Annotated in this window: 44 protein-coding genes, 1 tRNA gene and 4 pseudogenes; 44 read left to right on the top strand and 5 right to left on the bottom strand. The window is 44.7% G+C overall.

Features of this window, described 5'->3' with window-relative positions:
• The coding region (locus tag G614_RS34485) for a transposase zinc-binding domain-containing protein (RefSeq protein WP_207637848.1) at window positions 1–246 on the bottom strand (246 nt) is incomplete at its 3' end.
• A gap of 50 nt (window positions 247–296) precedes the next feature.
• Here G614_RS34485 and G614_RS27675 point away from each other — a divergent pair.
• The 10 genes and pseudogenes from G614_RS27675 (at window position 297) to G614_RS0115935 (ending at window position 12,597) form a co-directional block, all read left to right on the top strand.
• Window positions 297–1,409, top strand: a complete 1,113-nt coding sequence (locus G614_RS27675) for a UDP-glucose/GDP-mannose dehydrogenase family protein (RefSeq protein WP_330366928.1) — start codon at window positions 297–299, stop codon at window positions 1,407–1,409.
• Between the two features lie 12 nt (window positions 1,410–1,421).
• A complete protein-coding gene (locus G614_RS0115980) occupies window positions 1,422–2,519 on the top strand; it encodes an NAD-dependent epimerase/dehydratase family protein (protein ID WP_027642763.1) in 1,098 nt (365 codons plus the stop codon).
• Complete coding sequence (locus G614_RS0115975) at window positions 2,506–3,036, top strand: VanZ family protein (RefSeq protein WP_027642762.1); 531 nt, start codon at window positions 2,506–2,508, stop codon at window positions 3,034–3,036. Before G614_RS0115980 ends, G614_RS0115975 begins: the two co-directional genes overlap by 14 nt.
• Window positions 3,037–3,235: 199 nt before the next feature.
• Entirely contained in the window at window positions 3,236–4,282 is a 1,047-nt protein-coding gene (locus G614_RS0115965) for a polysaccharide biosynthesis protein (RefSeq protein ID WP_027642761.1), read from the top strand.
• Between the two features lie 25 nt (window positions 4,283–4,307).
• Window positions 4,308–5,474 (top strand): capsular polysaccharide biosynthesis protein CapF, encoded by a 1,167-nt coding sequence (locus G614_RS0115960; RefSeq protein ID WP_027642760.1) that lies wholly within the window; start codon window positions 4,308–4,310, stop codon window positions 5,472–5,474.
• Window positions 5,467–6,606, top strand: a complete 1,140-nt coding sequence (gene wecB, locus G614_RS0115955; protein ID WP_027642759.1) for a non-hydrolyzing UDP-N-acetylglucosamine 2-epimerase — start codon at window positions 5,467–5,469, stop codon at window positions 6,604–6,606. The genes G614_RS0115960 and wecB overlap by 8 nt, the downstream gene beginning before the upstream one ends.
• A 57-nt stretch (window positions 6,607–6,663) precedes the next feature.
• A pseudogene (glmM, locus tag G614_RS27670) lies at window positions 6,664–8,020 on the top strand (phosphoglucosamine mutase).
• Window position 8,021: 1 nt separating this feature from the next.
• Window positions 8,022–9,863, top strand: coding sequence for a glutamine--fructose-6-phosphate transaminase (isomerizing) (glmS, locus tag G614_RS0115945; RefSeq protein ID WP_027642758.1), 1,842 nt, complete (start codon window positions 8,022–8,024; stop codon window positions 9,861–9,863).
• A 15-nt stretch (window positions 9,864–9,878) separates the two neighbouring features.
• Window positions 9,879–10,319: an AfsR/SARP family transcriptional regulator gene (locus G614_RS0115940; protein ID WP_027642757.1), complete on the top strand. Its 441-nt coding sequence runs from the start codon at window positions 9,879–9,881 to the stop codon at window positions 10,317–10,319.
• Window positions 10,320–10,341: 22 nt separating this feature from the next.
• Window positions 10,342–12,597, top strand: coding sequence for a hypothetical protein (locus tag G614_RS0115935; protein WP_027642756.1), 2,256 nt, complete (start codon window positions 10,342–10,344; stop codon window positions 12,595–12,597).
• Between the two features lie 176 nt (window positions 12,598–12,773).
• Here G614_RS0115935 and G614_RS0115930 read toward each other — a convergent pair whose 3' ends face one another.
• Complete coding sequence (locus G614_RS0115930; RefSeq protein ID WP_027642755.1) at window positions 12,774–13,643, bottom strand: AraC family transcriptional regulator; 870 nt, start codon at window positions 13,641–13,643, stop codon at window positions 12,774–12,776.
• A 242-nt stretch (window positions 13,644–13,885) separates the two neighbouring features.
• On the opposite strand from G614_RS0115930, the gene G614_RS0115925 reads away from it, so the two are divergent.
• Entirely contained in the window at window positions 13,886–15,925 is a 2,040-nt protein-coding gene (locus tag G614_RS0115925; RefSeq protein ID WP_027642754.1) for a beta-galactosidase, read from the top strand.
• Window positions 15,926–16,014: 89 nt separating this feature from the next.
• Here the strand turns inward: G614_RS0115925 and G614_RS0115920 are convergent, their stop codons facing one another.
• Entirely contained in the window at window positions 16,015–16,353 is a 339-nt protein-coding gene (locus tag G614_RS0115920; RefSeq protein ID WP_027642753.1) for a helix-turn-helix domain-containing protein, read from the bottom strand.
• Between the two features lie 143 nt (window positions 16,354–16,496).
• Here G614_RS0115920 and G614_RS31345 point away from each other — a divergent pair, with 143 nt between their 5' ends.
• The 5 genes from G614_RS31345 to G614_RS0115895 all read left to right on the top strand — a co-directional run bounded on the left by G614_RS31345 (window position 16,497) and on the right by G614_RS0115895 (window position 22,875).
• Window positions 16,497–16,664 carry a hypothetical protein gene (locus G614_RS31345; protein WP_155245061.1) on the top strand — a complete coding sequence of 56 codons (168 nt, stop codon included), beginning with the start codon at window positions 16,497–16,499 and terminating at the stop codon, window positions 16,662–16,664.
• 113 nt (window positions 16,665–16,777) lie between these two features.
• On the top strand, window positions 16,778–19,828 hold the full coding sequence (locus G614_RS0115910; RefSeq protein ID WP_027642752.1) for a glycoside hydrolase family 2 TIM barrel-domain containing protein: 3,051 nt from the start codon (window positions 16,778–16,780) through the stop codon (window positions 19,826–19,828).
• Between the two features lie 19 nt (window positions 19,829–19,847).
• On the top strand, window positions 19,848–21,158 hold the full coding sequence (locus tag G614_RS0115905; RefSeq protein WP_027642751.1) for an ABC transporter substrate-binding protein: 1,311 nt from the start codon (window positions 19,848–19,850) through the stop codon (window positions 21,156–21,158).
• A gap of 24 nt (window positions 21,159–21,182) precedes the next feature.
• Entirely contained in the window at window positions 21,183–22,073 is an 891-nt protein-coding gene (locus G614_RS0115900) for a carbohydrate ABC transporter permease (RefSeq protein ID WP_027642750.1), read from the top strand.
• Between the two features lie 73 nt (window positions 22,074–22,146).
• Window positions 22,147–22,875, top strand: coding sequence for a carbohydrate ABC transporter permease (locus G614_RS0115895; RefSeq protein ID WP_080664521.1), 729 nt, complete (start codon window positions 22,147–22,149; stop codon window positions 22,873–22,875).
• A gap of 87 nt (window positions 22,876–22,962) precedes the next feature.
• On the opposite strand, the gene G614_RS0115890 is transcribed toward G614_RS0115895, so the two are convergent.
• Window positions 22,963–23,310, bottom strand: coding sequence for a helix-turn-helix domain-containing protein (locus G614_RS0115890; RefSeq protein ID WP_027642748.1), 348 nt, complete (start codon window positions 23,308–23,310; stop codon window positions 22,963–22,965).
• 201 nt (window positions 23,311–23,511) lie between these two features.
• On the opposite strand from G614_RS0115890, the gene G614_RS0115885 reads away from it, so the two are divergent.
• The 15 genes and pseudogenes from G614_RS0115885 (at window position 23,512) to feoB (ending at window position 42,184) form a co-directional block, all read left to right on the top strand.
• Window positions 23,512–24,309 carry a hypothetical protein gene (locus G614_RS0115885; protein ID WP_027642747.1) on the top strand — a complete coding sequence of 266 codons (798 nt, stop codon included), beginning with the start codon at window positions 23,512–23,514 and terminating at the stop codon, window positions 24,307–24,309.
• Between the two features lie 87 nt (window positions 24,310–24,396).
• A complete protein-coding gene (locus tag G614_RS0115880) occupies window positions 24,397–26,100 on the top strand; it encodes a hypothetical protein (RefSeq protein ID WP_242828107.1) in 1,704 nt (567 codons plus the stop codon).
• A 23-nt stretch (window positions 26,101–26,123) separates the two neighbouring features.
• Window positions 26,124–27,134 (top strand): glycosyltransferase family 2 protein, encoded by a 1,011-nt coding sequence (locus G614_RS0115875; protein ID WP_027642745.1) that lies wholly within the window; start codon window positions 26,124–26,126, stop codon window positions 27,132–27,134.
• Window positions 27,127–28,293 (top strand): glycosyltransferase family 4 protein, encoded by a 1,167-nt coding sequence (locus G614_RS0115870; RefSeq protein ID WP_044917981.1) that lies wholly within the window; start codon window positions 27,127–27,129, stop codon window positions 28,291–28,293. Before G614_RS0115875 ends, G614_RS0115870 begins: the two co-directional genes overlap by 8 nt.
• Window positions 28,281–29,255, top strand: coding sequence for an NAD-dependent epimerase/dehydratase family protein (locus G614_RS0115865; RefSeq protein WP_027642743.1), 975 nt, complete (start codon window positions 28,281–28,283; stop codon window positions 29,253–29,255). The genes G614_RS0115870 and G614_RS0115865 overlap by 13 nt, the downstream gene beginning before the upstream one ends.
• A gap of 12 nt (window positions 29,256–29,267) precedes the next feature.
• A complete protein-coding gene (locus G614_RS0115860; RefSeq protein WP_027642742.1) occupies window positions 29,268–30,047 on the top strand; it encodes a methyltransferase domain-containing protein in 780 nt (259 codons plus the stop codon).
• The gene (locus G614_RS0115855; RefSeq protein WP_027642741.1) at window positions 30,048–31,196 is read left to right on the top strand and encodes a radical SAM protein; all 1,149 of its coding nucleotides are present in this window, start codon (window positions 30,048–30,050) and stop codon (window positions 31,194–31,196) included. It abuts the gene before it with no gap.
• 15 nt (window positions 31,197–31,211) lie between these two features.
• Window positions 31,212–32,162 carry a hypothetical protein gene (locus tag G614_RS0115850; protein WP_027642740.1) on the top strand — a complete coding sequence of 317 codons (951 nt, stop codon included), beginning with the start codon at window positions 31,212–31,214 and terminating at the stop codon, window positions 32,160–32,162.
• 14 nt (window positions 32,163–32,176) lie between these two features.
• Window positions 32,177–34,057 carry a hypothetical protein gene (locus tag G614_RS27665; RefSeq protein ID WP_044917974.1) on the top strand — a complete coding sequence of 627 codons (1,881 nt, stop codon included), beginning with the start codon at window positions 32,177–32,179 and terminating at the stop codon, window positions 34,055–34,057.
• 67 nt (window positions 34,058–34,124) lie between these two features.
• Window positions 34,125–35,333: a nucleotide sugar dehydrogenase gene (locus G614_RS0115840; protein WP_027642739.1), complete on the top strand. Its 1,209-nt coding sequence runs from the start codon at window positions 34,125–34,127 to the stop codon at window positions 35,331–35,333.
• A gap of 654 nt (window positions 35,334–35,987) precedes the next feature.
• A pseudogene (locus G614_RS35055) lies at window positions 35,988–36,086 on the top strand (excinuclease ABC subunit B); the annotation flags it as partial.
• 279 nt (window positions 36,087–36,365) lie between these two features.
• Window positions 36,366–38,348 carry an excinuclease ABC subunit UvrB gene (uvrB, locus tag G614_RS0115820; protein WP_027642738.1) on the top strand — a complete coding sequence of 661 codons (1,983 nt, stop codon included), beginning with the start codon at window positions 36,366–36,368 and terminating at the stop codon, window positions 38,346–38,348.
• Between the two features lie 144 nt (window positions 38,349–38,492).
• Entirely contained in the window at window positions 38,493–39,677 is a 1,185-nt protein-coding gene (locus G614_RS0115815) for an N-acetylmuramoyl-L-alanine amidase family protein (protein WP_027642737.1), read from the top strand.
• A gap of 174 nt (window positions 39,678–39,851) precedes the next feature.
• A complete protein-coding gene (locus G614_RS0115810) occupies window positions 39,852–40,088 on the top strand; it encodes a FeoA family protein (protein WP_002566972.1) in 237 nt (78 codons plus the stop codon).
• Window positions 40,085–42,184, top strand: a complete 2,100-nt coding sequence (gene feoB, locus G614_RS0115805) for a ferrous iron transport protein B (RefSeq protein WP_027642736.1) — start codon at window positions 40,085–40,087, stop codon at window positions 42,182–42,184. The genes G614_RS0115810 and feoB overlap by 4 nt, the downstream gene beginning before the upstream one ends.
• Before the next feature lie 43 nt (window positions 42,185–42,227).
• Here the strand turns inward: feoB and G614_RS0115800 are convergent, their stop codons facing one another.
• Window positions 42,228–43,157: a DUF5688 family protein gene (locus G614_RS0115800; RefSeq protein WP_027642735.1), complete on the bottom strand. Its 930-nt coding sequence runs from the start codon at window positions 43,155–43,157 to the stop codon at window positions 42,228–42,230.
• A 413-nt stretch (window positions 43,158–43,570) separates the two neighbouring features.
• On the opposite strand from G614_RS0115800, the gene G614_RS0115795 reads away from it, so the two are divergent.
• The 13 genes and pseudogenes from G614_RS0115795 to G614_RS27650 form a co-directional block, all read left to right on the top strand.
• The gene (locus G614_RS0115795) at window positions 43,571–44,368 is read left to right on the top strand and encodes a threonine/serine exporter family protein (protein ID WP_027642734.1); all 798 of its coding nucleotides are present in this window, start codon (window positions 43,571–43,573) and stop codon (window positions 44,366–44,368) included.
• Window positions 44,362–44,802 (top strand): threonine/serine exporter family protein, encoded by a 441-nt coding sequence (locus G614_RS0115790; protein ID WP_027642733.1) that lies wholly within the window; start codon window positions 44,362–44,364, stop codon window positions 44,800–44,802. Before G614_RS0115795 ends, G614_RS0115790 begins: the two co-directional genes overlap by 7 nt.
• Window positions 44,803–44,849: 47 nt before the next feature.
• A tRNA-Arg gene (locus G614_RS0115785) sits at window positions 44,850–44,921 on the top strand.
• A 190-nt stretch (window positions 44,922–45,111) separates the two neighbouring features.
• Complete coding sequence (locus G614_RS0115780; protein WP_027642732.1) at window positions 45,112–46,224, top strand: hypothetical protein; 1,113 nt, start codon at window positions 45,112–45,114, stop codon at window positions 46,222–46,224.
• 21 nt (window positions 46,225–46,245) lie between these two features.
• Entirely contained in the window at window positions 46,246–47,295 is a 1,050-nt protein-coding gene (gene queA, locus G614_RS0115775) for a tRNA preQ1(34) S-adenosylmethionine ribosyltransferase-isomerase QueA (protein WP_027642731.1), read from the top strand.
• Window positions 47,296–47,329: 34 nt separating this feature from the next.
• Window positions 47,330–48,085, top strand: a complete 756-nt coding sequence (locus tag G614_RS0115770; RefSeq protein ID WP_027642730.1) for a pseudouridine synthase — start codon at window positions 47,330–47,332, stop codon at window positions 48,083–48,085.
• 13 nt (window positions 48,086–48,098) lie between these two features.
• A complete protein-coding gene (ligA, locus tag G614_RS0115765) occupies window positions 48,099–50,054 on the top strand; it encodes an NAD-dependent DNA ligase LigA (RefSeq protein WP_027642729.1) in 1,956 nt (651 codons plus the stop codon).
• Window positions 50,055–50,133: 79 nt separating this feature from the next.
• The gene (gene metA / locus G614_RS0115760; RefSeq protein WP_027642728.1) at window positions 50,134–51,051 is read left to right on the top strand and encodes a homoserine O-acetyltransferase MetA; all 918 of its coding nucleotides are present in this window, start codon (window positions 50,134–50,136) and stop codon (window positions 51,049–51,051) included.
• 254 nt (window positions 51,052–51,305) lie between these two features.
• Window positions 51,306–51,575, top strand: a pseudogene (locus tag G614_RS27655) (class II fructose-bisphosphate aldolase); the annotation flags it as partial.
• A pseudogene (locus G614_RS32825) lies at window positions 51,542–51,730 on the top strand (hypothetical protein); the annotation flags it as partial. The pseudogenes G614_RS27655 and G614_RS32825, both read left to right, overlap by 34 nt.
• Window positions 51,731–51,884: 154 nt before the next feature.
• Complete coding sequence (locus G614_RS0115750; protein ID WP_027642726.1) at window positions 51,885–52,733, top strand: helix-turn-helix domain-containing protein; 849 nt, start codon at window positions 51,885–51,887, stop codon at window positions 52,731–52,733.
• Entirely contained in the window at window positions 52,726–54,846 is a 2,121-nt protein-coding gene (locus G614_RS0115745) for a HelD family protein (RefSeq protein ID WP_027642725.1), read from the top strand. The genes G614_RS0115750 and G614_RS0115745 overlap by 8 nt, the downstream gene beginning before the upstream one ends.
• Before the next feature lie 127 nt (window positions 54,847–54,973).
• On the top strand, window positions 54,974–55,163 hold a 190-nt coding region (locus G614_RS27650; protein WP_044917970.1), incomplete at its 3' end, for a hypothetical protein.

Here is a 55,163-nt window from a genome sequence, read left to right as displayed (position 1 = left end):
AAAAGACATAGCGGTAGACCTGTCATTGGAATACTTAGCGCCGCAGGAGGGGCAAAACTTGGAGTGGCAGCGAAAAGGAACGAACTTGAGGTTACCGCAATGGGGACAACCATACATGGCGCCACCATAAGAAGGATCCCCGCAGTTAATGACCTTATCAATGTTTTCCATGACGACAGGTCTGGGTTTTATATCGTATTCAATGATTTCGTAATAGTCTCTGAGCATCTTCTGAATCACATTCATGAGATTATTATGGAATAAAATGACGCAAAAAACAAGCCCTAATTCCCCTCATGAATGAGGGGCTAGGGGAGTTGAGGTGCCGAAGGCACTTTCTTGTAGGTGTGGGAACCCCGGAACTGCCTAACGGTTCAGCAAATCTTTCTTATATAGCGACCGTATCAAGGCAGATAGCTGAAACTGTAGAGAAGGATTGCCTGGTAGTAGTAAAATCAACAGTGCCGATTGGAACAAATGATAAAGTTGAGCAGTTTATAAGAGATTTCCTGGTCCACGATGTGAAGGTGGAGGTGGCATCCAATCCAGAATTTCTGGCGCAGGGAACAGCTGTAAGGGATACATTAAAAGCATCGCGTATTGTTATTGGAACAGAAACACCGTGGGCGGAAGAACGGTTAAGAGAAATCTACAGGGATTTCGATATACCGATTGTATCAGTAAAGCGCCGGTCAGCGGAAATGATAAAATATGCATCCAATGACTTTCTCGCTTTAAAAATATCTTATATGAATGATATAGCTAATTTATGCGAATTGGTTGGGGCGGATATTGAGGAGGTTGCCAAGGGTATGTCCTATGACAAACGGATTGGGAAACTTTTTCTCAATGCCGGAATTGGCTATGGAGGTTCCTGTTTCCCTAAAGATACGAAAGCATTAAAATACCTGGCTGCCCAAAATGGATATCGTTTGCGGACAGTTGAAGCAGCTGTGGCTGTCAATGAAGAACAAAAAACAAAGCTGATTAGAAAGGCATCGGACCGTTTGATTACCTTTAGTGGATTGAAAGTAGCTGTTTTAGGGCTTACATTCAAACCAGGAACAGATGATTTAAGGGAGGCCCCATCGTTGGACAATGTTCCTCTGCTTTTAGAGGCGGGGGCAAATATTGTTGCCTATGATCCTGTGGGAGAGATGAACTTTAGGAGACTTTACCCGGAAGGAAGTATAATGAATGGGACAATCAGATATGTACGGTCGCCGGAAGATGCACTGAAAGGAGCGAATATCTGCTTTCTGTTTACTGAATGGCCGGAAATAAAAAGGTTGACAGCTCAATGCTTTAAGAATTTAATGCATACTCCTCTTATATATGATGGCCGAAATCTCTTTAAGACAAATGAGATGAAATTATCCGGCGTAGAATATTACAGTATCGGAAGGTAGAAGGTGGCAACGATGATTGATAAAAATGTAAGTCTGGAACATAAAAAAGTGCTGATTACAGGAGCCGCTGGGTTTATTGGGGCTAATCTGGCTGTCAGCTTATTGAGGACTGCGGATTACATACAGATTATTGGCATTGATAACCTGAATGATTATTATGATGTATCATTAAAGGAATATCGGTTAAAGCAAATCATATCAGAAGCAGGAAAATCGTCAGGAACATTTACATTCATAAAAGGAGATATCGCGGAGAAAGAAACTGTGTTTTGTTTATTTCAGCAATACTGTCCGGATATTGTTGTGAATTTAGCGGCACAGGCAGGGGTACGCTATAGTATTATAAATCCTGATGCATATATCAAGTCAAATTTGATTGGTTTCTATCATATACTGGAAGCCTGTAGACATAGCCAAGATAAACAAAAGGGCGGTGTAGAGCATCTGGTTTATGCAAGTTCTTCATCGGTATATGGAAGTAATAAAAAGATTCCATATTCCGTAAATGATAAGACTGATTATCCGGTTTCTTTGTATGCAGCCACTAAAAAATCAAATGAACTTTTGGCATATACATATGCAGCACTGTACGGGCTTCCTTCTACTGGATTGCGTTTCTTTACTGTATATGGGCCGGCTGGCCGGCCGGATATGGCCTATTTTGATTTTACAAATAAAATGATGAAAGGCGAAACAATAAAGATTTTTAACCATGGAAACTGCAAACGGGATTTTACATATATTGACGATATAGTCAATGGAGTAGAGGAGGTGTTACAGCGCATCCCTAAACTAAGTGAAAATGGGGTGCCATGTAAAATATATAATATCGGAAATAATTCTCCAGAGAATCTTTTGGAATTCGTCCATATTTTAGAACATGCCTTAAAGTGCGAGCAGCTCCTTCCTGCGGACTATGATTTGGAGGCGCATATGGAGTTAGTAGGAATGCAGCCAGGGGATGTGGAAGTAACCTACGCAGATATAACAGAGATAAAAAGGGATTTTAATTTCCAGCCTAAGACAGATCTTAGGGATGGGATGAAAAAATTTGCAAAATGGTATAAGAACTTCTATGTTAAGGGAATACAGGAAAATGATTTGGAGTGATTGGAATCCATTCCGCAATGTTTCACTTACGATTATGATAATGGCATTTGCTATCTGTTTGTTGATACCAAATATTATGAATCATAAAAAGTTGATTTTAATGAAATATGAAAGATGGTGGTTAAGCGGCACTTTATTTTGGATATTTATCATTTTAAGTGCGACCTTAATAGGGAGGCAGGTTCAAGCAGAACCAAGAAAAAAACTGGAGTTTTTCTGGTGCCTGCGTCTTGCATTGCAGACAGGAAAGTTCAGATATTGGGGAGATATCATTGGTAATATTTTGTTATTTATTCCTTTAGGTCTGCTGATACCGTTGGCCTTTCCGCAATTATCAAAATGGTATATAGTACTTTTTTGCGGAATGATACTCTCTGTTTCAATCGAACTTATACAATATTTTGCAAGACTAGGGATACTGGAATTAGATGATATTTTCCACAATACGTGTGGAACCGTATTAGGATATCTGATGCATAGAGGGATATGGCTGATAAGGAATAATCCGGACAATTAGAGGGGAAAATGAGATATCGGTATTGTCCTATTTTTCATAAGCAGGGAAATTCGTGCGATGCAGTCATTTTCATTTATTGCAGGGGTAATGTTTGCTGCGCATGACTGGAAGGAAAAGATTATGGAAAAATGGTATGGTTCTCCTATTGATTGCAATTGGTTTTTTGGCATGTAAAAAAAGATAGAAGGGATTAGCAAATATGGATTTATTTTATGATAGAACGCTTTTAATAACAGGTGGTACGGGTTCTTTTGGGAATGCTGTGTTAAAGCGTTTCCTAAAATCAACCATTAAGGAAATACGTATATTTTCCCGGGATGAATTAAAGCAGGACAATATGCGGCATTTTTACCAAAAGGAATTTCCTGAATACAGTGACAAGATAAAGTTTTACATAGGCGATGTGAGAGATATCCAAAGTATTCGAAATGCCATGCATGGGGTGGATTTTACATTCCATGCGGCAGCTCTAAAACAGGTTCCGTCATGTGAATTTTTCCCTATAGAGGCTGTAAAAACAAATGTCATGGGAACTGAAAATGTGCTGACTGCAGCGATTGAATCTGGCGTGAAGAAAGTTATCTGTCTATCCACTGATAAGGCAGCTTATCCTGTGAATGCAATGGGAACATCAAAGGCTATGATGGAAAAGGTAATCGTTGCAAAGTCAAGAACCATATCCTCGGATTGGACAAGTATCTGCTGCACACGATATGGCAATGTAATGTGTTCCCGAGGCTCCGTTATTCCTTTGTTCATTAGCCAAATAAAGGATGGAAAAGATTTGACTGTTACAGAACCTTCCATGACCCGGTTTATTATGAGTTTGGAAGAAGCAGTGGAATTAGTGGTATTTGCTTTCCAGCACGGTAATTCAGGAGATATCATGGTGCAGAAAGCGCCGGCTTGCACCATCGAGGTCCTTGCACAGGCAGTAAAGGAACTATTTCATGCGGACAATAAAATAAAAGTGATTGGCATTCGTCATGGAGAGAAAATGTATGAGACTCTTCTGACCAATGAAGAATGCTCCCATGCCATTGACATGGGAGATTTTTATTGCGTTCCCTGCGACAAACGAGATTTAAATTATGACAAATATTTCAAAGATGGGGATATAGGGCGTAGCTCATTAAAGGAATTCAATTCTAATAATACAGATCTCCTTACTTTGACGCAGGTCAAGGAAAAACTTCTTACATTACAATACATCCGTGAAGAGATTTTAGGTTGGGAAAATAAATAGAAATCTTAGAAGAAAGGAGTGGAGTATGAACATTCTTGTTACTGGAGCTAAAGGATTTATTGGTAAAAACCTGATAGCCACGTTAAATAATATTCGAGATGGCAAGGATAAGTCCTTTAAAATCAATCCTAATTTTAATGTATTTGAATATGATGTGGACACAAATCCTGAATTGTTAGAATTATATTGCAAAGAAGCTAATTTTGTATACCATTTGGCGGGGGTGAACCGACCGGAAAAAACTGAAGATTTTATGCGTGGAAACTTTGGCTTTTCAGAAGACTTGCTGTATCGGTTAGAAAAATATGACAATACCTGTCCCGTTATGCTGTCATCTTCCATACAGGCGGAATTGGATAATCCTTATGGAAAGAGCAAAAGGGCAGGAGAAGATTTGTTTTTTAGGCATGGAATGAAAACCGGAGCGAAGGTTTATGTATACCGTTTCACAAACGTATTTGGCAAATGGTGTCGTCCGAATTACAATAGTGTAATCGCAACGTTCTGTCACAATATTACACATGGACTTCATATTCAGGTAAATGATTCATCTGTAAATCTAAATCTTGTATATATAGATGATGTGATAGAAGAGTTGCTGCGCGCCTTGTCAGGGCATCCATCTTATTCTGACCGGAAATTCTGTTTTGTTCCGGTGACATATAGTGTTAATCTGGGGATGATTGCTGAACTACTCTATTCCTTCCACGACAGTAGGCAGAATAAAAGCATTCCGGATATGACAGAGGAAGGATTTATAAAGAAACTATACAGCACGTATTTGAGCTATCTTCCTGAGAATGAGTTCAGCTATCCTTTGAAAATGAATATAGACGAACGCGGATCGTTTACAGAACTTATCCGGACGCAGGACAGAGGGCAGATTTCAGTCAATATAGTAAAACCGGGAGTCACAAAAGGGAATCACTGGCACCATTCAAAAAATGAGAAATTTGTAGTAGTAAGTGGAAAAGCGCTGATTCAGTTTCGCCGAATCGATTCAGAGCATGTAATTGAATATCATGTTTCCGGTGATAGATTGGAGGTGGTTGATATCCCTGTTGGATACACGCATAATATCATAAATGAAGGTAGCGCAGACCTTGTAACCATTATGTGGTGCAATGAGTGTTTTAATCCGGAAAAACCGGATACATATTACTTGAAGGTAGAGGGGGATGTGCATGGGTAAATTAAGATTAATGACAGTTGTCGGGACAAGACCTGAAATCATACGCTTATCAGCAGTTATAAAAAAATGCGATACATATTTTGAACAGATTCTTGTACATACAGGACAGAATTACGATTATTGTCTAAATCAGATATTTTTCGATGAATTAGGCATTAGGGAGCCGGACTATTATCTGAATGCAGTCGGAAATGATTTGGGTGAAACGATTGGTAATATCATAGCGAAGTCATACAGGATAATGGCAGATATAAAGCCGGATGCACTATTGATACTAGGTGATACAAATAGCTGCTTGTCTGCAATTTCAGCAAAACGTCTTCATATTCCTATCTTCCATATGGAAGCAGGAAACCGTTGTTTCGATGAATGTCTGCCTGAGGAAACCAACCGAAGGATTGTAGACCATATAGCTGATGTGAATATGTGTTACAGTGAACATGCAAGAAGATATCTGAATTATGAGGGCACAGCAAAAGAAAGGACATATGTGACCGGCAGTCCGATGGCTGAAGTACTTCATGATAATCTGGAAAAGATAGAAAAGAGCAATGTAATGGAACGCCTGTCACTTCGAGCGGGTAATTATATGCTTCTTTCTGCGCATAGGGAGGAGAATATTGATAATGAAGAAAATTTTACCAGTCTTTTCTCCGCAGTTAATGCACTGGCAGAAAAGTATGACATGCCAATTTTATATTCCATGCATCCACGGAGTAGGAAGTTTATAGAAGAAAGAGGGTTCGCATTGGATTCAAGGGTTCATACCCATGAACCATTAGGCTTTCATGATTATAACAAACTTCAGATGAATGCATTTGCAGTCATTTCAGATTCAGGAACACTGCCTGAAGAGAGTAGTTTCTTTAGCTCTATAGGAAATGCATTTGCAGCTGTATGTATCCGTACCAGCACCGAAAGACCCGAAGCATTGGACAAAGGTAATTTTATCCTTGCGGGAATCACGACAAATCAAGTGCTGCAGGCAGTAGCGACAGCTGTAGAAATGGTAAAGAACGGAGATAATGGTCTGGTTGTTCCAAACTATATAGATGAAAATGTTAGTACCAAGGTTGTAAAGCTGATTCAAAGTTATACTGGAATAGTTAATAAAGTGGTATGGAGAAAATAACTCCATATATTATTATCTCAAAAATATATATAAATACATACAATGAGGAGAAAAATCATGGCAAAATACTTCGGCACCGACGGCTTCCGCGGCGAAGCCAACAAAACACTAACAGTAGAGAACGCATATAAAATCGGCCGATTTCTCGGCTGGTACTACAGCAGAAATAAAAAAGATGGGAGATGCCGGGTTGTCATTGGAAAAGACACCCGGCGTTCTTCATACATGTTTGAATATTCCTTAGCCGCCGGGCTGACGGCATCCGGCGCTGACGCCTATCTTCTTCATGTGACCACCACCCCAAGCGTTTCCTATGTGGCCCGCACCGAAGGCTTTGACTGCGGCGTCATGATATCAGCCAGCCACAATCCCTACTATGACAATGGCATCAAACTAATCAACGCCCAGGGAGAAAAGATGGACGAGGATACCATCCTGAAGATAGAAGCCTACATCGACGGTATCTCAGGTGAAATCCCGCTTGCAGTCAGGGAGCAGATTGGGCGTACCGTGGACCATGCGGCAGGCAGGAACCGCTATACGGGCTACCTTATTTCCCTGGCAACCCGTTCCTACAAAAACATGAGGGTCGGCCTGGACTGTGCCAATGGAAGCGCCTGGATGATTGCCAAAAGCGTATTTGATGCCCTGGGAGCAACTACTTATGTGATTAACAATGAGCCGGACGGCCTGAATATCAATACAAACTGCGGTTCCACCCACATAGACGGACTCATACGGTTTGTCAAGGAAAAGAAACTGGATGTGGGATTTGCATTTGATGGGGATGCGGACCGGTGTCTGTGTGTGGATGAAAAGGGCAATTTGGTGGACGGGGATATTATTCTCTACATATATGGCCGTTATATGAAGGAGCGGGGGAAACTCCAGGGCAATAAGATTGTCACTACGGTCATGTCCAACTTCGGCCTGTACAAAGCCCTGGATGAGGCCGGTATCGAATATGAGAAAACAGCGGTGGGGGATAAATGTGTACGAGAACATGGCTTCCAACGGCTACCGTATTGGGGGCGAACAATCCGGCCATATCATCTTCCGCAAATATGCAACCACGGGAGACGGAATCCTCACAGCCATTAAAATGATGGAGGTTATCATGGAGAAAAGACAGCCCCTTAGCAAGCTGGCAGAACCAGTGCATATCTATCCGCAGGTTCTGGAAAATATCCGGGTAAAAGATAAAAGAACCGTAAGGGAGGATGCGGATGTGCAGATAGCTATTCGTCAGGTGGAAAAAGAACTAGGAAAAGAGGGACGCATTCTTGTAAGGGAAAGCGGAACCGAGCCGGTGATGAGAGTCATGGTGGAAGCAGCAGAGCCACGCCGGTGCAGGGAATATGTTAACCAGATTATTCAGACAATAATAGCAAAAGGCCATCAGGAGGAACTATAGTATGTGCGGGATTGTAGGGTATTCAGGGGAATGTCAGGCAGCCCCTATCCTGTTGGATGGATTGGCAAGGCTTGAATACAGAGGGTACGATTCTGCCGGAATTGCAGTCGCTGGAAAAACGAAAGAAGGAACAGAGTGTCTTGAAGTGGTTAAGGCAAAAGGCCGCCTTAAAGTTTTATGTGAAATGACTAATAATGGAGAAGCAGTAACTGGTTTCTGTGGAATCGGACATACCAGATGGGCTACTCATGGAGTACCTTCTGTAATAAATTCTCATCCTCAATGTTCAGAGGATAAGAGGGTAGCGGTGGTGCATAATGGTATAATAGAGAATTTTCAGGAAATAAAAGATAAGCTTCAAAGAGAGGGAATTGAATTCTTCTCTCAGACTGATACAGAAGTACTGGCCCATCTTTTAGACAAATATTACAAGGGAAATCCGATTGATGCTATAGCTAATATGATGGTGCGAGTCCGTGGTTCTTATGCTCTGGGAATTATGTTTAAAGATAGACCAGGGGAAATTTACGCGGTCCGAAAAGACAGTCCTTTGATTGCAGGATGTTCAGAACAGGGGAATTTTATTGCGTCTGATGTACCAGCCATCTTGAAGTACACACGTAATATTTGTTTTATTAAGAATATGGAGATTCTTTGTATCACTAAAACTGATATTCGTTTGTACAATATTGACCAGGACCAGTTACAGCCGGAATTTTCTCTTATAGACTGGAATGCAGAAGCTGCGGAGAAGAGCGGATTTGAACATTTCATGTTGAAGGAAATTTATGAACAGCCTAAGGCAGTTAGGGATACTCTCAGCCCAAGGATTAAAAACGGCGAAATCGTACTGGAAGAACTGAATATGACAAAAGAGGTTATATGTGGGGTGAAAAGAATACAGATGGTTGCATGTGGTTCCGCCTATCATGTGTGTATGAGTGCAAAATATATTTTTGAACAATTGTCACGTATTCCCGCTGATGTGGATCTGGCTAGTGAACTACGTTACCGGAATCCGGTATTTGAAGAGCAGACTCTTGCAATCGTAGTGAGTCAGTCTGGTGAGACTGCGGATACTCTTGCGGCGTTAAGGGAAGCAAAAAGCCAGGGGCTTTTAGTCATGGGCATCGTCAATGTGGTGGGAAGTTCCATAGCAAGAGAGGCAGACCATGTATTTTATACTTGGGCAGGTCCTGAAATTGCAGTGGCAACTACCAAGGCATACAGTGCCCAACTGGCAGCTGTATATTTGCTGGCCATATACTTTGGCCGAGTGAGAGGAACCATAGGGGATGAAACATATAAGGACATGATAGATGAGCTGCAGCATCTTCCAGACAAAATCAGCCGTATCCTGGAGGAGAAAGAGAGGATTCAATGGTTAGCCAATAAGTTCTCCCATAACAATGATGTATTCTTTATTGGCAGAGGATTGGATTATGCGGCATCCATGGAAGGTTCCTTAAAACTAAAAGAAATATCCTATATACATTCGGAAGCATATGCGGCAGGGGAATTAAAACATGGAACCATCTCGTTGATTGAGGATGGAATTTGGACAGTAGGGATTGCTACTCAGGGAAGCTTATTTGAAAAACTTCTCAGCAATATGGTAGAGGTTAAGAGTAGGGGAGCTAATATTCTTGGTGTTACCAACTACGGGAATTACATCATAGAGGACATTGCAGATTGTACTATCTATGTACCTAAAACGTTGGAATGCTTTTATCCTAGTCTTGTTGTAATTCCACTTCAGCTTTTGGCATACTATGTTTCCCTTTTCAAAGGACTGGATGTGGATAAGCCCAGGAATCTGGCAAAGTCAGTGACCGTAGAGTAGACAGGAAGATACAATATGATTTTTATTCAGACATTTTGTGGATTTGATGTATTCATTAATAGCCAAATGATATACTTTTCCAGCAAAAAATCAAAAGAGCTTCTAGCTATCCTGGTGGATAGAAGAGGTGGAAGCGTATCCATCTCTCAGCTTGCATGTATGCTGTATGAAAATATTCCGGAGAGAACAGCTAAAAAGAATATACGGGTGCTTGTTCACAGGTTGAGGAAGGTACTAAAAGCATATGATTGTGAGGAACTTTTGATTCATCAACGTGGCGTATATTCAATTAATACCAGATTATTCAAGTGTGATTTGTATGAATTTTTAAATGGAAACAAAGTATATATGACTGCTTATACAGGTAAGTATATGGAGGAATATCCGTGGGCTTCTGAGACAGTCCCATATTTGAATTTGTTATATAACGGATATTATGCAAAGAAGGAACCATGAACTTTCATAAGGAGTATAGTCAATGAAGAATAAAAAACTAATCGGACTCATTACATGTGCGGCGGCTTTCCTTTCTGTTACTGCTATTCCGGCATGGGGAGCAGAAGGATGGCAGCAGGACTCTGCCCAGCAGTGGGTCTATATGGAACATGATAAAAAGTTGGTAAACCAGTGGCTGCCATGGTCAGACGGAACCATGCGGTATGTGGGAGGAAACGGTCAGATTGTAACGGATAATTGGGTAAGTGCGGGGGATGACCGATACCGTGTCAAGTCAGATGGTTCCAGATATGAAAATGAATGGTTCAGTTTGGTATCTCAACCCTCACTGCCGTCCGCCGACTCTGTCACCAGTTGGTATTATGCAGGAGAAGATGGAATTATACTGAAAAATGGCTGGTATGAGTTGGATGGAAAATCTTACTTTTTCTATCCAGGTGGAAATTCTCCGAGGAAATCCTTTTTCAACTTGGAAGATAAGCGATATTACGTAGATGAGGAAGGTGCCAGGAAGGCTCCTGGCTGGTTTTCCATTGATAGCGTGAATAATAAAGGTGTATCTTATACTAACTGGTATTATGTTACGGAGGATGGTTCCCTTTTGCGTGACGGATGGCATGAATTGGAAGGTATAACATGCTATTTTGATTCTAACGGCAATGCCTACCGCAGCAGATGGTTCAACCTGGGGGATGACCGGTATTATGTGGATGAAAATGGAGCGAGACAAAGCGGCTGGTTCTCTATTACAGGTACCAGCAGCAATGGACAGGAATACATCAACTGGTACCGTGCGGATTCAAACGGTGTACTATGGCGTAATGGTTGGAGAGAAGAGGATGGGAAATGGTACTTTTTTGATGCCAATGGCTTGAATTATAGGAGACGATGGTATATTGACGGAAATGGAGATAGATATTACCTAGATAAAGATGGAATCCTTCAGAATAATGGCTGGTTTAAGATTGAAAATACCAATAGTATCGGTGTTGTGTCTGAAAGCTGGTACTATGCATCTGAATCCGGGGCAGTACTCAAGGAAGGTTTTAAAGAACTTAAAGGTAGAAAATACTATTTTGATGTAAATGGCCTTAATTACCGAAAACGGTGGTTGACAAAGGAAAACGGTAAAAAGCGATACATTGGAGAAGAGGGTTATTTATATCAGAATCAGTGGTTTGTCATTAGAGGCATAGATTCCAGAAATTCAGATTACAATTACTGGTATTATGCAGGAAATGATGGATACGTGCGGATGGATGGCTGGTATAAAATCGATGGGCAATATTATTGCTTTAATACTTCTGGTGTAATGCTCACTGGTTGGCTGACTGAAACAGCGGAAGATGATGAAGATGAAGATTCCTATTATTACTGTGGGAAAGACGGAGCTAGAGTAACAGGATGGCAGTGGCTGGAAATACCGCAAAGTTGGATGGATAATTCGGATGTGGCGGATTATGTTCAGGAACATGGACAATATGCATATTTTTATTTCAACAAATCCACTGGAAGTAAAAAACGTTCCTCAGGAGGTAAAAAAGAAGTCAAGGTGGATGGGGTAACCTATTGTTTTGATGGAAACGGAATTATGTATCCAGGTTGGGTAAAACTCAGCAGTACAACACCGGAGATAAAAGGTTATCGCTATTTTTACCAGCCGGAATCAAAACAGGATAAAGCATTCATTGAGGGGGAACGCGTAGAAGGGATATGGTTAAAGTTGGATGGCCCGTCAGACATAAATAGTTCAGGACAAAAGGAATGGTATTATTTTGACCGGTCAGGGAAACCGACTTGCGGAGATGAAAACAGCTATACAGTAGAAAAAATTCAGGATGGTTATTATGTCTTTGATATGTATGGGGCAGCGCAGTATGGTCTGATTGAGGTGAAGGGGGAATTCTACTATTGCAAAGGACCGAGGGATGACAGAAAATGCGTTATCGGAAAAACAATGGTGGATGATGGAATAGGCTCAACCCCTGCCCAGTATTTCTTTGACCTTAAAGGAAAAGGAATCACTGGCATAAAAGACGGGTGTTTCTACTATAAAGGCAAGCTTCAGAAGGCAGACTCCGCTGCAAAATATGAGGTGTTTGATATACCAGGGGAAGGAAAAAGACTAATTAATTCAAGTGGTAAAATTATGAAAAATACGAAGGTGACAGACGGTAATGACCAGAAATGGATTCTTGGCTCAGGCGGAAGGATTCTCAACTATGGTTCAGATGAGGTAGCGGAGATATTAGCACCGGAGGCCACAGTTTCTTATTAATATTATGTAAAGAGGTAAGTTTCAGAAGTGCGTTAGAGCTGATGCGAATGATACAATTTATGTTTTCAGGCCATTAGAGAATATAATGTAAGACAAAATTGAAAGATATTAAATGAAATCCCCTGGTTTAGGTATTAGACCAGGGGATTTTTGATTTTTAAAGTGGAAAGAGGTTTTTATCTGGCGGGCCACCACTCAGGGGTATTGGAAGTAAGTAAAGACTGCTGGAATTCTGTTGGAGGAATTCCGGTAGTCTTTTTAAATACCCGGCTGAAATAAAGAGGATCAGAGTAACCTACCATGGGGGCAATGGTGGACAAGTTCATTATATTTGTGGCTATGAGCTCTTTTGCTTTATTAACTCGAAGTCCGGTCAGATAACGCATTGGTGCGACTCCCATACGTTTCTTAAAGATGTGAGAAAAATACCCTGCGCTTAATTTGCAGTATTCAGCCATTAACTGTATATTCCAGTTTTCTTTATACTTTTGATTGAGTTGCATAACGAGACAATCAATAGAAGAGTCATTTTCTAAAGGAGAAAGAATCTGCTGATGAGCTCGGGCTATGATAGCAAGTATTTGAAGAAAATTGCCTAAAGCAACATCTTCCCAAAATGCCTTCTTCAGTTGTAATTCCATGATAGTCTCCTGAAAAAGAGTTTTTAACAGAGGGTGTTCCCCAATATAAAAGTTATGGAGATTATACTTCTTAATGATATTCTTACAGTCATAGCCGGTGAAATGAATCCAGTAAATTTCGGGATGCTCTTTGGCGAAATAGGAATAGGTTTGGGGTTCTTGAGGATGAAAGAGAAGAATATTTCCGGCCTCCAATGTTTTCCATTCCTTATTTAGATAATAGTGCCCAGCCCCCTTATGGATATAGATAAGCTGATAATCTACTCTGCCTGCGGAACGGTTCTGAGAGTAATCTTTTGTTTTGAAAACCTGCATTCCACAACAGTTGATAGACAATGGACTTGAGTAGTCTGCGAAGCCTGTTGTGCGTCTTTCGTTTCTTAAGTGACCTGAAACATTTATCATAATAATTCCTTCTCCTTGATAATAAAACCTTTCTTCTAAAAATATAACAGATAAAAGCATAATTGTCCATGTAAAACATATGATTAGATATGGGAATGCAGAACTGTATGTTCTATACTGGTGTCGTTAAATAAGCAGAATCATTCATGATTACAACACAGTTGAATGTAGAAAAAGCCATTGAAAAACTAAGAGTACAGTGTATAATTGGCATAAAGGAAGAATGAAAGCGAGAATGGTCTATGAATACTATTTTAAATATCAGAAATTTGTTGCATGGAGGAGATTATAATCCCGAACAATGGCTGTCGAGTCCGGAAATATTAGAACAGGATATTACGTATTTTGAGAAGGCACATATCAATGAAGTAAGCGTAGGTATATTTTCCTGGTCAATGCTGGAACCAGAGGAAGGGATATTTCAGTTTGGATGGTTAGAGAATATTATTGAAAAGTTTTATCAGCATGGAATCTCCGTGATTTTGGCTACACCCTCCGGGGCAAAACCTAAATGGATGGCAGACAAATACCCAGAAGTGTTAAGAGTTGATGAGAGCAGACATAGAAATTTGTATGGCATGAGACATAATCATTGCTACACCTCTCCTGTTTATAGAGAAAAGACACGAAAGATTAATATGGAACTGGCTAAACGATTTGGAAACCATCCGGGAGTGATTGCCTGGCATATATCCAACGAATATGGAGGAGAGTGCCACTGTGAGCTTTGTCAGCAGGAGTTTCGCCGTTGGGTAAAACAGAAATACAAAACCATTGATGCATTAAATCAGGCATGGGCCACTACTTTCTGGAGCCATACATACAATGATTTTTCACAGATAGAGAGCCCTTCCTGGCGCGGAGAGCCATTCCTGCATGGTTTGAATTTGGACTGGAAACGATTTGTGACAGACCGAACGGTTGATTTTGCAAAACATGAGATTAAGGCAATACGGGATGGAGGTTCGGACAAGCCAACAACCATAAATATGATGTACGATTTTAAAGGACTGAACTATCACAAATTTGCAGATATCATAGATATTGTGTCATGGGACAGTTATCCTCTATGGCATAAAAAAGAGGAATTTCTAACAGCCATGGATAATGGAATGCAGCATGATATTATGAGAAGTATCCAAAAAAGGCCTTTTTTATTAATGGAGAGCTGCCCTTCGGCGACAAACTGGCAGCCAATAAGTAAATTAAAAAAGCCTGGTATACTGCAAGCATCTTCCATGCAGGCAATTGCGCATGGTTCTGACAGTGTCTTATATTTTCAGCTCCGCCAGAGCCGAGGGTCATCGGAAAAGTTTCATGGTGCAGTTATCGACCACTATGGCAAAGATGATACAAGAGTGTACCGCGAAGTGACAGCGGTGGGAAGTAGTTTGGAACAACTGTCAGAAATTACCGGGTCTGTAACAAAGGCAAAAGTAGCTGTTATATTCGACTGGGAGAACCGATGGGCGCTGGAAGATGCACAGGGACCGAGAAATTCCGGATTATACTACAAAGAGACTGTAGAAAAGTCATATTATGCATTTAGAAAGTTAGGATTCGATGTGGATGTGATAGATATGGAGCAGGAATTGGAACCATATGCTGTTGTAGCGGCTCCTATGTTGTATATGTTTCGGAATGAATATGCGGAAAAGATTCGAAACTTCGTGGCTTTGGGAGGGCATTTGATTCTTACATACTGGTCAGGAATTGTAGACGAAAATGATTTGTGTTTTCTTGGGGGAACACCGCATGCTCTGATGGATGTGATGGGGCTCAGGAGTACTGAAATTGACGCATTATATGATGGAGAACAGAATGTGGGGATACCGGTTTCCGGTAATAAACTGCAGATGGAGAAGGCCTGGTGCTGCGATAAATTATGTGATTTGGTACAAGTGTCCACAGCAGAAGTATTAATGACCTATGGGCAGGATTTCTATGAGAATTGGCCGGCATTTACGAGGAATATCTATGGAAAAGGGACAGCTTATTATATCTGCGCAGATTTTGAACAGGGCTTTTACGATGAAGTATATAGTAAAATCACTCAAAACGCTGGATTGAAACGTGTTCTTCCCAGTATTCCCAATGGAGTGGAGGTAACATCTAGATATGGAGAAGGATGCAGGTACATCTTTATTCAAAATTTTAATCAGTTTTCTGTTGAGATTGAGCTGCCCATCGAAAGAATGAAACTTCTGGCGGGTAGTTACGATGGAACAATTAGTAGTTTCGAAACGATTGTTTTAAAAGAATATTTAACAGAGAGCACCTAGCCTTGAAAAAGCTGCATTACGCATTGTAAGCAGACCGATAAGGGGAATTGCGGACAACTCCCTACGGGCCGGATGTCGATAAGAATGCATTAGGAGCCATTTTCTTTATCCTGCAGCTTTAATAGCTGGTCCATCTGGTTCAGGACATATTCTTGGTACTCTGGTTTCAGCTCTTTGAATGTGTTTAAGGCTATTTCAGCCAACCGATTAGACGATTGCTCAAACATATCGCCTTCGCCATTTTTTAACCAGTTTTCGCTTACATTGAAAGTGGCACATATCAATTTAATGATACGGTCATTAACCTTGCGGTTTTCCAGCTCAATACCGGCTATGTATCCATTAGAAATGGAGATAGCCTTCGCAAATTTGGCTTGCGATAGATTTAAAGCTTGACGCACCTGTTTTATGCGTTGATTAGTGGACATCTATTCACCTCCCTCATTCGTATCTATTACATACAATAGCATAATCTTACTCACAATGCAAGCGAAGAATACGAAATATAACATTGACTCGCTCACATAGCTATGATATAATGCTTACATAGAAAGCGAAAGGAGGGATAAATATGAGTGGGGATGAAGCAGTAGATGACTTCATTCTTAAATTCAATCAGTTGAACGACAGCAACCAGAAGTACATAATGGCTGTGCAACAAGCATTGATATTTGCTCAATCACAGCCCAATTCCTCTCCTTCTGTAAAAGAAAGAACGTTACATGAAGAGACTACATAATTAGTTAATTGATGGAAAGGTTTATGAATATCATAGCCCTCCGATATAAGTTAAAGTATGAATAAAAATAGCCTCGATTAACATGAGGTTAGGAAAAGGAGAAGTGATAAAACGTGGCATTTTCATTTGAAAAATTGAAATCTCCGTCATATTTTGCCGAGAACCGCTGCAGCGCACATTCAGATCACAGATGGTTTCCATCAGAGCAGGATAAAGCCTTGGGAACTAATTCACTTAAGCTGTCACTGAATGGAATCTGGAAATTTGCTTATGCGGAAAATAACAGTATGGTACCGGTGGGATTTGAAGCGGAAGACTATGACTGCCATTGCTGGGGGGAAATCACTGTACCGGCTCATATTCAAATGGAAGGCTATGGGGTTCCGCAATATGCGAATGTCCAGTATCCATGGGATGGCATGGAGGAAGTTGCTATCGGGGAAATTCCGGAGAAGATTAACCCGGTAGCATGCTATACTAAGTATTTCTCGCTGCCGGCTGAGATGCAGGGGAGGAAAACAATACTCTCCTTCCAGGGAGTGGAAAGCTGCGTTGCAGTGTGGCTGAATGGAGTTTATATTGGTTTCTCTTCTAATTCCTTTTCGCCATGCGAATTTGATTTGACCGCAGCTTTGAAACCAGGGGAGAACAAACTGGCCTGCCGTGTATACAAATGGTGCTCCGGCAGCTGGATGGAAGACCAGGATTTTTATCGTTTTTCCGGAATTTACCGGGACGTGTTCATTTATGCGCTTCCGGAAGTGCATGTCCGGGATTTGAAGGTGGAATCGGAACTCTCAGATGATTACAGAATTGCAAAAATACATATTCAAGGAAGTATGGTGAAGACTGACGAGACTGCGGGCTGGAAGGCAGAAGTTATGCTGGATGGTTCGACTGCCCGGATTATAATGGGTACTGGAGAACTGCTGGAAACGGAGATTGAAATTGAAAACCCAAAGCTCTGGAGCGCGGAGAATCCCTGTCTTTATACACTAATGATAAAGCTGTATGATATGGAAGACAGAAAGCTGGAAATTATCGACCAGAAGCTTGGCATTAGGCGCTTTGAATTAATTAACGGTATTATGTGTATTAACGGCAGCCGGATTGTGTTTAATGGCGTAAACCGCCATGATTTCTCGGCAGACACAGGACGTGCCGTGACAACGGAAATGATACGACGGGATTTGGTTACCATGAAGCGCAACAATATTAATGCACTACGTACCAGCCATTATCCAAATCATGGACTTCTTTATGAACTGTGTGATGAATTGGGAATCTATATGATTGCCGAGAACAATATGGAGACCCACGGAACGTGGATGGTGGTTGAATCTGGTGATAAACCGGCTGAAAATGTGCTTCCTGGAGACTGTATGGAATGGGAGCCGATGATGATTGACCGTGTTGATACACTCTATCATACCTGTAAGAATCATCCGTCAATCCTAATCTGGTCTTTGGGCAATGAGAGTTATGGCGGCAGCGTAATCGCACATATGGCTGACGAGTTCCGGAAACTTGATTCTTCCCGTTTGATTCATTATGAGGGGGTTTTTCACGATAGGCGCTATAGTAACACAACATCAGATATGGAAAGCCAGATGTATACTACAGTAGCGGATATTAAGAAATTTTTGTCTGAACATAGAGAAAAACCGTTTATCTGTTGCGAATATGCTCATGCGATGGGCAATTCCTGCGGGGGCATGCAGCTTTATACTGAATTGGCGGAGGCAGAGCCTTTATATCAGGGTGGATTTATCTGGGACTTTATCGACCAAGCAATCAGGGGAAAAGACCGTTATGGTAATACCTGCTATTATTATGGAGGCGATTTGGGCGACCGGCCGACAGATTACGCTTTTTCCGGCAATGGAATCTGTACCTCTGATGGAAAAGAGAGCATTAAGATGCCGGCTGTGAAATACAATTACCAGCCGGTTGGGATTTTCGTCAGCAAGAACCAGGTCACCCTGCGCAACCGTCACTTGTTTACGAATACGCAGGTATATGATGCGGTTGTAACTGTTGAAAGAAACGGACATGCAATACACAAAACAGTTCTATCTTTGGCTGTAGAACCTCTAACGGAGAAAAGCTTTGACCTTCCAATTCCAGAGGAGACGATTGCAGGTGAGTATGCAGTTACAGTATCCTTGGTTCTGAAAACGGATACGGAATGGGCGCGGGCAGGTTACGAGGTTGCATTTGGCCAGTATGTTTACCGTAAGGAAGGTAGAAAGAAAGCCGTTGCCGGGTGTAAGCCGCATGTAGTGCATGGATGGTACAATACTGGTGTGACAGGTGATGGTTTTAGCGTCTTGTTTTCTAATCTTGACGGAGGTCTTACATCCTATCGGTACGGCGGCAGAGAGATGATTAAGACGATACCTATGCCTAATTTCTGGCGTCCTATGGTAGAAAATGATTTCGGGGGCTTGATTCAGCTTCGCTGTGCGCAGTGGAAAGTTGGCTCACAGTTTGTATCCCCGCGTCAGGCTGGAGATAACTACAATACGAAGGGCTGCATTCCAACGGTTGAGGAAAAGGATGATACGGTCAAGGTTGCTTATACCTACCACATGCCGACAGTGCCGGTATCTTCCTGCAAGGTTGTATATACTGTCCATGGGGATGGAACAGTTGACTGCCGGATGGACTATAATCCGGTAAAGGGGCTTGCACCTATGCCCGAGTTTGGTATGATTTTCAAAATTGATGCAGATTATGACCGGCTTGAGTGGTATGGCATGGGACCCGGCGAGTCCTATGCTGACCGTACGCAGGGAACACGGCTGGGCATTTGGAAGGATGAGGTGAAAAACCGCATGGCAAATCATCTTCGTCCGCAAGAATCTGGCGAGATGATGGGAGTGCGTTGGGTAAAGGTCACGGATTATCTGGGTCGTGGTTTGATGTTCACCGGCGACGGCATGAATTTCTCGGCGCTGCCGTGGACACCGCATGAGATTGATTGTGCACAGCATCCGTATGAATTGCCGCCGATACATTACACTGTTCTGCGTCCGGCCCTGGCACAGATGGGGATAGGAGGAGACGACACATGGGGAAGCGTTCCTCATCCGGAATATTGGCTGGATGAAACAAAAGAACGTTCCTTTACATTTTCTTTTAAAGGTTGTACGAGAGCGTGATAGGGGAAAGGAGATTATCATGAAAGTTAATAAAGTTTTAGCCGTGGTTCTTTCGGCTGCCGTAGTTGCGATGACAGCATGTGGAGGCAACAGTTCTACTTCTGGGACATCCGGAACATCATCCGAGGACGATTCCAATAAGCTGACTGTGTGGGCGTGGGACCAGAGTTTTAATATATATGCGATGAAAGAGGCTGAAAAAATTTACCAAAAGGAACATCCGGACTTCAGCATCGATATTTCGGAGGTTGGATGGGATGATATGCAGACTAAGCTGGCAACCATAGTAGGCTCTGGTGATTATAGTTCTCTTCCGGATATCTTGTTGATGCAGGACTTTGCATATCAAAAGTATGTTACCACTTATCCTGATTTGTTTCAGGATTTGACAGATAGTGGTATTGATTTCTCACAGTTCGCATCAGCAAAGTTGGAAAACTCTGTTGTTGATGAAAGAAATTATGGTGTCCCGTTTGATAATGGCACAGAGATTGCAGCATATAGAACGGATATACTTGAGAAAGCCGGATACACATTGGAAGATTTGACTGATATTGATTGGAATCGTTTTATTGAGATTGGTAAGGATGTTTTGGCAAAGACCGGCTATTCACTGGTGTCCCTTCAGGCCAACGCCTCCGACTTGATTTACCAGATGATGCAGTCCGCAGGCCTTGAGACCTGGAACGATGATGGCTCTCCTTATCTCGCCGGTAATGAAGGGCTGAAGAAATGTATCGAAATTTATAAAGAAGGTGTTGACGCGGGTGTTATTCGGGTTGTAAACAGCTGGGATGAATATATCGCCACATTTACCAGTGGGACTACCTGTGGTGTGATTAATGGATGTTGGATTATGGCTTCCATTCAGTCGTCAGATTCCCAGTCCGGATTATGGGGGATTACCAATATGCCTTCAATTCCTGGAATTTCTACAGCAACCAACTACTCCAACCAGGGAGGTTCGACATGGGCAATCACAAAGAACTGTAAAAAGACTGCTCTTGCTACAGACTTCCTTGCCTCTACATTTGCTGGCAGCATAGAGCTATATGAGACGATTCTTCCAAACAGCGGAGCCTTGACGACCTATATCCCCGCAGGCGAGAGCAACGTCTATTCAGAGCCTCAGGAGTTTTATGGAGGACAGCCAGTATTTAGCCTTATTACGGATTTTGCGTCAAAAACACCTTCTGTAAAACTGGGCGTTTATTATACGGAAGAAAACAGAGCATTGGCAACTGTCCTGTCTAATGTGGTAGCGGGTGCAGATATTGACTCTGAGTTGGCAAACGCTGAGAATACAGTGATTTTTGATATGGGACAGTAATTCTCCAAGTAGAAGGTGAATAGTATGACAAATAAAAAGAAAATGTCTATGGAGCAGAGACGGAGACTGGTTGGATGGGGATTTCTTACACCTGCATTGCTCTTAATTTGCGGATTAAGCATATTTCCAACGTTTAAAGCATTCATTACATCTTTTAAGACAGGTTCCGGCATAAACTTGACTTGGACTGGCTTGTCAAACTACATACGAATATTTCAGGATACCGTTTTTATACAGTCCATGAAAAACTGCATCATCTATTTGATTGTTCAGGTGCCCATCATGTTAGTGCTTGCACTCATTCTGGCATCCATATTGAATGACAGGAAGATTAAGGCACGCGGACTGTTCAGAACGGCAATCTTCCTGCCATGTGCAACGTCTCTGGTGGCCTATGCAATTATTTTCCGTTCCTTATTTGCAACAGATGGCTTCATTAACCTTGTTCTTATTAAACTTGGTATCATCGATACTGCATATAATTTCCTTTCGAATGCCACTGCTGCAAAAGTTATTATCATTATTGCATTAATCTGGCGTTGGACTGGATACAATATGGTATTCTATCTGGCAGGCCTGCAGAATATCGAATATTCCGTATATGAAGCAGCCAAAATTGACGGGGCCAATGCGTTTCAGACCTTCAAGAGTATTACGGTGCCGCTTTTGAAGCCAACCATCTTGATGACAGCAATTATGTCTATTAATGGTACGCTGCAGTTGTTTGATGAGTCCATGAATCTGACGAAAGGCGGACCTGGCAACGCAACCATTACGATGTCGCATTATATTTACAATAAGGCATTCCTTGGCGTTCCAAACTTTGGCTATACATCAGCCATGGCATTTATTATCCTTGTTCTCGTTGCAGCGCTGTCTCTTATTCAGATGAAAGTAGGTGGAGATTCTGACTAGTAAATTTAAATATGGATTAATATACATTTTTTTGATTGTTTGTAGTATCGTTTCCGTATTCCCTCTTGTATGGATGCTTTTGGCTGCAACGAACAAGAGCGTTGACGTTCTCGCCGGGAAACTGACTCCAGGTACTTTTTTGATTGAAAATTACAAGAATTTGATCGCTGCACAGCCGTTGTGGCGTAATTTTTGGAATTCCTGTAAGTACACGGTCTTAATTACGGTTGCGGCACTAATTATCAGCTCGCTTGCCGGATATGCTTTTGTTATTTACAAGGATAAGATGAAGACGATTGTGTATAAAGTGATTATCTGCACAATGATGATTCCCTTCGTAGCTCTGATGGTACCGCTGTTTCAGATATATTCAAAGGTGGGGTTGTTAAATTCCACGATTGGATTCATGCTTCCGTCACTGGCAACACCGTTACTAATCATGATGTTCAGAACCGGTGCAATGGCATTTCCGGATGAGATTGTAAAGGCGGCCCGCATCGATGGCTTGAGTGAGTTCCAGATTTTCTACCGGATGTTCATGCCGACAATGAAATCTACTTATGCTGCAACGGCTGTTGTTACCTTTATGAATGCTTGGAACAACTACTTATGGGCAAAGGTTATTATGTCTGACGGTGCCACACAGACCATGCCTATGCTGATTTCAAATCTGATTGCCGGCTATGTAACGGATTATGGTATGCTGATGCTTGCGGTATTGATTACAACAATCCCTACCGCTATCGTATTCTTTGCCTTGCAGAAGAACTTTGTTGAAGGAATTACTGGGGCAGTTAAATAAAGAACATTTTTAAAAAGAGACATCAAAATGAATCATTTTGGTGTCTCTTTTTAATTCTGAACAGATTTGTAAGCGGCACTGATAGCGTCATTCTTTTCCGGAACGATTCTGTATATCAGAATACAGCTGCATCATTTGTTCTGACAGCTTTTTTACCTCTGGAGCAGAGGAACGATATAAACGTAAATGTGCCAGTTCATCTTCATTTAGCTCTGTTTCAGACAGGGTTTCATACTTTCTTGGATTATTCGTATTTCCCACAAGATAATCAATAGATGTATTGAAAAAGTTAGCAAATGCAATGATTAGTTCCAGATCAGGCTGTGCCAGGTCATTTTCATATTTCCAAACAGACTGTTGGCTGATATGGAAAAGTTCTGCAAGCTTCAGCTGGCTTAGATGCCTGCCAGTTCGTAGTTTTTTTAGATTCTTCATAATTGTTTACCACCTTCTGGGATTAATATTAGCAATTTAAGAAAAATTATAAAAAACTTAATAGTAGTTATAGACAACAACTGAAAAGTGTTATATAATGACCAATGTAATTATGTACTTTCGGTAGTCATGTCACAGAATAAAAGAAGCCTTGTATGAGAGATTCTGTGTGACTATAGAAAAAGAGCAGGAGGAAAAGGAATGAGAAAAAAGCTTTTGCTAAAAAAGGCGATGACGTTTTCTTTAATGGGTGTTCTGGCTGTGTCACCAGTTTTGGTAGCTCACGCTAATCCCGGAGCTATATTCAGTTCCAAAATCAGTGGTGGGACAAAGGATACGCCGGATACGCCAGATAAGCCCGATGTGCCGGATACACCGGACGTTCCTGATGTACCAAGCGGTTCAGGCTCATCGTCAGGCGGAGGTTCCGGTTCAGGAAGCGCTGTAACAACCAATAGTAGTAGTACATCATCAGCTTTGGACAGTGTTATGGTGAGTGGAGTAAAGGTGTTTACAACGGTTGCCGGACGTTATTCAGCAAATTCAGTTGCCGGGGTTATAGTGACGACACCTTACTCGGATGTAGCCGCAGCTGTTGGCGCGGGGGCGAATCAGAAACCATTCGCTGTTATTGAAAACAGTGTGTGCGGTGAGGATTCCAAGGCATGTATGATGAAAAAGCTGGAAGAGATGAAGGCAATTTCACCGGAGGTTGTTTCGGGACCGGCACTGGATATATGGATTGGAACTTCTGATGCTAATAATAATTTTACCAAAGTAGTGAAGGCTGCCAGACCCATTGAATTTAAAATTGGTATTCCAGCTAATTTTAAAACAGATGGTTATGAATATGCATTAATCTTTGTCCAGTCAGATGGCACCACTTCAGTGATTGTTGATACGGATGATGATAGTGATACTATGACATTTTCAACAGATGTTTACGGGACATTTACTCTGGTAAAGGGACCGTCAGGCAGCTTCGCAGCTTACAGATAATAAAAATTCGCATAGGCTTCTGTGGGGAAATAGTTAGTGGGTAACTGCTAGCTATTTCTTTGCAAAAAGCTGGATTAGGATTAAATTATGAAAAAGGGAAAAGCAGAAGCGTGTATGGAATTTTGTTTTTTTCTTATCCTGTTATCCGTTTATATGCATGGAATAGGAAAGCTGTTCGGACCAATCCGTTTTCCAGATGAATTCGGGTATTGGAGTCATGGGGCCAGGCTGCTGGGGTATGACTGGAATGCGGTTTCAGGCATCCATCCATATTATTCTTTTGGATATGGGATGCTTATGGCGCCACTGCTTAAATGGTGTTCCAATCCTGTTGTTTTGTACAGAATAGCTGTAAGTATAAATTTCATACTGATGGTCTGGTGTTATGTGATTCTAAAAAAAATTTTGGGAATCCTGTTTCATGCCCCTGTATGCCCCTTCATGACCTTGTTTTCAGGACTGGCCGTTCTCTACTCGTCTTTTATGGTATATGCGCAGACAACGCTGCCAGAAATCCTTCTTGTATTGCTGTACCTTCTGCTTATTGTCTCAGTCCTGATGTTTTTCCAAAAGCCAAGCGCCTATTACATGGGAGCAATGGCAGCAATATCTGCCGGCCTGTATTTTGTACACATGAGAACTCTTGGAATTGGAATAGCGCTATGGTTGGTATTGGTTTGGGAAGCGATAAGGAATAAAGAAATACGTGCTTATGTACTGACAGGAGCATTGGCCTATGGAATTCTTATTATTGCAGGGGTGGGATATAAGAACAGCTATATGGACGAGATTTATAATGTGTCAGGAGGTTCACTGGCAGCCTTAAATGATTTTAGCGGCCAGATTGAAAAGCTGGGAAAACTGACAACTGTTAAGGGGATGGCTGATTTCATCTGTTCCTTAGGCGGTAAGCTGTTTTATTTGGGAAGTGCTACTGGAGGTTTGTTTTACTGGGGAATAATGTCTGTATATTCCATGACTGCCTGCGGTATAAGGCATAAAATGGCTGCTGCGCGTTTTATTTTGCTGTCAGCATTGTTTACCCTTGGCATAGTGTCTCTGTTCATGATTGATACTCCACGTGCGGATGGTGTCATATACGGGCGTTACAGCGAGATACTTCTTCCAATCCTTATCGGAACAGGACTGACGGCAATGGTTCATAGCCCGGGTCTGTGGAAAGGGAGCTTTGGAATCATATGTTTCCAAAGCGTTATGATGTATCTTGTCAATTGGAAGATCAGTTCATCTGGCGCCTATGGAATTTACAGGCATTCTATTCCGGCTGTGGCGTACGCCCTGGAATTTTCGTCAAACAGAGTGTTTGCCTTTACTAAAAATGTATATCTGGGAGGAGTGTTTTTTGGATTAACCATGGCCGGTGTGCTGTGGATCGTGAGACGCAGAGAACGGTTTCTGTACTTGGCTTTCGTATGGGCTGTGATTCAATGGGGGCTGGGAATGGATGTATGCAGCCGGATGAATTACAAATATAACAGGGATAATTATCAGGACATCATTATTGCAGAGCAAATAAAAGACATGGCTGGAGAATATGAAAGGATTGTTTTTCTATATTCAGATGGTTACGGATATGTGGACCTGCTTCAATTCTGTCTGAAAGAGATACCTGTTCACGTATTAAAGGAACAGTATGGAAGCATAAGGGCTGTGACACAGCAAGATATTGTGGTTACCAGCAGATGGGATATCTTTTCAAAGGAATTAGGTCAGACATATGGGATGAAAAGGGAGTCCGCCCATTTTGAAGTGTATTACATTGAGAAATAAGAAAAATACGATGGGATAAATTTATGAAGCTAATCATTCAGATGCCTTGTTATAACGAGGCGGAAACATTAAACATTGCATTGGACGCATTGCCTGGGAAACTTGAGGGAATAGATTGTATCGAATACCTAATCATAAATGACGGAAGCAGGGATGCTACCCTTCAGGTGGCCAGGCAGTGGGGCGTAAACTATGTTGTGAATTTCAAGCAAAATAAAGGCCTTGCGAAAGGCTTTATGGCTGGGATAGATGGATGTCTCAGCAAAGGGGCAGATATTATCGTGAATACAGATGCTGATAACCAGTATTGCGCAGAGGATATCAGCAAACTGATAGAGCCTATTCTTCGGGGAGAGGCCGATATTGTGGTGGGAGCAAGACCCATTGATAAAACAGAACATTTTTCCCCTGTTAAGAAAAAGCTGCAGCATTTTGGAAGCTGGGTAGTGAGGAAAGCTTCCAATACTCAGATTCCAGATGCCCCCAGTGGATTTCGGGCATACAGCAGGGAAGCGGCCATGAGGATGAATGTAGTTAATGACTATACATATACGTTGGAGACCATTGTACAGGCCGGCAGGGAAAAGATACCGATGACAAGCGTACCTGTAAGGACCAACGGAGAACTGCGTCCCTCCAGGCTGTTTAACAGCATATGGGGGTATGTAAAAAAATCCATGATTACAATCATCAGGGCTTATATGATGTACAAGCCGTTAAAATGTTTTACATTTTTGTGCATTCCCCCCATATTAACCGGTGCAATGATTGGAATCCGTTTTTTGGTTTTCTATTTTCAGGGTGCGGGAACCGGACATGTGCAGTCCCTGATTTTAGCATGTACGTTAATCATAATTGGATTCCTCACACTGATGATGGGACTTTTAGGAGATGTACTTGCATCCAACAAGAAGTTGTTGGAGGACACCCAATATCATGTCAGGCGGATTGAATATGATATCTTAAGAAGCAAAAGAGAAATAAAGGAACACAGTGAAGGAACAGGAGAAGCAGAGGGGGATGCCCATGAATGATGATAGGAAACGAGTTGTTCTCATTGGCCCTGTTTATCCGTATAAAGGCGGAATTTCACATTACACCAGTCTTATGTGCCGTGCCCTTTCTGGAAATTACCAGGTTGAAATGGTGTCCTACCGGCTGCAGTATCCCCGATTCCTTTTTCGGAAGGAACAGAAGGATTACAGCAATGACAGTTTCAAAATAAAAGGGACCAAATACTGGATTCACACGGCTGCTCCCTGGAATTGGATTGAGTGCAGCAAAAAAATCAAACAGCTAAAGCCGGATCTGATTATCATTCAATGGTGGCATCCATATTTTACCCCCTGTTATTTGGCGTTGGCCTGGCTGTTAAAAAGGTGCAGAATACTGTTTGTGTGTCATAATGTATTACCCCATGAACATTTCCCGGGAGACAGATTCTTAACCCAAATAGTACTGTCCAGAGGAAACGGATTCATCGTCCAATCAAAAAAGGATGCAGCGGATTTACTTCAGATGATTCCGGATGCCCTGTATAAGCAGACAGTCCATCCCACTTATAATGCGTTCAAATTCAGTAATCTTACCAGGGAAGAAAGCAGAAAACGGCTGGGTATTGATAACAGGGATAAAGTGCTGCTGTTCTTTGGTTTCATAAGGGAATATAAAGGTCTGAAGCATCTTATAAGAGCGTTGCCCGCCGTGGTTGAATCGTGTGAACGGGTAAAGCTGTTGATTGTGGGGGATTTTGGCAGTGACAGGGAAAGCTATTTGGAGTTGATTGATGAAAACTCCATGGCAGACTATATAAGAATATGTGATGGTTACATACCTGACCAGGAGGTTGAACCATACTTTTCAGCCTGTGATTTAGTTATCCTGCCTTATGAAAGCGCCACACAGAGCGGAATCGTGCAGATTGCCTTCGGATTTGAAAAACCAGTGGTGGTTACCAATGTGGGCGGGCTGCCTGACGTGGTCCAGGATGGAAAAACCGGATACGTGGTGGAAGCTGGGAACCATGCAGAATTGGCAGAGGCGGTAATCCGCTATTTTAAAGAAGGAAGAGCGGAAGAATTCACGGAAAATGTACGAAAAGACGCGTACCGGTTTTCCTGGGACAGAATGGTTGAGACGGTGGACAAGCTGGACAAAATGATAGATGGAGGTACGCCAGGATGCGTTTACTAGTTACAGGGGCAACTGGATTCATAGGGAAACATCTCACAGAAGCGCTGCTGATAAATGGGAATGAAGTGGTATGTGTAACCAGAAAGAAAATTTCCGATGAAGAGTTTTCAAAACCAGTGGAGAATATCATCTGTGACTTGCAGGAGATTGAAACTATAGATGACCAGATGCAGGGAATAGATGTGGTAATACATGTGGCGGCTCAATTAGGGCATTATGGGATACCTTATGAATACTACTACAAGGTAAATTGTCTTGCCACAATAAAATTAGCTGAACTGGCCATTAAGCATAAAGTTAAACAGTTCATTTTCTGCAGCACGCCATTTGTCACCGGTTTGGAAGGACGGAATGTAGCGGAAGACGCCCCCTATCATCCCACTAACCCCTACAGTGAAACGAAAATGCTTGCGGAACAGGAGATTATACAAAGATGCAGGAATAAGATACCATATACAATTTTGAGGCCTTGCTTTGTTTATGGAGCAGGTGACGTGAGAAGAACTGTTCTATACAGAAACATTAAAAAGAAGAGGTTTGTTCTGACTACAAATGGAAAAGCGTACCTTCATCCTACTTATGTGTCTGATATTGTTGATGGGTTCATACTGTCTGTCCTGAATGAAAATGCGTATAATGAAATCTTCAATTTAGGCGCAGAACAAGACTGTACAGCCAGGGAATATCTGGAGTGTATTGCTAAACATACAGGAAGCAGTCTGATCCATATGAATATAGGATATACATTGTCTGTATGTCTGGCAAATGTGATTGATGGAATATCAAAGGTTATGTTTAAAAAAGCTGGTTTTGTTAATAAAGGCAGAATCGACTTTCTGGCAAAGGACCATTCCTGTGATATCGGCAAGGCATGCAGGGTATTGGGATACGCACCTCAAATTAATCTGGATACCGGAATCAGGCTGTCAGTTGAATGGGCAAAGGATAAGGGATATTTATAACAGGAGGCGGACATGGAAAAAGAGGTGTTTGGCGTAATATATGAACGGTTTTCCGTGGGACGGAAACTCTCTTCATTTGGAGAGAGGCATGATATAAAGACAGTGCTGGAAATGCCGGCTCACGGAGCTAAGGCAATGCCATCTGTATATTCATTGGGATTTGGAACGTGTGCACAAAAGATTACACTGGTTAACGGCAATCCAAAGTATATATCTGAGTGGAAAAAGATTGGCGCGGCTCACAAAATAGAATGGGTTCATGAAGAGGATATTCTGCAAAGCTCCTTTCAGGACAAATCCTATGATTTTGTATGGAATTTCGCATACCTTCCTGCCTGTCCTGACCCGGATAAGCTGATTGAGGAAATGAAACGCATCAGTAAAAAATATGTGGCTGTGTTTTCGGTTAATGCGGGAAATGTTGGTTTCCCAATCCACAGGCTTGTACATAAGAAAACAGGGATTCCATGGACACATGGGGATATTAGGTACAATAAGCGCAGATTTATAAGAAAAAGGTTAGAGGAACATGGACTGACAATCGTGGAAACCGGTTTTGTGGACTGCCCGGTGTGGCCGGATTCTCTGGGATTTCGGGATGTGAGACTGCACAGGATGAATGTGGATTTTAATACAATGGATTGGGAATCGCCCTATACCCAGATGCTGGCGCAGGGCAGATTTCCTCTTTGGATAAAACTGGTCTATCTTGCAGAAAAGCTGCCCATGCCAAAGATGATAAAATCAATCCATTCTCATATTAACTATACCATTGCGAAAGTTGAGAAATAAATGAAAAAACAAGACTTATTTTTTATATTAGGGCCTGAATTAATTTCATACAGATTAAACCGTTGGTTTGGCTATAAAGATTTCCAACCCATAACATTGACCTATTCAGTAACAGCAGCATGTCAGTCAAAATGTAAAACATGCCAGATTGGAGCAATGTTCTGTCAGGATCCATCCAGGGCCCAAAAGGATTTGAGACCGGATGAGATTGAAAGGATATTTAAGAATATGAAGCCGGTTTATTTTTTCAATATGAGCGGCGGAGAGCCGTTTCTCAGACCGGATTTGCCGGAAATTGTGGAACTGGCATGTAAATATATAAAGCCAAGGGTAGTACATACTCCTACCAATGGAATTATGACTGAAAGAATCACAGAGCATACGGAAAAAATCATTAAAATTGTCCGGCAGTATGATAAAACCGTGCCCGTGACAGTCAAACCCTCCATTGATGGGGTGGGAAAACTGCACGATGAAATCCGTGGTGTGGAGGGGAATTTTAACCGGCTTTTAAAGACAATTGAATCACTTAAAAGATTAGAAGAGCGCTATGATAATTTTCATTTGGAATTAGGCACCGTTGTATCCAATTTTAATATTGACTATCTGGATGAAATAGAGGATTTTGTCCATGGGCTGGGTGTGGAGAGTTACCGAAATGAAGTGGCGGAATGCCGCACAGAGTTTTTTAACCTGGGAGACAATATAACCCCGCCGGCGGAGGCTTATCAGAAGCTTATTAAGGAGTTTGCAAGAAAGGTAGAAGACAATATTGGGTCAAAGAAGTCATTGGCCAAGACAACGGAAGCCCTGCGTGTGGTTTATTATGAAATTGCAGGAAAGATATTAGAAACAGGAAAACAGGTTATTCCATGTTATGCGGGAGTTTCCAATGTTCATATCAATTATGATGGAGGCGTGTGGCCATGCTGCGTTCTTGGATATGAGCAGGAGATGGGAAATCTGAGGGATTATGGGTATGATTTCCAGAAATTATGGCATTCCCCCAGGGCTGAAGAGGTGAGAGCCTATATAAAATCCGAAAACTGCGCCTGCCCATTAGCCAACCAGGGTTATTCCAATATTCTGATGCATGTACCTTCCCTGGTGAAAGCAGGCAGGAAGATGCTTAAGTTTAGCCGCAAATGAAAGGAGGGAGGAGGAATGAGCAAAAAGGTCATAAAAGCAATGGGAACCGCAGTGACCGTTTTTTCTGTATTCTTCCTTATCAGGAAGCTGTGTTCCTTTAATCTGAAGGCGGAACAGATTCTGGAAACCGTCAGACTGGGGTATCTGATGCTTTTGAGCTTACTGTTTGCGGTACATATGGTAATACTGGGAGTTCCCTGGAAATGCATCACGGAATATGTAACCGGGATTAAGATACCGTATCCCCTGGTAGCATTTGTTATATGTAAGGCAAATCTGTACAAATACCTGCCAGGAAATGTGTTTCAATATGTTGGACGGAATGAAATGGCTGTGAGACAGAATATCAGCCATGGAAAGGTGGCATTGTCAACATTCGGGGATATTCTGATGAATCTGGTATCTGTGGCCCTGCTGTCCATGATGCTTTGCAGAAGCGGGCTCAGGGACATATGGTTATATTATAATCTTGAACAGCACCTTTGGGTACTATGCCTTGGAGGCGGTATCCTAATCCTGCTTGCAGCCGCCGCTGGTATTATTGGTATACGGACTCGCGGGAAGAAAGGATACGGCCGGGAGTTATTGTTCGGAAAGAAAGTGATGAAAGAAATAGTTCCCAGAGGCATGTTCTGTATGGCCTATTATTTTTTCCTGGGTATTTATACAGGTCTTATGTTTTACTTCATTGTAGCTGTAGTATTGGGGGAGAATGTATCAGTATCACAGGTTCCGCTGCTTATGGGAGGATATCTGTTTGGATGGGCTGTGGGGTTTGTGATACCGGGAGCTCCGGGGGGTATAGGTGTAAGGGAAGCTGTCACGGTTGTGATTTTATCAGCCTCGTTTGAACAGAAGATAATACTGGAAGCAATTCTGCTTTATCGGTTTGTGAATGTGTTAGGGGATATAGGAGGGTTTTTGATGGCGGATATCATTTACACATTATCAGCGAAAATACAATAATAAAGGAAGTACCCATGCTTAAGAGAAAAATTAATATAAGAAAATACAGGTATGAGATTTTTTTGTATGCCGCATTTGTTTTAATAAACAGTATTCCATGCTTTTTCCTGACTGTGCCTGTTTTTTGCGATGGACTGAACACAATCGCGGTATCGGCTTATATGAGCGGCTCTGATTGGCACAGATATCTGTATGCAGACGGGTATTATTACAAATATGGTATGACAGTTTTATATCTGCCATTATTTTACCTGTTTTGTTCCCCGGTTGTGCTGTACCGGGCCATGCTGCTGTTGAATGTTTTAGCTGCAGGGGCAGTTCCTGTCATTGCATATAAGATAGCCGTGGATTATCTGAATATACGGAAAAAAGAAAACGCACTTCTTATAGCAGGCGTAACCGCCTTTTTGCCGGCGCTAACACTGAATATAAAATACACATGGGCGGAGACCGTTCTTCTGGTCTCACCTTGGATGATACTCCTTCTTCTGCTGAGAATCCACGAAGACGGGGATGCCGGGAAACAGGTAAGGGACAGCATCTTAATTGCGTGTTCCTCCGTATTTGCGTACATGGCGCATCAAAGAGGCATTGTGGTGGTTCTGGCCACGTTTTTGACAGTTATATATATACGTTTTGTTCGGAAAAAGGCAAATCTGAGAATTGGGTTTTATTTGGTTACAGCTATGGTTTTGCTGATTGCTGACAGGTTCATGGACCGGCTGGTAAAACAGTATGTGTTCAATGCGGATGTGAACACGGCAAACAGTACATTTTCCCTTTGGGATGCTAACATGTGGGACAGGCTGCTGTCCTTTACCGGGCTTCAAACCATAATAAAGATCATATACGGCTGGCTATTTAATGTGTTTACCGGCAGCGGCGGTCTGGTTTGTCTGGGTCTATGTGTCATCTTGGTCTGCTTTTTCAGATACGGGTCCGGTGAAAAGAGATATTACATACATTTAATCAGTGTATTTTCCCTTTTATGCTTTGTTGGTGCATTTGCCTTGGGAGGCATTTTTTTCTTCTCCGATATTTATCTGTATTATACCGGAGAAATGGTTAGAAGATGCGACAAGCTTATTTATGGAAGATATCTGGAGTCCTCCATATTGATACCTGTGTTTATGGGCATGTATTTTTTGCTGGAGAAGGGCTTTCTTTTCATAAAGCGCAGAAGATATATCTTTTTAATCATGGTATCTGTATATTTGTTTTTTCTTGTTAATATTGCTGGCAGGATTAATGGGGTGGTCACATGGCCCCAAAATACAATGACTATCAATATATTCAGTAATCTGGCCCAGTGCAGACATGGGTACAGCGCCATCCGTAACCTGGCGCAGGGCCTGGCTGCCTATGGGGCATTGGCCGTTGTAATTCTTGTGTCAATATTAATATTCCATAAAAAGCAGAGAATGGTTTGTACGGGGGTGATAGCTGTTTTTATTTCAATCTTTGTTTGGAGTTCCTATAACGTGATTTACCGAATGGACAAATATGAGATGGAGAACATGGAAATGACAAGGAACCTGGTAAAAGGTCTTGAACAGCTTCCAGAGGATTACAAAGTAATTTTTCTGGATGATGAGATTACCAGGAGCTCCTATCAGTATATGTTCCGTGATTACTATATTGTGACAGGCAGGGATGATAACCGGACACATATAAAAGATATGATAATAGTTTCACCCAAAGGACTGGTAAATAGGGAGTTGGACCAAGGAGACTATTTTGAATTAGTGGATATGGAAACAGAAAGCCCGGATTACCATTTGTATATAAAGGGGCGCGGCATGAATCAATGGATGAACCAAAATGGAATCCAGACAAAACAGCTGTCCTGTTTTTGGAACAGGCGGCCTGAGGGCGTTTATGGGAGCAGACCATGAAGGATGTACAACTACGTTTACAGAATCCTGAAAGTGCAGCTAAAGAGTTATTAAGGAGAGTATGCTTATGAATATTGCAGTTGCAGGGTTGGGATATGTTGGCCTGGCCAATGCTGTTCTTTTAGCACAACATCATAAGGTCACAGGTGTGGACATCGTGAAGGACAAGGCCGAATTAATAAACAATGGCTGTTCACCGATTGAGGACAGGGAATTGGAGGAATACCTTAAAAAAGGAAATTTGGACCTTAAGGCCACGACAGATGGAGAATCGGCTTATAAAGATGCTGAGTATGTAATTATCAGCACGCCTACCAATTATGATCCGGTAAAAAACTATTTTGATACTTCTACAGTGGAGAGTGCCGTATGCCAGGTCAAGGCTGTAAATCCAAATGCGATGATTGTTATCAAGTCAACGGTTCCTGTGGGTTATACAGAGGAAATTCGTAAAAAGCTGAATTACAGAAATATCATGTTTTCACCCGAGTTTTTAAGAGAAGGAAAAGCCTTATATGACAATTTATACCCTTCCAGAATTATTGTGGGAACAGAGTTAAATGACAGAGTACTGCTGAACAAAGCGCGGCTGTTTGCGAATATGTTGGAAAACGGGGCCCGGAAGAAAGAGATTCCAGTGCTTCTGACCGACAGTACGGAAGCGGAAGCAGTGAAGCTGTTTGCCAATACATATCTGGCTCTGCGGATTTCATTTTTCAATGAACTGGACACCTATGGGGAGGCAAGGAATTTAAATACCAGGCAGATCATTGAAGGTGTATGCCTCGACCCAAGAATAGGGAATCATTATAACAATCCCTCCTTTGGATACGGCGGATATTGTCTGCCCAAGGATACAAAGCAGCTTCTGGCGAATTATAAAGATATTCCGGAACAGTTAATAAGGGCGATTGTGGAATCCAACCGCATACGAAAGGACTTTGTAGCCCAGAGGATAGTGGAAAGGGTGGGGAACAAAGTGCATGAATCAGGGGGGTGCACGGTAGGGATTTTCCGCCTCACCATGAAAGCAGGCTCGGATAACTTCCGTCAATCGTCCATACAAGGTGTCATGCGCCGTCTTAAAGCACATGGGATAAGGATGATTGTGTATGAACCTGCATTAAAAGAGAATCAGTTCTGTGACTGTCCGGTAGAGAAATCATTGGAGGATTTTAAGGAAAAAACCCATATTATCATAGCGAACCGATACAGTGATGAATTGTCTGATGTGATGGGAAAGGTTTATACAAGGGATATTTATTACAGGGATTGAAATTCGGCTATTGTGCTGCGGGAATGAAGAGACGTCAAAATGAATTGTTTTGGTGTCTCTTTTTTGGTTGCAGAAAGGAGAAAGCTGCTAATACATAACCCGTAAAACGGTATCTGATATTATCTTTCTTATTCAACAGCTTTGTACTGTTCCCCTTAAAAAGAATTGCTGATATTGGCTTTTTGCTATATCGCCTTCTTTAAGTCTTCGGCTCTTTGCTACTCTTCCTTTCTCTTAGCTTCCGTGATGTGGAAAAACTCCATCACCGTATCCAACAGGGCATCCAAAATAATCTGCATGGACTGGCTGAATGTTAGTGGTTCCAGCAGAGGACTATTTTTAGAATTGCTGGCAGGCAAAGATTAACTTTAACTTTAATATCAGAATAAAAAAGGCGCAAGAAAAAGAACAAATGTTCACACTTGCGCCTATACTTTTTTCTTCAGCTATGTTATAATTTTGGTGACCTTTGGTATTACTAATTTCACTATAGCTTATATGGTGTTGCGGTGTCAATAAAATAGCATTTTGGTGACCTTCATTCGTAAAATGGCTAAAGTTCGTCTATTAGGCAGAGCAAAGTGGTCTTCCTTTACGAATTTTTGCCTAATAGGCGAACTTTTTAAGTGGTCACCAAGGAAGGAAAAAACGAAAATGGAGTTCAAACTACACTCAGAATACCAGCCGCAGGCGATTGAAGCCCTTGTAAATGGCTTCCAAGAAGGCAACCAATTCCAGACTTTACTAGGGGTTCGGCATCTTGTATCATATGAGGAGAAAGGGGATATATGAATTTTTTTGATATTGCTCATGAAGATTTATTTCGGCCGTTGACAGGAATTAATAAACGCCGCTATATGGACATTTTGAACCTTATATGGGAACGTTGTCGGCGTATGCCCATGTATGAGAAAGCAAATTCAAACAGACATAAAAGAACTGCAGGAAGAAGGCAAACTTGAAAGGAAAGGTTCTAACAGGAAAGGACGCTGGATTATAAAACATGTTGATTAGATAACAGAGGAGTAAATCATGGATCATTTCGAATTAATATCCGAATACGCCCCCACCGGCGACCAGCCTCAGGCCATCGCCGAGCTGGTCAAAGGTTTTCGGGAAGGCAACCAATTTCAGACCTTGCTGGGCGTCACCGGCTCCGGCAAGACCTTCACGATGGCGAATGTCATCCAGGCGTTAAACAAGCCGACGCTGATTATCGCTCATAATAAGACATTGGCGGCGCAGCTTTACAGCGAATTTAAGGAGTTTTTTCCGAATAACGCTGTGGAATATTTTGTATCCTACTACGACTACTACCAACCCGAAGCCTACGTCCCATCCACGGACACCTACATTGAAAAGGATTCTTCTATTAATGATGAGATAGACAAGCTGCGCCATTCCGCCACCGCCGCCCTGTCCGAACGGGAGGATGTGATTATCGTGGCTTCCGTATCCTGTATCTACGGACTGGGCAGCCCTATTGATTATAAGGAGATGGTCATTTCACTGAGACCCGGTATGATTAAGGACAGGGATGAGGTCATTCACAAGCTCATTGACATCCAGTATGACCGGAATGATATGGACTTTAAGCGGGGAACCTTCCGGGTACGGGGGGATGTACTGGATATTTATCCGGCGTACTCCGATGGGGTGGCCTACCGGGTGGAATTCTTTGGGGACGAGGTGGATCGGATATCGGAAATTGATACGCTGACCGATGAAACCAAAGCTCAGCTGGGCCATGTGGCTATTTTCCCGGCATCCCATTATGTGGTGCCAAAGGAAAAGATGATGGAAGCGACAGAGAACATCCTGGCAGAGCTGGAGGAGCGTGTCACATTCTTTAAGAGTGAGGATAAGCTTCTGGAGGCCCAGCGCATATCGGAACGGACTAACTTTGATGTGGAGATGATGCGTGAGACCGGATTTTGTTCGGGCATTGAGAATTATTCCCGGCATCTGACCGGAGGCCTGCCCGGGGAACCTCCCTGTACACTGCTTGACTACTTCCCGGAAGATTTCCTGATTATTGTGGACGAGTCTCACATAACCCTTCCGCAGGTGCGCGGAATGTATGCCGGCGACCGGTCCAGAAAGACCACGCTGGTGGATTTTGGGTTCCGCCTTCCATCTGCCCTGGATAACAGACCTCTGGCGTTTCCTGAGTTTGAGTCTAAAATCAATCAGATGATGTTTGTTTCCGCGACTCCGTCCGTCTATGAGGCAGAGCATGAGCTTATGAGGGTGGAACAAATCATACGTCCCACTGGACTTTTGGATCCGGAGATATCGGTGCGGCCTGTGGAGGGCCAGATTGACGACCTGGTTTCTGAAGTAAACAAGGAAGTGGCGGCCCGTCACAAGGTGCTTATCACCACTCTGACAAAACGGATGGCAGAGGACCTGACCGACTATATGAGAGAGATAGGCATCCGCGTAAAATATCTTCACTCAGATATCGATACACTGGAACGGGCTGAAATCATCCGGGATATGCGTATGGATGTGTTCGATGTCCTGGTGGGCATAAACCTGCTGCGGGAAGGACTGGATATACCGGAAATCACACTGGTGGCTATTCTGGATGCTGATAAGGAGGGTTTCCTGCGTTCGGAGACATCCCTGATCCAGACCATTGGCCGTGCTGCCCGCAACAGCGAAGGCCATGTAATCATGTATGCGGACAAGGTGACAGACTCCATGGCTGTGGCTATCGAGGAGACCAATCGAAGGCGCCGGATACAGCAGAAGTACAACGAGGAACATGGAATCACCCCCACCACCATCAAGAAGGCTGTCAGGGATTTGATTGCCATATCCAAGGCTGTGAATGCAGATGACAAGCACTTTAAGAAGGATCCGGAGTCCATGGACGAGAAGGAATTAAAGAAGCTGTCAAAGGAACTGGAGAAGAAGATGCACCAGGCTGCTGCGGAGCTGAATTTCGAGGAAGCGGCAAGACTGCGTGACAGAATGATAGAAATCAAGAAAATGCTGCAAGATATGTAATTTTCTGTAACTCATGGAACATTATACCTAAAAATGTAATATTCTTTTAAGGATTATTAAATTGTACAATAGATGCCACTACTTTATAATAAAGATAGGCAATAATACAACTGGTTGCAAATATAGACGAGGAGGATAAGTTTTATGAGGAGAAAAAGAGGGCTGTGTCTGCTGCTGGCAGCATCCATGGTATTGGGCAGTAGTTTCATGGCATTGGCAGCAGATAAGAAGATTGACACGGTGAAGCTGACCTTTTCCTATTCAAAGGCGCCTGAAAGCGGAGATGAGATAGGAGACATTACAGTTAAGGCGGGCAGCAGCGGATTTGAAGTGGACTCTGCCGAGTATACCAATATTGAGGACCAGGATACCTGGACAGTAGGTGACATACCTGAGGTAAAGGTGGAACTGTCTGCCAAGGACGGATACAAGTTCTCCTACACATCCAAAAGCCATTTCTCTCTTTCCGGATGTAATGCGGATTTCAAGAAAGCAAAGATTTATGACGATGGTCAGTACATTGAAGTGTATGCTGAGTTAAAACGTATCGGCGGTAAGCTTCAGGGCGCGTCGGATCTGGAGTGGAGTGACACCACAGCTGAGTGGGAGGAGATTGAGGGCGCTAAGAGCTACGATGTGAAACTGCTCCGTGACGACAAGACAGTCACTACGGTCAGCACCACAGGAACCTCGTATAACTTTGCAGGCTATTTTAACCGGGAAGGAGACTATACCTTCCGTGTAAGGGCTATTTCCCGTTACAACAATAAGACCGGTGAATGGTCCGAGGATTCCAACTCCCTGTATATTGATGAGGATGAGCTTGGCCGCTATGGCGGAAGCGGACATTGGGAGCAGGACGGTACAGGCGTGTGGTATGCTTATGATACCGGCGGATATCCGGCATCCTGCTGGAAGCAGATTAACGGCGCATGGTATTATTTCAATAACAAGGGATATATTGTCACCGGCTGGCAGAAGCTGGACGGAACCTGGTATTATCTGAATCCGTCCAACGGTATTATGATGACCGGCTGGCAGGCCATCAACGGCAAATGGTATTACATGAACGGCAGCGGTGAGATGCAGACCGGCTGGCAGGCCATTAACGGCAGATGGTATTATCTGGACGGCAGCGGCGCCATGCAGACCGGCTGGCAGAGGCTGGGAGGCCAGTGGTATTACTTAGACGCAAGCGGCTCCATGCTTACGGGCTGGCAGGCTATCAATGGCAAGTACTACTATCTGGGCACCAACGGAGCCATGTATTATAATACATGGACGCCGGATGGAAAATATGTGGATGGTTCCGGAGCCTGGGTGCAGTAAAACCTAAAACGAATATATAGAACCGGAAAGTATAGAAAAGATGCAGCGGAGAGATTCGCTGCATCCTTTTTTGAAATTGAGTTTGTCATAACAAACTCTTTTTGTTGACATTTTTTCGCGATAAGCATACAATGAATATGGTTTAAATGTAACTACAAAAGGAGACAGGCATCAATGCAGAAAAAGCTGAATGAGTGTGAGATCGGCGGCCGGTATGTTGTATCGGGCGTGCAGGTGGATGAGAGCATTACCAGACGTCTTGAGGCCCTGGGGGTCAATGAGGGGACGCCTGTGAATATATTGAATAAGAAAGGCAGCGGAAGTGTTATCATCAAGGTGCGCGGGACACGTCTGGCCCTGGGAAAGCGCTTGTCTGAAGGTATTACGGTCAGGGAGGAACAGGCATCATGAACGGACATGCAAGGGCAAATGGGACGGATACGTACGGCAGTGTGATTCTGGGAGACAGCAGGGAGAAGAGGTTGGATTCTTCAAAGCAGCATGAGGATGACAGGACGCCGATCACAGTTGGATTCGTGGGCAATCCCAACTGCGGCAAGACCACGTTGTTTAACGCCTTTACCGGCGCTAAGCTTAAGGTGGCTAACTGGCCCGGTGTTACGGTGGAGCGGGTGGAAGGCGAGACCAGCTATAAAGGGCGTCCCATCAAGGTCATCGACCTGCCGGGCATCTACAGCCTCACCTCCTATACCATAGAGGAAAAGGTCACCCGCAAATGCATTGAGGACGGCGGCGTGGATGTCATCATCAATGTGGTGGATGCGTCTTCTCTGGAGAGGAACCTGTATCTGACCATGCAGCTCATTGAGCTTAAGAAGCCGGTAATCCTGGCTTTGAATATGATGGATATTGTGGAAGAACGGGGCATGGAGATAGATATGCACCGTCTGCCTGAGATGCTGGGTGAGATACCCGTTGTCCCCGTATCAGCCAGGAAGCGGACAGGACTGGATGTGCTGATGCATGCAGTGGTCCACCACTATGAGGAAGGGCCTCAGGGTGTGGTCATACGCTACGGCCAGGAGGTGGAGGAGAAAATCAGGCTGATTGAGGAAGCGCTGTATAAAAGGTACGGTGAGATGGATAACATGCGCTGGCATGCCATTAAGTTCCTGGAGTTTGACCAGGTGGTGACTGACGATCATCCTCTGGACGATGCAGGCCAGATTCTTCCACGTAATTATGAAAAACAAATTATCAACGAGAAGTATGACTATATAGAAGAGGTCATAAAGGAGTGCCTGTTTAATAAGGATGAAAAGGCTGCCATCACGGATAAGGTGGACCGGCTTATGACTCATCCTGTGTGGGGGATTCCTGTGTTCTTAGGCATCATGGCTCTGGTATTTTTCCTCACGTTTACAGTGGGTGATTTTTTAAAGGAGTATTTTCAGATGGGACTGGATATGTTTTCCGGTGCAGTCCTGTCATTTCTCACCAGTGTACACGCGGCCCAGTGGCTCACTTCCCTGATTGTGGACGGTATCATTGCAGGGGTGGGCGGCATACTTACATTCCTGCCCAATATTTTTATCCTGTTCCTTGCTCTGGCTTTCCTGGAGGACAGCGGATATATGGCAAGGGTGGCATATGTGATGAATGAAACCATGGGTATGGTAGGACTGTCGGGCAAGGCGTTTTTGCCCATGCTTTTAGGGTTTGGCTGTACGGTTCCCGCGGTCATGGCTACCAGGGCTCTGGAGAGTGTGAAGGACAGGCGGAGGACTATTTTAATCACGCCCTTTATGTCCTGTTCCGCCAGACTGCCGATTTACGTATTATTTGCGGAAATGTTTTTTCCGGACCGGGCCCTGATTGTGGCCTACTCCCTCTATATCATCGGCCTTTGCATGGCAATCCTGGTGGCATTCATCGTACATATCCATGGTAAGAATGACAGCGCCCAGAACGCCCTGCTGATAGAGCTGCCTGAGTACAAGACACCTAACGGCCGCACGGTAGCCATCTATGTATGGGATAAGGTGAAGGACTATCTCAGCAAGGCCGGAACCACGATTTTCATTGCTTCCATCGTGCTCTGGTTCGTACTAAACCTTGGGCCGGAGGGATTCGTGCCGGATGTGTCCGACAGCTTTGCCGCAATCATCGGTCATGTTCTGGTGCCGGTGCTGAGGCCGGCTGGTCTGGGGCAGTGGCAGGTGGCGGTGGCCCTTATTTCCGGTCTTTCTGCAAAGGAAGTGGTTGTCTCCAGTTTCAGTGTCCTTTACGGAATCAACAATGTAAACTCCGCTGCCGGTATGACAGCACTTTCCACTCAGCTTGCCATGGCTGGTTTTGGGGGTATGAACGCCTATGCCCTGATGATATTCTGCCTCCTGTATTCACCCTGTATCGCGGCAGTGGCAACCATTAAACGGGAGACAGGATCCTGGAGATGGACCATAGGAATGGTGCTGTTCCAGCTGGCCGTGGCCTGGGCAGGGGCTATGCTGGTATTCCAGCTGGGCAGTCTGATATTTGGATAATGGCCGTACCGTGGAACAGCCGGGGCTGCCTGTGATTTTAAGGTCAGCAAATGGAAGCGGGGCCGGCGGATGCCATGGTGATGTCTCCCGTATTCCTTGAATAGAGATATACCTGATTGGACAGGCGGTCTTCCTCTGGGACCTCGGACCGGTTAATGTGAGTCACCAGCCGGCTCATCTCCGCATAGGAAATATCGCCGTCGTCAGGCAGCAGCAGGACTTCGTGGATGCTGGATGGAAGGATGATCAAATCCTTTTCCACCCCGTCCGCGAAGTTTTTTAATACGTCCTTATACAGGATACAGGCAGCGCCGTTGATACCGGAACGGTTGCTGAGAACGTAAAATGGGGCAGGGGTTTCCGGCCTTGGTCCGGTTTCCTGAAAATGGGGATGCAGTTCGCGGTTCAGTTCTTCAATGATACAAGCCATGCTGGAGATGACAGGAGGAAACAGCTTGGGGGAATTGGCAAGGGCAGAGGTTTTTAAATCTTCCAGGGAAATGTTCCAGATACGCAGATGACTGTTGTGAATCATGGCGGTCATGAGGCCGGTGTCATCCTCATGAATGCAGAGGTAGAATACAATGGCCAGGTCCATCCAGGGAATATGAGGGACGTCCCTCAGAATGGCTTCATTGGAGGCAGCATGTATCAGTTTGCAGGCAATATTAGGGCGTATGCCCTCATAATCGGACAGCATCTGATAATCCAGGGGAGGCGGCGTATCGTTCTGGCGGTACAGGGTCAGAAGTTCTGCCACGATATGGTCTAAAGGCCTTCCTTCGCGGTACTGGTCATAGCAGGGATTCAGGTAGATGGCAGGAGCGATATGGGTATTCCCTCTGGTGATGCACAGTCCGTCCAGAATGAGTCCGTTGTTTTTGGGGACCTTTCGCAGCTCCAGCTCATAGCCGTCTCCCAGGGCCGTCTCCATGCGTTCTTTTACAGCAGCTAAAAATTGTTCGTATACCAAATGTATACCCCCTTTTGATGATATTTATGTAAACTGAATAACAGTTCCATATCTTCCTGAACTGAATAATAAGGGAAACTTCCGGTGAAATCGCCTTGGAAAATTACAAGATGGATAAAATAATATCAAAATATATATGAATATCAGAAATTAAATGAATTGACACCAGCTTAATCCATAAGGACATGTTTGTCAATAGATGGGAAAGAGATTTTTTTGCTGCCAAGCTGCCAGAGAGCGGATCATGGCGGATAAAGCCATATTTTATCGGGGTTTCCAGGGATGTATTGTCATTTTATTGACTACACGGCGGGAATAATGGAGAAATGACGGGGAAATGGCAAGAAATCGAATTGACGGATGGTCATGGGACTGATATACTCGATTATAGTTTCAGAAAGGAATGGAGACGAGTGGACGAACATCATTGGAGCGAGGACCATCTGATAGCCAGTACCGCTGTCCTGGCCGGGGAAATCATGCTGATAAGCGGAGCCGAGATTGCCAGGATAGAGGGAACCATACATTATATACTGGGGTGCTGCCATGGCAGGAATGCACAAACCATGGTATTCAGCACAGGCATTTTTGTGAGTCTGGAAAGCCCCGATGGGGAGGCACTGACCCTGGTGCGAAGGGTGGAGGCGCGCTCTACCAACCTGAACCGGATATACCGTGTGAATGAGGTATCCAGGAAGCTGTGCGGCGGCCTCATGAGTCCCAGGGAGGCCTACCGGGAGCTGGAGAAAATAAAGGACAGCTGCCAGTATAAAAGGGAGTTAAAGGCCCTTAGTTATGCGTTTATCGCTGCATTCTTCGGCGTGGTCCTTGGCGGGAGACCTGCGGACTGCCTGGGGGCTGCTGTGATCGGCGGTATTCTGGGACTGGTGGTATACGCCATATCTGGTCTGGGATTCAATGATTTCTGCGTCAATGGGTTGGGGGCGTTCACCATCGGGATTGCTGCCCTGGCCATGAACCGGTGGATTCTTACTGGGGCCAGTAATGACGTGGTTATCATCAGCGCCATCATGCCTTTGCTGCCCGGCGTTATCTTTACCACGGCGGTAAGGGATACTCTGAACGGGGATTATTCCTCGGGGGCAGCCAGGATGCTGGAGGCAGTGGTGACTGCTCTCGCGGTGGCTGCCGGTGTGGGTGCAGGCATGGCCCTGTTCCATCAGCTGACAGGAGGAGGCGGAATATGGTAGCTGCGATTCAGGTGACAGGTTCGTTTATGGCGGTGCTCAGCTTCGGACTGGTGTTAGAGATGCCGAGGAAATATCTGGGCTGGTCAGGGCTGACCGGCGGGGTGTGCTGGCTGGTATATCTGCTGGTAAAGGCGGGCACCGGCTCCATGATACTGGGAGCATTTCTTTCCAGCTTGTCCGTGGCCCTTATGGGGCATCTGTTTGCCAGGTTTTTCAGGGCTCCGGTCAGTGTGTTCCTGGTGCCGGGAATCCTTCCCCTGGTGCCCGGTACATCCATCTATAACAGTGTGTATTATGTTATCCGCAACAGCAGGGAAGAATCCATGTATTATCTGGTGGAAACCCTTCAGATCGCGGGCGCCATTGCCCTGGCGGTGTTTCTGATGGATTCCGTGTTTAAACTGGTGGGGAAGAAGAAAAGGATAAAAGTGTAAAATTAGGACTTGAAGTTTCAGGAAAAATATAGTATCATAATGGAGATGCGTCTGTAGCTCAGTGGATAGAGCAGTGGCCTCCGGAGCCGCGTGCGTAGGTTCGATTCCTATCAGACGCATTTTGTATTGGTCAAAAAGGGGCAGGATGCCCTTGTCAGGATTCCGCAGATAATCTGTCTCAGTGTTGGATTATCCGCGGTATTTTTTTGGTACAGATTGCAATTTGAACCGCTTTTTGCTAGAATAGAGCGGAGATACTTGAATACTAACATACTCCGGGCTTCGCAGTCGGGACAGGAGGACTGAATCATGAGACAAAACAGAAAAAGGACAGGCAGCAGACGTTCTGCGGACGAAAAGATAAAATATATGCGTATGGCGGCAATCCCGCTGGTCATTGTGATTGTGCTGGTGGCAATCATACTTGTGATGGACAGGAAGCCGTCGGATAAGGAGGCATCCGCCCCAACGGACGTATCACTTTCCTCGGATGAGGATATCAATATAAGCAGCGACAGCTCCGCTGCGCCGGAGGATGGAGGGGTGGAGCCGGACAATAACCAGTACACCACGGATTTTTCCCAGTATGAGCTGAAAAAGGACGAGATACCCCAGGTAAACCAGCTGATCAGCGAGTATTTTCAGGCAAAGGTGGACCAGGATGCCCAGACGCTGTACCGGATATTCGGGAAGAGCGATGATACCGGGCTGGATGCGCGTAAGGAAGAACTGAAGAATGAGGCGGTATACATTGAGGATTATGTGGATATCGTCTGCTATACCAAGCCGGGGCTTACAGAGGATTCCTATGTGGCCTATGTCACCTATGAAGTGAAGTTCAGGCGCGTGGAGACATTGGCGCCGGGCCTTATGTGGTGCTATGTGGTCAAGGATGACAACGGCAATTACATTATCCGCGAGAATGTAGTAGGTGATGAGGCGGATTATGTGGCAAAGCAGAACCAGTCTGAGGATGTGAAGCTGCTGTCCAACCAGGTCAATGAGAGGCTGAGACAGGCCATTGAGAGTGATACGGTTCTTGCGGGAATTTACAAGGATTTAAGGAATGGAGCAGTGGTCCATTCCTCCGAGGAAGAGACCGGGACAGGAGACAGTACGGTTATTCTGGAGGAGGAAGGCAGTGAGGGCCAGGAAACCGGGGGCGGACAGCCGTCTCAGGAACCGCCTGCTGACGCGGGCCGGAATTCCCAGGGAGAAGGGATACAGAATGTCCCGGCCGGACAGGAAGGCACAAAGACCCAGGAAAGTGAAGGAACACCGGCAGCCACCCAGGAAAGCCAGGGGACTGGTTCCGGCCCGGCAGGCGGTTCCGGCACGGCAGGCAGTTCCGGTACAGAAGGCGGTTCCGGCACGGCAGGCGGTTCCGGTACAGAAGGCGGTTCCAGTGTGAAGATAGAATAGGCTTGGAGGATAAGATTGACCATGGATGTAAAGGATTTTGATTATGAACTGCCGGAAGAACTGATTGCCCAGGACCCGCTGGAGGACCGTTCTGCGTCGAGGCTGATGGTGTTAGATCGGGAAACAGGGGAGATACAGCACAGAATTTTTAAGGATATCACGGAATACTTACGGCCAGGGGACTGCCTGGTGATTAACGATACAAAGGTCATACCGGCCCGGCTTTTCGGGGTGAAGAAGGACACAGGGGCCAAGATAGAGATACTTCTGCTGAAACGCAGGGAGAATGATATATGGGAGACACTGGTGCGCCCGGGCAAGAAGGCAAAGCCGGGGACTGTCATCGAATTCGGCGAGGGCCTGCTGACAGGAACCGTGGTGGATACCGTGGATGACGGGAACCGTCTGATTCAGTTCCATTACAAGGGGATTTTTGAGGAAATCCTGGACCAGCTGGGCCAGATGCCCCTGCCGCCTTATATTACACACCAGCTGAAGGACAAGAACCGCTACCAGACCGTGTATGCCAGGCATGAAGGATCTGCGGCAGCGCCTACGGCGGGTCTGCATTTTACCCGGGAGCTTTTGGCTGAGATCGAGGGCATGGGAGTGAAGATTGCCCACGTGACCCTCCATGTGGGATTGGGCACATTCCGCCCTGTCAAGGTGGAGAATGTCCAGGACCACCATATGCATTCCGAGTTTTATATTGTGGAGGAGTCCGAGGCAAAGAAGGTGAATGACACCAAGACTGCCGGAGGCCGGGTCATCTGCGTGGGCACTACCAGCTGCAGGACCGTTGAATCAGCCTCCACAGAGGACGGTGTGCTTAAGGCCGGAACCGGCTGGACAGAGATATTCATTTATCCGGGCTACCGCTTTAAGGTATTGGATGCCCTGATTACGAATTTCCACCTGCCCCAGTCCACACTGGTGATGCTGGTCAGCGCGCTGGCCGGACGGGAGCATATATTGGATGCCTATCGGGAAGCTGTGAAGGAACGTTACCGTTTCTTCTCCTTTGGGGACGCTATGTTTATTGCGGCCCATCCGGCTGCTGAGAAGCGGTAGGGATTGCGGGAATGTCAGAAGAAAGCGGGAAAAAATGGAAGAACGTTTAAATAAATGGCTGAGCCAGATGGGAGTCTGTTCCAGACGCGAGGCGGACCGTCTGATTGAGGCCGGCAAGGTGCTGGTGGACAACCGCCCTGCCTCCATGGGGCAGAAAGTAACACCGGGGCAGAAGGTGGTCTGCAATGGAAAGATGGTCCGGGTAGACAAAAGCCACAGGCCCAGACCGGTGCTTTTGGCAGTGAATAAGCCAAAGGGCATTGTATGTACCACGACTGACAAGGACAGAGCTGAGAATATCGTGGACTTTTTGGGGTATCCTGAGCGGATTTACCCTGTGGGAAGGCTGGATAAGGATTCAGAGGGACTGCTTCTCATGACCAACCAGGGGGATCTGGTGAATAAAATCATGAGAAGCGGAAATGCTCATGAGAAAGAGTATATTGTCACCATAGATAAGCCGGTGACGGAACGTTTTCTGGAACAGATGGCAGGAGGGATCAGGCTTCCTGAACTGGACCAGGTGACCAGGCCCTGCAAGGTGAAGAAGGTGGAGCGGAATACATTTTCCATCATCCTCACTCAGGGCCTGAACCGGCAGATACGGCGGATGTGTGAAGTCTGCGGCTGTCAGGTAAAGCGGCTGGTGCGGGTGCGCATCATGAACATACGCCTGGGTAATTTGAGGACTGGCGCTTACCGTCAGATAACGAAGGAGGAGTATGAGGAGCTTACAGGGCTTCTTAAGGACTCCTCCAGTCTGTCCCTTAAGGAGAGAAAGAATCGATAATCAGGAGAACGGAATGGAAGACAGGATTCAGAGAATGAAGGAACTGGTTTCCGTCCTGCGGGAAGCAGGAAAGGCTTATTATCAGGAAAGCCGGGAAATCATGAGCAATTTTGAATATGACAAGCTGTATGACGAGTTGGTATCCCTGGAAAAGGAGACCGGAGTCACCTTGTCAGGAAGTCCGTCGCAGCAGGTGGGGTATGAGATATTAAGCGAGCTGCCTAAGGAGACCCACGGTTCTCCCATGCTTTCTTTGGACAAGACAAAGAGTGTGGAGGATTTGCAGGAATGGCTGGGAGACCAGAAGGGGCTGCTGTCCTGGAAGATGGACGGTCTTACCATTGTGCTCACCTATGAGGAGGGAACCCTTGCAAAGGCGGTTACAAGGGGAAACGGAGAGATTGGCGAGGTCATTACGCCTAACGCCAGGGTGTTTGTCAATATCCCGCTGAACATTTCATACAGGGGACAGCTGATTCTCAGGGGAGAGGCTGTCATCACCTATTCGGATTTTGAGCGGATTAACAGCGGAATCGAGGATGTGGATGCCAAATATAAAAATCCCAGAAACCTGTGCAGCGGTTCTGTCCGCCAGCTTAACAGCCAGATTACGGCGGAACGGAATGTGCATTTTGAGGCATTTGCCCTGGTGAAGGCGGATGGGGTGGACTTTTGCAACTCCAGGAAAGCCCAGTTTGAGTGGCTTAAAGGCCAGGGATTTGAGGTGGTCCACTATGAAGAAGTGGATGCGGGAAGCCTGCCTGAGGCAGTGGAGGGGTTTGCGAAGGCAGTGGAAGGAAACGACATTCCCTCTGACGGCCTGGTGCTGACCTATGATGATATTGCTTACGGCGAATCCCTTGGACGTACAGCCAAGTTCCCCCGCAATTCCATCGCGTTTAAGTGGAAGGATGAAATAAGGGAGACGACTCTTTCCTACATCGAGTGGAGTGCTTCCAGGACAGGGTTAATCAATCCGGTGGCGGTGTTTGAGCCGGTGGAGTTAGAAGGAACCACGGTCAGCAGGGCCAGTGTCCACAATCTGAGCATCATGGAGGGACTGGAGCTGGGCGTGGGAGATACCATAACCGTGTATAAGGCCAACATGATTATCCCTCAGATAGAGGAAAACCTGACCCGGAGCGGGGTAAAGGACATACCGGAGGAATGTCCCGTATGCGGAGGCAGGACGGAAATCCGCAAGGTAAATGATGTAAAGAGCCTGTACTGCACCAATCCTGACTGCCAGGCCAAAAAGATAAAGAGCTTTACCCTGTTTGTCAGCCGCGATGCGCTTAATATTGACGGTTTGTCTGAGGCTACCCTGGAGAAGTTCATCCAGGCAGGTTTTATTCACGAATTTGCGGATATATTCCATCTGGAAGAACACAGGGATGCAATCGTGGAAATGGAAGGTCTGGGACAGAAGTCTTATGATAACCTGATTGCATCCATAAAGACAGCGTCCAGTACCACCCTTCCCAGGATGGTGTACGGCCTGGGAATCGCGGGAATCGGACTGGCTAACGCAAAGATGCTGTGCCGTGAGTTCAAGTATGATTTTGATAAAATGCGTCATGCCGGAGAGGAAGAACTGGTGGCAGTGGACGGTATCGGCGGTGTTCTGGCCCAGGCCTGGATGGACTACTTTGCTTCCGGGAGAAACAACCAGATGGTGGACCGTCTGCTGGCGGAGCTGAACATTGAAAAGGAACAGCCGGAGGCAGCAGGGGAGGCAGTCTTTGAGGGAATGAACTTTGTGGTAACCGGGTCCGTGGAGCATTTTGCAAACCGGAAGGAGCTCCAGGAGCTGATTGAAAGCAAGGGCGGCAAGGTCACTGGTTCCGTCACAGCAAAGACAGCATATCTGATTAACAACGATGCGGCGTCCAACTCGACCAAGAATAAAAAGGCAAAGGAACTGGGGGTTCCCATTATCTCAGAGGAGGAGTTCCTGCGAATGTTGTAGCACAGTATCTGCCGGTTTTGGCAGACGCTGTGCGGTTTCCGTGTGAAATTCAGCCAACATTTGAAAGGAGAGAGCGAATATGCCTATAAAAGTACAGAGAGATCTGCCAGCAAAAGCGATTCTGGAGGAAGAGAATATATTCATTATGGATGAGGACAGGGCCATGAGTCAGGATATCCGTCCGTTGGAAATCCTGATTCTGAATCTGATGCCTCTCAAGGAAGAAACAGAGACCCAGCTTATGCGGGCATTGTCCAATACACCCCTCCAGGTGGACTGTACCTTCCTGATGCTGTCCACCCATGTGTCAAAAAACACGTCAGCCAGTCATCTCAACAAATTCTATGTCACCTTTGATGAGATAAAGAAGAAAAAGTTTGACGGGATGATTATAACCGGGGCTCCGGTGGAGAATCTGGAGTACGAGGAAGTGAATTACTGGCCGGAGCTGTCCATGATGATGGAGTGGAGCAAGACCCATGTGACCTCTACCATACATATATGCTGGGGGGCCCAGGCAGGGCTTTATTATCACTACGGTATCCCAAAATACCCTATGAAGAAGAAACTGTCGGGCATTTATAATCACAGGGTCCTGGACCGGAAGGTTCCGCTGGTGAGAAGCCTTAATGACTTTTTCCTGGCTCCCCACTCCAGATATACGGAGGTGAGGAAGGCAGATATCTTAAAGCATCCGGAGCTGGCCATCCTGGCTGAATCCGATGAGGCCGGCGTGTTCCTGGTTATGAGCCGGGACGGACGGCAGGTATTTGTCCAGGGCCATCCTGAATATGACAGGATGACATTAAATAATGAGTACCACAGGGACTTAAATAAGGGATTGAATCCGGAGGTTCCTTATAATTATTACGTCGACAACGACCCGTTTTCAGCGCCGCCGCTGACATGGAGGAATACTTCCAATACGCTGTATACCAACTGGCTGAATTATTATGTGTATCAGGTAACGCCTTATTTGCTGGATGCGGAGGAGTAGGAATACCTGAGAAAACAAGGAAACTCAAGGTTCCAGAGATATAATGGCGAATTGGTGTCAGAGTTGTAGGCGATTAAGGGAAGGGCATACTATAGAAAACTAAATATTTGTACATCTAAATAAGTCCATGAGTATGTAGCAACATTGCATATTCACGGGCTTATTTAGTGCGCCAAAACGTGCATGCATTGCACTTAAATTGAGACAGGGAAAACGGACACCATACCCATTAAAACCTGTCCCCGTTTATTATCCATGGCCTATATCAGGGAGAGCCGAAACTGGATCAGGAGCGTCTGTCGGAAATTCGTCAGGTAGTCTCTGTCCCACTGGTTCTTCATGGAGCTTCCGGCGTGCCGGATGAAGCGGTGCGTGAAGCCATACGCAGGGGAATATGCAAAGTGAACTATGCCACAGAGCTTCGGATTGCGTACAGTGATGGTGTTAAGGAAGTCCTGAATAAGAACCCGGAGACCATTGATCCGAAAAAATATGGAGCCGCGGGCAAGGAGCGGGTAAAAGCCTGGAAGTCTCCTCTTTGGGCGGCGCATTGTCTTCCATCAAAGACAGAGATGGTATCGAGTATCTCTGGCAGGGGGATGCAAGGTATTGGAGCGGTCAGGCTCCGGTGTTGTTTCCCATCTGTGGGAGCTTAAGAGATGACCAGGCGCGGTTTCAGACCGGCGGGGAGTTGCCATGTATGATTCAACGGAAAAAGCGCAAGATTTCTTAAGACAACCAGATTGGTTTTGATTATACTATTGTGGAATACACGGCACTTGGGGAACCGGGACACGGTCCAAAGGTGCCGGCGGCAAGGAGGCAATTGTGTAATGAGCAGTATGGATGAGGTAATCCTGACAATTAATTTTATCGAAGCCAATCTGACGAAAAAAATGGATTTGGACATGATTTCCGGCGCGGTCCATTATTCCAAATATCATCTTCACCGTGTGTTTTCCGACACAGTGGGTCTTACCATTCATGACTACATTCAGCGCAGGCAGCTGACAGAGGCGGCCAAACTGCTTGTGTTTTCCGGTAAACCGATTGTGCAGATTGCATTTTTATCCGGCTATCAGAGCCAGCAGGCATTTACCAATGCTTTTACAGCCATGTATAAGATGCCTCCCAATATGTACAGGGAAAATGAACGGTTTTATCCCTTACAGCTCAAATTTAATTTTAAAGGGAGATATGAAATGCTTGACAGAAAAGAAAAGGCTTCATGGGAGATTTCGTTTGCATCAAAAGAGGATATTCCAAGCTGGATGGAACTGGTGAGGCTTGTGATTGACGGCTTTCCCCATCTGAATGAGGAGGAGTATATCCAGGTTTTAAGACAGAAAATCAGCACAGGACAGGCACTTATTCTGAAGGACAGAGGGGCTGCCATCGGCATTATGCTGTTTTCCTATGAGAACGGGAGCATTGATTTCATGGGAAGCCATCCCCTTTACAGGAAAAAGGGGGTTCCGAAGGCCATGCTGGACAAGGTCATGAAGGAACTGCTTAAGGGTAAGGAAATCAGCATTACAACCTACCGGGAAGGCGATAAGGCAGACACCGGTTACCGGAAGGAAATAAAGGGGCTGGGTTTTGCGGAGGCAGAGCTATTGGTGGAATACGGATACCCGACCCAGCGTTTTATCTTACAGCAGGAGGAAAGGAAGCATGAGTGATTATCCAGCCATTCCATTCCCCGATGAATTGGTACATTTGGAACAGGTGAGTGCCAGGCTCTCAAAAGCCCTGCAAAGGGCAGAGGCATCTGTCAAGAAGGCGGACAGGGAATACACGGATACCAAGAAATACATGGCGGACCACAGGGGAGAAATAGACCCCCATGAAATGTTCCAGAACGAACTGCTGTTAAAACAGACAGACAGGACAGGTGCCTTTGCTGTGGAGATGCGGGATCGGATTGCGAAATTAAAGGATTCCCCATATTTTGCCAGAATTGATTTCAGGGAGGAGCAGGAGGAGGAAGGGCAGCCGTACTATATCGGGAGATTTGCCTTTCAGTATGAAAATGAACCGTTGATTTTTGACTGGCGTGCCCCTATATCCAGCATGTTTTATGACTGCGAGGTTGGAGATGCCGGATTTTTGGCGCCGGCCGGGTGGACAGCAGGAGAGCTTACCAGAAAACGCCAGTTTAAAATCAGAAACGGGATCATGGAATATGCACTTGAAAGCTCTGCAAATGTGCAGGATGATGTTTTGCAGAGGGAGCTGAGCCATACTTCTGATGAAAAGATGAAATCCATTATTTCCACCATTCAGAGAGAGCAGAACCAGATTATCAGAAATGAGAAGGAGGGAACAATGATTATCCAGGGAGTGGCCGGCTCCGGCAAGACCTCCATTGCCCTCCACCATATTGCGTTTTTGCTGTACCGCTTTAAGGACAGGCTGAGCGCCAGGAATGTTACGATTCTCTCACCCAACAAGGTATTCGGGGACTATATATCAGGCGTGATTCCTGAGCTTGGAGAAGAACCCATTTATGAGATGAGCTTTGGGGAACTGGCTGAAATCCAGTTGGAGGGAGTCATTGGTTTTGAACCGGACAGGGATCCCTTTGAGACACAGGATAGGGCTTGGGGTGAGAGGGTGCGGTTTAAGTCAACACTGGACTTTGTTTACCTGATGGACCGGTACATAGAGCAGATGCCGGAGTTTATTTTTGTTCCCACAGATTATGTGTATGAAAGTTTTAGGGCAACGGGTGAATGGCTCAGGGAGCGGTTCCTGGCCTATGGAACCTGTCCGGTAAGGAAGCGGCTGGCAATGGTTGCAGATGATATCCATGACCGTTTTGAGACGGATAATATCATGGAACAGGAGGTGCCCCGGCCGCGGGTGATACTGAAACAGCTGAATTCCATGCTTGCCATGAAGGACACGCTGGCTGTCTATAAGGATTTCTATAAGCGGATGGGAATTCCGGAACAGTTTGTCATGGCCGGCAGGAGGACATTGGAGTGGGCGGATGTGTACCCGTTTTTATATCTTCATGCCGCCTTCCAGGGCTTAAAAGAAAGCCATATCACCAGGCATCTGGTGATTGACGAGATGCAGGATTACACGCCGATCCAGTATGCCGCCTTAAACCGTATGTTTCCATGCCAGAAAACCATTTTGGGGGATTACGGACAGTATATTAATCCTAACCATCTGCACGGTCTGGAGGATTTGCGCACAATCTATGACAAGGCCCAGTTTGTGGAATTGAATAAGAGTTACCGTTCTACCTATGAAATAATGTGTTTTGCAAAGAAAATCAATCATGTAGCTGCCCTGGAACCGGTGAAGCGCCACGGGGAACCTCCGGCGCTGATTCCGTGCCTGGACGCAGAGGATGAAATCAGGAAGATAAGAGAAGTGATCCGCTGCTTCAGGGCAGGGGGAAATGTGTCACTGGGGATTATCTTAAAGACAGATACAGCGGCAAAGAATATGTATGAGGTGCTGGCAGGATATGATGGGGTGGACGAAAATGGAATGGAAGGGAGTGGAATAGTAGGAAATGGAGCAAAAGAATGGGATATGAACTTGATTACCCAGGAGAGTGCCAGCTTCCAAAACGGGATTTCCATTACATCGGTCCGCATGTCTAAAGGTCTGGAGTTTGATGAGGTCTTGATTCCTCAGGCGGACTCAAGAACCTATGCCTCTGATTTTGACCGCAGTCTATTATACATCGCATGTACGCGGGCCATGCACAGGCTTACGCTTACGTATAGCGGGAAAGAAACGGAATTTATTTCCGGGCAGGAGCTTTTTGGATGAAACAGTAGCGTAAAATAAATTTCGGGTAATGGGAATTTATGTAAACCATAAAAAGGAATGAAAAGAAAGCACCCCTTTGTGATAATATAGTTTTGCAAACATACACTCCCAAAGAAAGGTGCTTTCCATGATTAACAGTATACAACATTTTATCGAAAAAGAAACCTATGAAATTGAAAAGACCATGAGGAAATTTGTGGAAGGAACTCTTGATATTGATTCCTATGGGAAAGAACTTCAGGAAAGAAGCCTGAATCTGGCACGGAACATTCTGGTAGAGACACTGGAAACGATGGACCAGACCATAAAAAACAGTG

The sequence above is a fragment of the [Clostridium] clostridioforme AGR2157 genome (assembly GCF_000424325.1).
Taxonomy (GTDB): Bacteria; Bacillota; Clostridia; order Lachnospirales; family Lachnospiraceae; genus Enterocloster; species Enterocloster clostridioformis_A.
The sequence above is the reverse complement of the archived record's forward strand: the minus strand, read 5'-3'. Positions and strand labels throughout refer to the sequence as shown.

What these genes read in the sequence shown, in the direction of transcription:
- G614_RS0115895 (WP_080664521.1), top strand. Translation starts at nt 22,147, where the DNA reads ATGCTTTTGGCTGCAACGAACAAGAGCGTTGACGTTCTCGCCGGGAAA.
- G614_RS0115810 (WP_002566972.1), top strand. Translation starts at nt 39,852, where the DNA reads ATGCAGAAAAAGCTGAATGAGTGTGAGATCGGCGGCCGGTATGTTGTA.
- G614_RS0115875 (WP_027642745.1), top strand. Translation starts at nt 26,124, where the DNA reads ATGAAGCTAATCATTCAGATGCCTTGTTATAACGAGGCGGAAACATTA.
- G614_RS0115855 (WP_027642741.1), top strand. Translation starts at nt 30,048, where the DNA reads ATGAAAAAACAAGACTTATTTTTTATATTAGGGCCTGAATTAATTTCA.
- G614_RS0115960 (WP_027642760.1), top strand. Translation starts at nt 4,308, where the DNA reads ATGAACATTCTTGTTACTGGAGCTAAAGGATTTATTGGTAAAAACCTG.
- uvrB (WP_027642738.1), top strand. Translation starts at nt 36,366, where the DNA reads ATGGATCATTTCGAATTAATATCCGAATACGCCCCCACCGGCGACCAG.
- G614_RS0115965 (WP_027642761.1), top strand. Translation starts at nt 3,236, where the DNA reads ATGGATTTATTTTATGATAGAACGCTTTTAATAACAGGTGGTACGGGT.
- G614_RS31345 (WP_155245061.1), top strand. Translation starts at nt 16,497, where the DNA reads ATGAGTGGGGATGAAGCAGTAGATGACTTCATTCTTAAATTCAATCAG.
- G614_RS0115840 (WP_027642739.1), top strand. Translation starts at nt 34,125, where the DNA reads ATGAATATTGCAGTTGCAGGGTTGGGATATGTTGGCCTGGCCAATGCT.
- G614_RS0115975 (WP_027642762.1), top strand. Translation starts at nt 2,506, where the DNA reads ATGATTTGGAGTGATTGGAATCCATTCCGCAATGTTTCACTTACGATT.
- G614_RS0115860 (WP_027642742.1), top strand. Translation starts at nt 29,268, where the DNA reads ATGGAAAAAGAGGTGTTTGGCGTAATATATGAACGGTTTTCCGTGGGA.
- G614_RS0115890 (WP_027642748.1), bottom strand. Translation starts at nt 23,310, where the DNA reads ATGAAGAATCTAAAAAAACTACGAACTGGCAGGCATCTAAGCCAGCTG.
- G614_RS0115870 (WP_044917981.1), top strand. Translation starts at nt 27,127, where the DNA reads ATGAATGATGATAGGAAACGAGTTGTTCTCATTGGCCCTGTTTATCCG.
- G614_RS0115925 (WP_027642754.1), top strand. Translation starts at nt 13,886, where the DNA reads ATGAATACTATTTTAAATATCAGAAATTTGTTGCATGGAGGAGATTAT.
- G614_RS0115885 (WP_027642747.1), top strand. Translation starts at nt 23,512, where the DNA reads ATGAGAAAAAAGCTTTTGCTAAAAAAGGCGATGACGTTTTCTTTAATG.
- G614_RS0115935 (WP_027642756.1), top strand. Translation starts at nt 10,342, where the DNA reads ATGAAGAATAAAAAACTAATCGGACTCATTACATGTGCGGCGGCTTTC.
- G614_RS0115905 (WP_027642751.1), top strand. Translation starts at nt 19,848, where the DNA reads ATGAAAGTTAATAAAGTTTTAGCCGTGGTTCTTTCGGCTGCCGTAGTT.
- G614_RS0115790 (WP_027642733.1), top strand. Translation starts at nt 44,362, where the DNA reads ATGGTAGCTGCGATTCAGGTGACAGGTTCGTTTATGGCGGTGCTCAGC.
- G614_RS0115940 (WP_027642757.1), top strand. Translation starts at nt 9,879, where the DNA reads ATGATTTTTATTCAGACATTTTGTGGATTTGATGTATTCATTAATAGC.
- G614_RS0115920 (WP_027642753.1), bottom strand. Translation starts at nt 16,353, where the DNA reads ATGTCCACTAATCAACGCATAAAACAGGTGCGTCAAGCTTTAAATCTA.
- feoB (WP_027642736.1), top strand. Translation starts at nt 40,085, where the DNA reads ATGAACGGACATGCAAGGGCAAATGGGACGGATACGTACGGCAGTGTG.
- G614_RS0115865 (WP_027642743.1), top strand. Translation starts at nt 28,281, where the DNA reads ATGCGTTTACTAGTTACAGGGGCAACTGGATTCATAGGGAAACATCTC.
- metA (WP_027642728.1), top strand. Translation starts at nt 50,134, where the DNA reads ATGCCTATAAAAGTACAGAGAGATCTGCCAGCAAAAGCGATTCTGGAG.
- G614_RS0115980 (WP_027642763.1), top strand. Translation starts at nt 1,422, where the DNA reads ATGATTGATAAAAATGTAAGTCTGGAACATAAAAAAGTGCTGATTACA.
- G614_RS0115850 (WP_027642740.1), top strand. Translation starts at nt 31,212, where the DNA reads ATGAGCAAAAAGGTCATAAAAGCAATGGGAACCGCAGTGACCGTTTTT.
- G614_RS0115815 (WP_027642737.1), top strand. Translation starts at nt 38,493, where the DNA reads ATGAGGAGAAAAAGAGGGCTGTGTCTGCTGCTGGCAGCATCCATGGTA.
- G614_RS0115750 (WP_027642726.1), top strand. Translation starts at nt 51,885, where the DNA reads ATGAGCAGTATGGATGAGGTAATCCTGACAATTAATTTTATCGAAGCC.
- queA (WP_027642731.1), top strand. Translation starts at nt 46,246, where the DNA reads ATGGATGTAAAGGATTTTGATTATGAACTGCCGGAAGAACTGATTGCC.
- G614_RS27675 (WP_330366928.1), top strand. Translation starts at nt 297, where the DNA reads ATGAATGAGGGGCTAGGGGAGTTGAGGTGCCGAAGGCACTTTCTTGTA.
- wecB (WP_027642759.1), top strand. Translation starts at nt 5,467, where the DNA reads ATGGGTAAATTAAGATTAATGACAGTTGTCGGGACAAGACCTGAAATC.
- G614_RS0115770 (WP_027642730.1), top strand. Translation starts at nt 47,330, where the DNA reads ATGGAAGAACGTTTAAATAAATGGCTGAGCCAGATGGGAGTCTGTTCC.
- G614_RS0115900 (WP_027642750.1), top strand. Translation starts at nt 21,183, where the DNA reads ATGACAAATAAAAAGAAAATGTCTATGGAGCAGAGACGGAGACTGGTT.
- ligA (WP_027642729.1), top strand. Translation starts at nt 48,099, where the DNA reads ATGGAAGACAGGATTCAGAGAATGAAGGAACTGGTTTCCGTCCTGCGG.
- G614_RS27665 (WP_044917974.1), top strand. Translation starts at nt 32,177, where the DNA reads ATGCTTAAGAGAAAAATTAATATAAGAAAATACAGGTATGAGATTTTT.
- G614_RS0115745 (WP_027642725.1), top strand. Translation starts at nt 52,726, where the DNA reads ATGAGTGATTATCCAGCCATTCCATTCCCCGATGAATTGGTACATTTG.
- G614_RS0115780 (WP_027642732.1), top strand. Translation starts at nt 45,112, where the DNA reads ATGAGACAAAACAGAAAAAGGACAGGCAGCAGACGTTCTGCGGACGAA.
- glmS (WP_027642758.1), top strand. Translation starts at nt 8,022, where the DNA reads ATGTGCGGGATTGTAGGGTATTCAGGGGAATGTCAGGCAGCCCCTATC.
- G614_RS0115880 (WP_242828107.1), top strand. Translation starts at nt 24,397, where the DNA reads ATGAAAAAGGGAAAAGCAGAAGCGTGTATGGAATTTTGTTTTTTTCTT.
- G614_RS0115930 (WP_027642755.1), bottom strand. Translation starts at nt 13,643, where the DNA reads ATGATAAATGTTTCAGGTCACTTAAGAAACGAAAGACGCACAACAGGC.